Origin of the sequence: Metasolibacillus sp., assembly GCF_025291715.1 — a bacterium.
GTDB classification, from domain to species: Bacteria; Bacillota; Bacilli; order Bacillales_A; family Planococcaceae; genus Metasolibacillus; species Metasolibacillus louembei.
In genome coordinates this window covers 1-57,671 of record NZ_JAMBIZ010000006.1, presented here as the reverse complement: position 1 = coordinate 57,671, position 57,671 = coordinate 1, and the positions used below count along the sequence as shown (strand labels likewise).

Annotated in this window: 60 protein-coding genes and 3 pseudogenes (1 of these 63 running past the window's edge); 14 read left to right on the top strand and 49 right to left on the bottom strand. The window is 38.7% G+C overall.

All coding sequences use genetic code 11. The features are described 5' to 3' along the window. Positions 1-656, bottom strand: partial view of a class I adenylate-forming enzyme family protein gene (locus M3Z76_RS06175; protein WP_293921779.1) — the 5' portion only. It extends 646 nt beyond the left edge of the window; 656 of the gene's 1,302 nt are visible here — the first part of the coding sequence; the start codon lies at positions 654-656; its stop codon lies off the left edge, out of view. Continuing rightward, positions 623-1,333, bottom strand: coding sequence for an SDR family NAD(P)-dependent oxidoreductase (locus tag M3Z76_RS06170; protein ID WP_293921781.1), 711 nt, complete (start codon positions 1,331-1,333; stop codon positions 623-625). Before M3Z76_RS06170 ends, M3Z76_RS06175 begins: the two co-directional genes overlap by 34 nt. A 131-nt stretch (positions 1,334-1,464) precedes the next feature. Here M3Z76_RS06170 and M3Z76_RS06165 point away from each other — a divergent pair, with 131 nt between their 5' ends. Further along, positions 1,465-2,442, top strand: a complete 978-nt coding sequence (locus M3Z76_RS06165; protein WP_293921783.1) for a dimethylarginine dimethylaminohydrolase family protein — start codon at positions 1,465-1,467, stop codon at positions 2,440-2,442. A gap of 94 nt (positions 2,443-2,536) precedes the next feature. Here M3Z76_RS06165 and M3Z76_RS06160 read toward each other — a convergent pair whose 3' ends face one another. The 4 genes from M3Z76_RS06160 to M3Z76_RS06145 form a co-directional block, all read right to left on the bottom strand. Next, on the bottom strand, positions 2,537-2,875 hold the full coding sequence (locus tag M3Z76_RS06160; protein ID WP_293921785.1) for a DUF3139 domain-containing protein: 339 nt from the start codon (positions 2,873-2,875) through the stop codon (positions 2,537-2,539). Further along, the gene (locus tag M3Z76_RS06155) at positions 2,853-3,173 is read right to left on the bottom strand and encodes a LacI family DNA-binding transcriptional regulator (protein WP_293921788.1); all 321 of its coding nucleotides are present in this window, start codon (positions 3,171-3,173) and stop codon (positions 2,853-2,855) included. Before M3Z76_RS06155 ends, M3Z76_RS06160 begins: the two co-directional genes overlap by 23 nt. A 178-nt stretch (positions 3,174-3,351) precedes the next feature. Further along, a complete protein-coding gene (locus M3Z76_RS06150) occupies positions 3,352-3,942 on the bottom strand; it encodes a response regulator (protein ID WP_293921789.1) in 591 nt (196 codons plus the stop codon). Then, complete coding sequence (locus tag M3Z76_RS06145) at positions 3,943-5,958, bottom strand: sensor histidine kinase (protein ID WP_293921791.1); 2,016 nt, start codon at positions 5,956-5,958, stop codon at positions 3,943-3,945. A gap of 328 nt (positions 5,959-6,286) precedes the next feature. Here M3Z76_RS06145 and M3Z76_RS06140 point away from each other — a divergent pair, with 328 nt between their 5' ends. After that, complete coding sequence (locus M3Z76_RS06140; RefSeq protein ID WP_293921793.1) at positions 6,287-6,655, top strand: hypothetical protein; 369 nt, start codon at positions 6,287-6,289, stop codon at positions 6,653-6,655. Positions 6,656-6,751: 96 nt separating this feature from the next. Here M3Z76_RS06140 and M3Z76_RS06135 read toward each other — a convergent pair. The 5 genes and pseudogenes from M3Z76_RS06135 to M3Z76_RS06115 all read right to left on the bottom strand — a co-directional run. Beyond that, positions 6,752-7,501, bottom strand: a pseudogene (locus M3Z76_RS06135) (RtcB family protein); the annotation flags it as partial. A 137-nt stretch (positions 7,502-7,638) separates the two neighbouring features. Next, on the bottom strand, positions 7,639-9,453 hold the full coding sequence (gene ltrA / locus M3Z76_RS06130) for a group II intron reverse transcriptase/maturase (protein ID WP_293921795.1): 1,815 nt from the start codon (positions 9,451-9,453) through the stop codon (positions 7,639-7,641). A gap of 560 nt (positions 9,454-10,013) precedes the next feature. After that, positions 10,014-10,490 carry an RtcB family protein gene (locus M3Z76_RS06125; RefSeq protein ID WP_293921797.1) on the bottom strand — a complete coding sequence of 159 codons (477 nt, stop codon included), beginning with the start codon at positions 10,488-10,490 and terminating at the stop codon, positions 10,014-10,016. 112 nt (positions 10,491-10,602) lie between these two features. Further along, entirely contained in the window at positions 10,603-12,552 is a 1,950-nt protein-coding gene (locus tag M3Z76_RS06120) for a HAMP domain-containing methyl-accepting chemotaxis protein (protein ID WP_293921799.1), read from the bottom strand. A 227-nt stretch (positions 12,553-12,779) separates the two neighbouring features. Next, entirely contained in the window at positions 12,780-13,598 is an 819-nt protein-coding gene (locus M3Z76_RS06115; protein ID WP_293921802.1) for a purine-nucleoside phosphorylase, read from the bottom strand. Between the two features lie 175 nt (positions 13,599-13,773). On the opposite strand from M3Z76_RS06115, the gene M3Z76_RS06110 reads away from it, so the two are divergent. After that, complete coding sequence (locus tag M3Z76_RS06110; RefSeq protein WP_293921805.1) at positions 13,774-14,394, top strand: YIP1 family protein; 621 nt, start codon at positions 13,774-13,776, stop codon at positions 14,392-14,394. 117 nt (positions 14,395-14,511) lie between these two features. Here M3Z76_RS06110 and cysI read toward each other — a convergent pair whose 3' ends face one another. Genes cysI through cobA form a run of 5 tightly spaced genes read right to left on the bottom strand, consistent with a single transcriptional unit; the run spans position 14,512 to position 19,746 of the window. Continuing rightward, positions 14,512-16,233 carry an assimilatory sulfite reductase (NADPH) hemoprotein subunit gene (gene cysI / locus M3Z76_RS06105; RefSeq protein WP_293921807.1) on the bottom strand — a complete coding sequence of 574 codons (1,722 nt, stop codon included), beginning with the start codon at positions 16,231-16,233 and terminating at the stop codon, positions 14,512-14,514. A gap of 26 nt (positions 16,234-16,259) precedes the next feature. After that, positions 16,260-18,056 (bottom strand): assimilatory sulfite reductase (NADPH) flavoprotein subunit, encoded by a 1,797-nt coding sequence (locus M3Z76_RS06100; RefSeq protein ID WP_293921809.1) that lies wholly within the window; start codon positions 18,054-18,056, stop codon positions 16,260-16,262. Between the two features lie 28 nt (positions 18,057-18,084). Then, positions 18,085-18,231 (bottom strand): YezD family protein, encoded by a 147-nt coding sequence (locus M3Z76_RS06095; RefSeq protein WP_293921813.1) that lies wholly within the window; start codon positions 18,229-18,231, stop codon positions 18,085-18,087. After that, positions 18,209-18,976 (bottom strand): sirohydrochlorin chelatase, encoded by a 768-nt coding sequence (locus M3Z76_RS06090; RefSeq protein WP_293921815.1) that lies wholly within the window; start codon positions 18,974-18,976, stop codon positions 18,209-18,211. The genes M3Z76_RS06095 and M3Z76_RS06090 overlap by 23 nt, the downstream gene beginning before the upstream one ends. A gap of 2 nt (positions 18,977-18,978) precedes the next feature. Further along, complete coding sequence (gene cobA, locus M3Z76_RS06085) at positions 18,979-19,746, bottom strand: uroporphyrinogen-III C-methyltransferase (protein WP_293921817.1); 768 nt, start codon at positions 19,744-19,746, stop codon at positions 18,979-18,981. A gap of 154 nt (positions 19,747-19,900) precedes the next feature. Here cobA and M3Z76_RS06080 point away from each other — a divergent pair, with 154 nt between their 5' ends. Both M3Z76_RS06080 and cysQ read left to right on the top strand, forming a co-directional pair. Beyond that, positions 19,901-20,782 carry a LysR family transcriptional regulator gene (locus tag M3Z76_RS06080; protein WP_293921819.1) on the top strand — a complete coding sequence of 294 codons (882 nt, stop codon included), beginning with the start codon at positions 19,901-19,903 and terminating at the stop codon, positions 20,780-20,782. Positions 20,783-20,800: 18 nt separating this feature from the next. Then, positions 20,801-21,619: a 3'(2'),5'-bisphosphate nucleotidase CysQ gene (gene cysQ / locus M3Z76_RS06075; protein ID WP_293921823.1), complete on the top strand. Its 819-nt coding sequence runs from the start codon at positions 20,801-20,803 to the stop codon at positions 21,617-21,619. A gap of 97 nt (positions 21,620-21,716) precedes the next feature. Here the strand turns inward: cysQ and cysC are convergent, their stop codons facing one another. From cysC to M3Z76_RS06035, 8 genes and pseudogenes are all read right to left on the bottom strand, one after another. Continuing rightward, on the bottom strand, positions 21,717-23,546 hold the full coding sequence (gene cysC / locus M3Z76_RS06070) for an adenylyl-sulfate kinase (protein ID WP_293921826.1): 1,830 nt from the start codon (positions 23,544-23,546) through the stop codon (positions 21,717-21,719). A gap of 1 nt (position 23,547) precedes the next feature. Further along, positions 23,548-24,447, bottom strand: a complete 900-nt coding sequence (gene cysD / locus M3Z76_RS06065) for a sulfate adenylyltransferase subunit CysD (protein WP_293921829.1) — start codon at positions 24,445-24,447, stop codon at positions 23,548-23,550. A gap of 18 nt (positions 24,448-24,465) precedes the next feature. Next, positions 24,466-25,170, bottom strand: coding sequence for a phosphoadenylyl-sulfate reductase (locus tag M3Z76_RS06060; protein WP_293921831.1), 705 nt, complete (start codon positions 25,168-25,170; stop codon positions 24,466-24,468). Between the two features lie 11 nt (positions 25,171-25,181). Continuing rightward, positions 25,182-26,255, bottom strand: a complete 1,074-nt coding sequence (locus tag M3Z76_RS06055; RefSeq protein ID WP_293921833.1) for a sulfate/molybdate ABC transporter ATP-binding protein — start codon at positions 26,253-26,255, stop codon at positions 25,182-25,184. Between the two features lies 1 nt (position 26,256). Next, positions 26,257-27,045: pseudogene (cysW, locus tag M3Z76_RS06050) on the bottom strand (sulfate ABC transporter permease subunit CysW); the annotation flags it as partial. A 20-nt stretch (positions 27,046-27,065) separates the two neighbouring features. Beyond that, on the bottom strand, positions 27,066-27,896 hold the full coding sequence (cysT, locus tag M3Z76_RS06045) for a sulfate ABC transporter permease subunit CysT (protein WP_293921924.1): 831 nt from the start codon (positions 27,894-27,896) through the stop codon (positions 27,066-27,068). Positions 27,897-27,914: 18 nt separating this feature from the next. Next, complete coding sequence (locus M3Z76_RS06040; RefSeq protein WP_293921838.1) at positions 27,915-28,916, bottom strand: sulfate ABC transporter substrate-binding protein; 1,002 nt, start codon at positions 28,914-28,916, stop codon at positions 27,915-27,917. 362 nt (positions 28,917-29,278) lie between these two features. After that, positions 29,279-29,713 carry a GNAT family N-acetyltransferase gene (locus M3Z76_RS06035; RefSeq protein WP_293921841.1) on the bottom strand — a complete coding sequence of 145 codons (435 nt, stop codon included), beginning with the start codon at positions 29,711-29,713 and terminating at the stop codon, positions 29,279-29,281. Positions 29,714-29,872: 159 nt separating this feature from the next. On the opposite strand from M3Z76_RS06035, the gene M3Z76_RS06030 reads away from it, so the two are divergent. Both M3Z76_RS06030 and M3Z76_RS06025 read left to right on the top strand, forming a co-directional pair. Beyond that, the gene (locus tag M3Z76_RS06030) at positions 29,873-30,805 is read left to right on the top strand and encodes a bile acid:sodium symporter family protein (protein WP_293921844.1); all 933 of its coding nucleotides are present in this window, start codon (positions 29,873-29,875) and stop codon (positions 30,803-30,805) included. 118 nt (positions 30,806-30,923) lie between these two features. Further along, the gene (locus M3Z76_RS06025) at positions 30,924-32,669 is read left to right on the top strand and encodes a methyl-accepting chemotaxis protein (RefSeq protein WP_293921847.1); all 1,746 of its coding nucleotides are present in this window, start codon (positions 30,924-30,926) and stop codon (positions 32,667-32,669) included. A gap of 70 nt (positions 32,670-32,739) precedes the next feature. Here M3Z76_RS06025 and M3Z76_RS06020 read toward each other — a convergent pair whose 3' ends face one another. Continuing rightward, positions 32,740-33,633, bottom strand: coding sequence for a tetratricopeptide repeat protein (locus tag M3Z76_RS06020; protein WP_293921849.1), 894 nt, complete (start codon positions 33,631-33,633; stop codon positions 32,740-32,742). A gap of 172 nt (positions 33,634-33,805) precedes the next feature. Between M3Z76_RS06020 and M3Z76_RS06015 the strand changes: the two genes are divergently transcribed. Both M3Z76_RS06015 and M3Z76_RS06010 read left to right on the top strand, forming a co-directional pair. Beyond that, a complete protein-coding gene (locus M3Z76_RS06015; RefSeq protein WP_293921852.1) occupies positions 33,806-34,285 on the top strand; it encodes a DUF6530 family protein in 480 nt (159 codons plus the stop codon). Between the two features lie 19 nt (positions 34,286-34,304). Then, positions 34,305-35,678 (top strand): MATE family efflux transporter, encoded by a 1,374-nt coding sequence (locus M3Z76_RS06010; RefSeq protein ID WP_293921854.1) that lies wholly within the window; start codon positions 34,305-34,307, stop codon positions 35,676-35,678. 121 nt (positions 35,679-35,799) lie between these two features. Here M3Z76_RS06010 and M3Z76_RS06005 read toward each other — a convergent pair whose 3' ends face one another. Both M3Z76_RS06005 and M3Z76_RS06000 read right to left on the bottom strand, forming a co-directional pair. Beyond that, positions 35,800-36,435, bottom strand: a complete 636-nt coding sequence (locus tag M3Z76_RS06005; protein WP_293921927.1) for an O-methyltransferase — start codon at positions 36,433-36,435, stop codon at positions 35,800-35,802. Beyond that, positions 36,422-36,763, bottom strand: a complete 342-nt coding sequence (locus M3Z76_RS06000; RefSeq protein ID WP_483310144.1) for a hypothetical protein — start codon at positions 36,761-36,763, stop codon at positions 36,422-36,424. Before M3Z76_RS06000 ends, M3Z76_RS06005 begins: the two co-directional genes overlap by 14 nt. A gap of 143 nt (positions 36,764-36,906) precedes the next feature. On the opposite strand from M3Z76_RS06000, the gene M3Z76_RS05995 reads away from it, so the two are divergent. Both M3Z76_RS05995 and M3Z76_RS05990 read left to right on the top strand, forming a co-directional pair. Then, complete coding sequence (locus M3Z76_RS05995) at positions 36,907-37,593, top strand: Dph6-related ATP pyrophosphatase (RefSeq protein WP_293921856.1); 687 nt, start codon at positions 36,907-36,909, stop codon at positions 37,591-37,593. 193 nt (positions 37,594-37,786) lie between these two features. Continuing rightward, complete coding sequence (locus tag M3Z76_RS05990) at positions 37,787-38,623, top strand: YitT family protein (RefSeq protein WP_293921857.1); 837 nt, start codon at positions 37,787-37,789, stop codon at positions 38,621-38,623. A gap of 48 nt (positions 38,624-38,671) precedes the next feature. Here M3Z76_RS05990 and M3Z76_RS05985 read toward each other — a convergent pair whose 3' ends face one another. Continuing rightward, the gene (locus M3Z76_RS05985; protein WP_293921858.1) at positions 38,672-38,803 is read right to left on the bottom strand and encodes a hypothetical protein; all 132 of its coding nucleotides are present in this window, start codon (positions 38,801-38,803) and stop codon (positions 38,672-38,674) included. A gap of 89 nt (positions 38,804-38,892) precedes the next feature. Here M3Z76_RS05985 and M3Z76_RS05980 point away from each other — a divergent pair, with 89 nt between their 5' ends. Continuing rightward, the gene (locus M3Z76_RS05980) at positions 38,893-39,378 is read left to right on the top strand and encodes a hypothetical protein (protein ID WP_293921860.1); all 486 of its coding nucleotides are present in this window, start codon (positions 38,893-38,895) and stop codon (positions 39,376-39,378) included. A gap of 36 nt (positions 39,379-39,414) precedes the next feature. Here the strand turns inward: M3Z76_RS05980 and M3Z76_RS05975 are convergent, their stop codons facing one another. From M3Z76_RS05975 to M3Z76_RS05960, 4 genes are read right to left on the bottom strand one after another with little or no spacing between them, the layout of a single operon-like run. Beyond that, positions 39,415-40,251 (bottom strand): hypothetical protein, encoded by an 837-nt coding sequence (locus tag M3Z76_RS05975; RefSeq protein WP_293921862.1) that lies wholly within the window; start codon positions 40,249-40,251, stop codon positions 39,415-39,417. Positions 40,252-40,308: 57 nt separating this feature from the next. Continuing rightward, a complete protein-coding gene (locus tag M3Z76_RS05970) occupies positions 40,309-40,680 on the bottom strand; it encodes an iron chaperone (RefSeq protein ID WP_293921864.1) in 372 nt (123 codons plus the stop codon). Between the two features lie 37 nt (positions 40,681-40,717). Further along, positions 40,718-41,215 carry a GNAT family N-acetyltransferase gene (locus tag M3Z76_RS05965; protein ID WP_363319851.1) on the bottom strand — a complete coding sequence of 166 codons (498 nt, stop codon included), beginning with the start codon at positions 41,213-41,215 and terminating at the stop codon, positions 40,718-40,720. Beyond that, positions 41,212-42,414: a methyl-accepting chemotaxis protein gene (locus tag M3Z76_RS05960; RefSeq protein ID WP_293921936.1), complete on the bottom strand. Its 1,203-nt coding sequence runs from the start codon at positions 42,412-42,414 to the stop codon at positions 41,212-41,214. Before M3Z76_RS05960 ends, M3Z76_RS05965 begins: the two co-directional genes overlap by 4 nt. Before the next feature lie 54 nt (positions 42,415-42,468). Between M3Z76_RS05960 and M3Z76_RS05955 the strand changes: the two genes are divergently transcribed. Continuing rightward, entirely contained in the window at positions 42,469-43,692 is a 1,224-nt protein-coding gene (locus M3Z76_RS05955) for a DUF6138 family protein (protein ID WP_293921866.1), read from the top strand. A gap of 139 nt (positions 43,693-43,831) precedes the next feature. Here the strand turns inward: M3Z76_RS05955 and M3Z76_RS05950 are convergent, their stop codons facing one another. From M3Z76_RS05950 to M3Z76_RS05915, 8 genes and pseudogenes are all read right to left on the bottom strand, one after another. Next, on the bottom strand, positions 43,832-44,458 hold the full coding sequence (locus tag M3Z76_RS05950; RefSeq protein ID WP_293921869.1) for an anti-sigma factor family protein: 627 nt from the start codon (positions 44,456-44,458) through the stop codon (positions 43,832-43,834). Next, a complete protein-coding gene (locus tag M3Z76_RS05945) occupies positions 44,448-44,948 on the bottom strand; it encodes an RNA polymerase sigma factor (protein ID WP_293921872.1) in 501 nt (166 codons plus the stop codon). Before M3Z76_RS05945 ends, M3Z76_RS05950 begins: the two co-directional genes overlap by 11 nt. 417 nt (positions 44,949-45,365) lie before the next feature. Beyond that, positions 45,366-45,893, bottom strand: coding sequence for a GNAT family N-acetyltransferase (locus M3Z76_RS05940; protein WP_293921874.1), 528 nt, complete (start codon positions 45,891-45,893; stop codon positions 45,366-45,368). 132 nt (positions 45,894-46,025) lie between these two features. Then, a complete protein-coding gene (locus tag M3Z76_RS05935) occupies positions 46,026-46,550 on the bottom strand; it encodes a GNAT family N-acetyltransferase (RefSeq protein WP_293921877.1) in 525 nt (174 codons plus the stop codon). A 40-nt stretch (positions 46,551-46,590) separates the two neighbouring features. Further along, positions 46,591-46,692 (bottom strand): annotated as a pseudogene (locus tag M3Z76_RS05930) (MBL fold metallo-hydrolase); the annotation flags it as partial. Next, positions 46,692-47,216 carry a GrpB family protein gene (locus M3Z76_RS05925; RefSeq protein WP_293921880.1) on the bottom strand — a complete coding sequence of 175 codons (525 nt, stop codon included), beginning with the start codon at positions 47,214-47,216 and terminating at the stop codon, positions 46,692-46,694. The gene M3Z76_RS05925 and the pseudogene M3Z76_RS05930, both read right to left, overlap by 1 nt. Positions 47,217-47,226: 10 nt before the next feature. Then, a complete protein-coding gene (locus M3Z76_RS05920; protein ID WP_293921883.1) occupies positions 47,227-47,973 on the bottom strand; it encodes a hypothetical protein in 747 nt (248 codons plus the stop codon). 15 nt (positions 47,974-47,988) lie between these two features. Beyond that, complete coding sequence (locus M3Z76_RS05915) at positions 47,989-48,828, bottom strand: pyridoxamine kinase (RefSeq protein WP_293921886.1); 840 nt, start codon at positions 48,826-48,828, stop codon at positions 47,989-47,991. 165 nt (positions 48,829-48,993) lie between these two features. Between M3Z76_RS05915 and M3Z76_RS05910 the strand changes: the two genes are divergently transcribed. Continuing rightward, on the top strand, positions 48,994-49,536 hold the full coding sequence (locus tag M3Z76_RS05910) for an ECF transporter S component (RefSeq protein ID WP_293921889.1): 543 nt from the start codon (positions 48,994-48,996) through the stop codon (positions 49,534-49,536). 96 nt (positions 49,537-49,632) lie between these two features. On the opposite strand, the gene M3Z76_RS05905 is transcribed toward M3Z76_RS05910, so the two are convergent. The 9 genes from M3Z76_RS05905 to M3Z76_RS05865 form a co-directional block, all read right to left on the bottom strand. Then, positions 49,633-50,826 (bottom strand): M20 metallopeptidase family protein, encoded by a 1,194-nt coding sequence (locus tag M3Z76_RS05905; RefSeq protein WP_293921891.1) that lies wholly within the window; start codon positions 50,824-50,826, stop codon positions 49,633-49,635. Positions 50,827-50,880: 54 nt separating this feature from the next. Further along, positions 50,881-51,534, bottom strand: a complete 654-nt coding sequence (locus M3Z76_RS05900) for an HAD hydrolase-like protein (RefSeq protein WP_293921893.1) — start codon at positions 51,532-51,534, stop codon at positions 50,881-50,883. Positions 51,535-51,553: 19 nt separating this feature from the next. Continuing rightward, a complete protein-coding gene (locus M3Z76_RS05895; protein ID WP_293921896.1) occupies positions 51,554-52,015 on the bottom strand; it encodes a hypothetical protein in 462 nt (153 codons plus the stop codon). 15 nt (positions 52,016-52,030) lie between these two features. Beyond that, positions 52,031-53,002 carry a quinone oxidoreductase family protein gene (locus M3Z76_RS05890; protein ID WP_293921899.1) on the bottom strand — a complete coding sequence of 324 codons (972 nt, stop codon included), beginning with the start codon at positions 53,000-53,002 and terminating at the stop codon, positions 52,031-52,033. A 70-nt stretch (positions 53,003-53,072) separates the two neighbouring features. After that, the gene (locus M3Z76_RS05885) at positions 53,073-53,801 is read right to left on the bottom strand and encodes an ABC transporter permease (RefSeq protein WP_293921902.1); all 729 of its coding nucleotides are present in this window, start codon (positions 53,799-53,801) and stop codon (positions 53,073-53,075) included. After that, the gene (locus M3Z76_RS05880; protein ID WP_293921905.1) at positions 53,802-54,512 is read right to left on the bottom strand and encodes an ABC transporter permease; all 711 of its coding nucleotides are present in this window, start codon (positions 54,510-54,512) and stop codon (positions 53,802-53,804) included. Continuing rightward, entirely contained in the window at positions 54,509-55,420 is a 912-nt protein-coding gene (locus M3Z76_RS05875; protein ID WP_293921907.1) for an ABC transporter ATP-binding protein, read from the bottom strand. Before M3Z76_RS05875 ends, M3Z76_RS05880 begins: the two co-directional genes overlap by 4 nt. A 90-nt stretch (positions 55,421-55,510) precedes the next feature. Further along, positions 55,511-56,875, bottom strand: coding sequence for a sensor histidine kinase (locus M3Z76_RS05870; protein ID WP_293921909.1), 1,365 nt, complete (start codon positions 56,873-56,875; stop codon positions 55,511-55,513). Next, positions 56,872-57,540 carry a response regulator transcription factor gene (locus M3Z76_RS05865; RefSeq protein ID WP_293921911.1) on the bottom strand — a complete coding sequence of 223 codons (669 nt, stop codon included), beginning with the start codon at positions 57,538-57,540 and terminating at the stop codon, positions 56,872-56,874. The genes M3Z76_RS05870 and M3Z76_RS05865 overlap by 4 nt, the downstream gene beginning before the upstream one ends. Between the last annotated feature and the right edge of the window lie 131 nt (positions 57,541-57,671).

The window sequence follows — 57,671 nt, the reverse complement described above, 5'->3', positions numbered from 1 at the left end:
CTTACTACAATGGTGTGTCCTGCTGCCATCGTTGCGGTTAAAAAAGCCAGCCCATAGCCATGAAAAAATGGCGTTGCGACATACACATAACGATATGTATGAAAATGCATGCGCTCCAGCAATGCACGAAATGGTGCTAACACATTTTGCACCGTGCTATGCACACCTTTAGGCTCACCAGTCGTACCGCTTGTTTGAACAATAATTTTGCCCTGCCTTCGTGGAAAATAGCATGCTGCCGCCCTTGTTGGTAAATCCTTCAACATCTCTTCCGTAAATAAAAAATCAAAATGCCCCTTCACAGAGCGGCCCGTATGTAACAATATAGCAGTTGCGCCAATTCGCTCTACTGCGAAAAGTGCACGTAATAAATTAACACTATTAGCACATTGAAAGCCTACACGCTGCCCTGCTCGAAGCCCCTTCTCATACAAAGCATAGCTCATATAAATAACTTCATCATAAAACTGTCCGTATGTTGTCACTACATGATTTTCAATAAAAAGCGGTGTATGTGGCTGCTTTTTTGCATAAAAAGAGAGCAATGCATTTATTGATACCCCCTCTTTAACAACTGCTATTAATAGCTGTCTTAAAGGCATACGCAAATAAGCTTTAATTTTTAAGGTCTCACGTAACGTAGAAATAGTAGCCACCAAGGTTGATCCTCCCTCTTTTTCGTATATAGTAAACGAGCAATACGCTTTGCTGCAGCTTCACTAGACATCGCTGGCATACGCTCATATTGTTTTGTTGGTGCAATCATTGGTGTCCGAACGAGTGGCAAATAAATAGTGGAAACAGTGTGCTTCACTTCTGGTGCAACAGCGCGTAGCCATGTATCAAATGCCGCCTTTGATGCTTGATAAGCAGACCATTTTGCCATTGGACGAAACTTTGTATTAATCGTTGAAACATTAACAATTTGTCCTTGTGCTGCATCTAGCAATGGAATAAAATGGAGCATTAGCTCAACAGGAGCAAAATAGTTAATAGCCATTGTGCGCCTAAAATCATGCGGACGCTCTAATGCATCATAAATCGAACGGTGAATTGATATACCTGCATTATTAATAAAAATATCTAATTGCTGGATTTCACGACAGAGCTGCTGGCGATTTTGCTCTTCACGCAAATCCATTACATACATTTGTGCACCTGTCTGCATAGCCACATCACGTAAACGCTCTTCATTGCGACCGACAACTATTAGCTTCGCTCCATAACGAGCTAATAACAGGGCGGTATCTCGCCCAATGCCTGAGCTCGCTCCTGTAATTAATATCGTTTTCCCTTGTACTGCCTGCTGAAGTCGCTGCTCCTGTAAACGCATAAGCAATCCCCCCTTCTTCAACTTTAACATAATTTCTATTTAATGTATGATAGCGCAAATTTACTGTTGACTATATTGTTACTATATACTTTACGATAGCTAGCGAATATAACTTAAGGGGGAAGTAATACATGACTTCTATTTTTGTAAAAAGTGAATTTGCACCATTACAAAGAGTAGTGCTAGCACAATCGGAGTTTGCCTTTCCAGCAGTTAGTAATCGCATAGACGAGGAATTTTTAACAGAGGAAAGCATTGCATTATATAAAACTGTAGATGTCGAAGGAAAAAACTATAAAGAGGTTTTCCCTGACAGACAAAAGGCATGGGAGGAGGAACGAGCAAATTTAAAAAAGATTTTAGAGAAGCATGGTGTAGAGGTACTTTTACCACGTATGCTAACAGATTATGAAAAGGAAATAGGCTATGAGGATGGCTACAGCAATTTCTTTATTCGTGACCCTTTCTTCACAGTCGGCAATATGCTCATTGAAGGCTCATTGCGTTTCCCACATCGTCGAAATGAGGTGCTACCTGCACGCCATATCTTAGTAGAAGAGGCTAATCAAAACAGCTGTCTGTACATCGCAATTCCAAAGCCTGATATTTCATTAGGCAGTGATTCCGAGCAAGGGCCATTTTTAGAGGGTGGTGACGTATTAGTATTAGATCAAACGATTTATGTTGGTAATTCTGGTCTTGCTTCAAATAGTAACGGTGTCCAATGGTTAAGTAATTTAACGAGCAATTTTGGTTATCAAGTCATTGAAGTGCCTTTGCACCATACGATTTTGCATCTCGATTGTGCATTAAGCATTGTACGTGAGGGCTTAATAATCATTTGCGAGGAAGCCTTTTTAAACGGTATTCCAGAGCAGTTTAAAAATTGGGATCAAATTCATGTGACACTTGAGCAAGCATCTCGCCTTGCGACAAATGGTTTACCAATTAATGACCATGTCTATATAACTGACTATGAATTTGATTTTATTGGCGCTGAGCTTGAAAAGCGTGGCATAACGGTGGAATACATCGATTTTCAAATTTCAAGAAGCTTCGGTGGCTCGTTCCGTTGCAGCACACAGCCACTTTTGCGTAATGAAATATAAACTATTTTTTTGATAGTATTTACTATTTGAAAAGCTAAAATCAAAACGGATGGAATAAAATGCATTTGCCCCATCCGTTTTTTCTTAATTTCACTTATTTAATTGGGGGATATTTCATCCCTTCATCAATTCCTCTATTACCATCAAAAACAAGCAAAACTATACGTTTAGAGCTAGTCTGATAAAAATAATTATACCGATAGTTAGGCGGCTCGTCTTTATACGTCACATCAAAATAATAACCACCAATTTTATAATCTTTTTTTATCTCTTTAGTAGCAATATTCTCTTTGTTTACCCCTTGTACATTTAAATATTCATCAAATGCTTTCTCAGCTTCTTCCATGCTACCAGGAATATTGTAAATATAAATACAAACAATGATTACAGCAATAGTTAGCGATAAAATGCTAAAAAACCATATTTTCCGCATAATATCCCTCCTCGTATATATACAGATTGTAATGATATTTGCCCAACGTTTGACTAATACCAGAAGTAATCTCTGAGTAATAAAGATTATTAATTTTCGGTAAAATAACAGCTATATTGGATGTCTCCATTCGCTTCAATGCTTTTGCTACTACATTTGGTACATAGCCAAGCTCCTTAATCGCTAGCTGGATTCTTTGCTCGGTTTCTTTCTTCACAACCATGCTTGAGCTTAAATATTTAGACACTGTACAAATGCTAACATTTGCATGCTTCGCAATATCCTTTAATGTAACCATCAACAACACCTCCTTACTAGCAAGATGTTAAACGTTTAAGTTAATCGTTTAACTATCTTGTTGAAAAATATAGCATGACACAAAAACAATTACAAGAACACTCCTAAATTTACTTTTTATTACTTTTATAGAATAACTTTAAGGAGCATCTTGTCATGACAAGATGCTCCTCATTTATTCATCGCTTCGCACTCACTAATCCTTGCTCAATGCCCGTAACTGCCGCACCTAAACGTGTATCTACACCAAGCTTGCGCAAAATGGAGGAAATGTGATTCTCCACTGTTCGTTTACTCATTGCAAGCTCTCTGCTAATCATCTCATTTGTTTGATCCCACGCAACAAGCTGTAGCACCTCTCGTTCCTTAAGTGTTAACAAGCTTTCTTCAAAATATGGAAAATGTGTTGAGCCTTCATAAACTGTTTTTACAATAGCGATTAGCTCCTCATTCGACTGCTCCTTTTTCACAAATCCCCGCGCTCCAGCATTTTGTGCTGCATGAATGTATGCATCGTCATCATAGCCTGATAATATAATAATTTTCATATCGGGTAGCTGCTGCAAAATTTCCTTTGTTAATGAAAGCCCGTTATGTGATTTTAAACGAATATCCATTAAAATAATGTCAGGCTTTAAACGTTGTACGTCCTCTAAAAGTGAAGAAGGGTCCGCAATCGCTGCGACAACTTGAATATTTGGATCTGTTTCTACAACCGTTTTCAAGCTTTCTAATAAAAGCACATGGTCATCCACTAATAATACCTTCATCTAGCTCACTTCCTTTAATGGTAATTCAATGATAATTTTTGTACCTTCTCCAAGCTGTGAAGTAATCATAAAAGTTCCTTGTAACTGTTCGACTTTCTTTTGAATGGTCACTAATCCAAAATGTTGCTCCACATAAAGCATCATATTTTTCGGTACTTCAAAGCCACAGCCATTATCCTCAACTGCTATGTGCAATTTGCCATTCTGCTCACAAATAGTTATCATTACATCTTCAGCCTTTGCATGCTTAATACTATTTGTTAATAGCTCCTTCAATATGCGAAACACTTGCATTGCCAGCAATAAAGAGATTTGCTCGTCCTTGATTTGATAATCAATATGAACATTAATATCGTGCTGCCCTTCCGTTTTCGCTTGTAAAGACTGCAAGCTTAATGCAAGACCGATTTCTTCTACCATAATCGGATACAAGTCATTACACATCGCACGTACAACACTAATCATTTGCTGCAATGTTTTTTCCGTGTAATCATAGCGCTCTGCTCTTACATTACGTAGGGAAAATAATAAGTCTTGTAAAACCTCATCGTGCAGAAAAATCGATAGATGTCTACGCTCATCTTCTAAAGCCTGCAATAGCTGATACTGGTAGCCTGTTTGTTGTACATCATATGTAGCTTTATCAATTTTTCGTATCATTTGTGCATGTAAAAATAATTCCTTTGCCTCCATATGTATTTTATTTAATAAAATGAGCTCCTCCTGCTCCCATTTTGTGAAATTCAGCTTTTGCCCAACGACAATCATACCTACAATATTTACACCATCAGTTAAAGGTAATGTGTAATAAGGCGCTTGCTTTAACATATCATGTCTACTTTGCTGCTGCTTTAATAAATCACGAATATTTTGCTGTACTACCTGTGAATGCTGAAATAAACCTGAATCATGAAGAACTGTTAAAGAAGGCTGTGACCAAATAACAGCAGCTCCTTCTATTTCAAACATTTTATGAATAAGCTGTACAATACGCTCTGCATAAATCGTTAAAAAAGCACCTGTATCTAACTGCTTTAAAATATACTGCTTTTCTTGTTGAATGACACGTAGCTTTCTTTCGATATAGCGTCTTTCTATATATTTCATTGCCTGATAGAGTAAAATAAATACGCCGCCACCAATTAAAAACCCTACAATATAAACAGAAGGAAGCGAAAAAGCCTTCATAATAATAAATAAAGTTAATACAAATGCTGTTAACATAGGTATTGCTTGCTTTAATACGAGCTTAAAATCGACTACTTCCTGTTTCGTAAGTAAATAGGCTAAAGCAAGTGGGAAAATCGCCATCGGTATAACAAAAAAGGCAAAGGGCATCGCAGGCTCACTAAGCATAGCTGATTGAACTAAATTAAATAAAATAGGTCCAAAAGATAGCAGTAGGCTAACGAATAAAACGAGCAACTGATTTTGAAGCCACTTTAATTGCGAAAACCATTGTTTTCCAATGTAATAACCACATATAATGACAGCCATTAACACATTAATAATTAACCCAAAGCGCACAACGTATAAATTCCAAGAAAGCTCCTCTGGAAATGTGTCTACTACTATAATAAATGCCGCCACAAATAACGCGATATATTGATGTCCTCGCAAAAACTTCGTTGAATTAGGTACTGGAAAATATTCGATTAATCGAACTAAAAAATATGGTACAAGCCCTAAAGTAACAGCTTCGACTTTTGTCAGTATGAATACCCCATAGCCAGATGGCTTGGCACAGCTAACTGCTAACCCCGCTACGCACATTAAGTAGAAAAATCGTTGAATCACTACCGCCTGAGGCTTTTTCATATAGGCATAAAAACCTGTAATTAAAAACAAAAATCCTACAATATCTGTCGCATGATTATATAAGAATAAAGCTACGTTATTAATAATTGGTAAGCTGTGAAATTGTATAGCCCATTCATTAAATGCGACACCTTTCACTAAAGCAAAGAGCCATAAGCTAAATATCATTGCTAATAAAATAATACGTTGATATAACATGAATAACCTCTAATCTAACATCTGTATTAGTTAGTAAAATATAGATTAAATGAATAATTGTCAATAGGTATATTACACAATCCATGGCGCTTCGGCTGACATTTTGACATCTCTTGAATTCAAATTAATATGCGTGATATACCTATATATTTTCATAAATTGCTTTGCTATGCTGTAAATATATGATATTGAAGTATGGAAACCAACCTCTAGATAGGTGTCGGAAAAGCTGGCTAATACCCGCTTTTCTCGGCACCTGTCCTCGTTTTACGGAGTATAAAATTTTACCATAAATGTATTTAATAAGACTAAGAAAGGAGCTTTTGCTATGTATGAAACGAGAATGGTAGAGATTCAATTCGAAGAACAGTATATGATCAATCAAAGCCAGGCAGCATTCCAAATAAATGAAATTTTGTATGTTGAAAAGAAAAAATATGTTTTATCTGTGCATAACACAAGTGCCTATCAATTAAAAACTCATATAAAGCTATTGACTAACCATAAAACGAAAAACATTGAAAATATATTTATTCCTGCAAATGCTCAAATTATTTTACCGTTAGATTTAACGGAAATAAATGAAATAGATAGCATGCGCGTAATGCTTACGGGAGAAGTTCTACAAGAGGAGGAAGCCCGCTATCCCATTAAAGTGGTGGAATTTCCTAAACAGCTTCCTCAAAATATTCATTAACTATTTCTTCAAATAAACTTCAAGCTGCCAAAAGTAGATACTACTTAGACAGCTTGGATTTTTTTATACTGAATGTCTTTTTAAAAAAGTACATTGCTATTTCTTTCTCATATAAGGCTTATGCTCCTCACTCGCTTTAAAATTATAAACAGGCTTAATCGCTTTTATAATATCGACCGTCTCACCAATTACCGATGTAATTTCCTTCATCGGCTTATAAGCCATTGGTGCTTCATCAAGCGTATCCTCTGTAACGGATGTCGTCCAAATACCTTGCATCGTTTCTTTGAAGGCATCCATCGTCAGCTCTTTTTTTGCCATGCGGCGTGAATAAACTCGACCTGCTCCATGCGGTGCTGAATAATTCCATTCTGCATTGCCTTTCCCAATACAAATTAAGGAGCCATCACGCATATTCATCGGAATGACAAGCTTCTCTCCTTCATTCGCACGTACAGCCCCTTTGCGTAATGTCATCGTATCTGTATCAATATAGTTATGAATTGTATCGAAGGTATCTGTATATGTCCATTCCATATGCTGTGCAATCGTTTCAGCAATCGTCCAACGATTAATAACCGCATAGCGCTGCGCAATTTTCATGTCATGAATATAATCATCAAAATACTGCCCTTCTAAATAAGCTAAGTCCTTTGGAATAACAGGGTTTTGTGCCTTGTACGCTTCAATTGTACTTTGAATCTCCTGTTCACGCCCATCCACTTTTAACCTTTCAATAATCGCTGTTACATCTTGATGACGTAACATCTCAAAAGCTCTTTTTTGATGCCAATTTGCTACCTTTGCACCGACATAACGAGAGCCTGTATGAATTAATAAATAATATTTCCCTTCCTCATCTTTGGCAAGCTCGTGAGGTGGGCTACCGACGCCTTGCTATGTTACCATAGTAGGTTTTCAATAGCCTCCTCCCAAACCGTACGTACACATCTCTGCGTATACGGCTTTCCATTTACAAATATCTATCCATGAGGGTGTGCAATGTTGTTATGACAATCGTGGCACAGCACTAAGGTCTTTCTATTTCGAGCAATCATCATTTTTTCCCATAGTTCTTTTCCTTTTAGGTCTTTTAATCTATGAACATGATGAATCTCAAATGGTACATCCTCTTTCCCACACCATTCACATTTTCTAGCGCTAATTCTTCTCTCTAACTCAGTAGTGGATAAACTAAACATATGCGTATTTGGAATAACATTAGGGTCATCTTTCCTAATTGTCTTATCTCTGACGAAACCTTTGTTATAAAAATAACAAAAAGATTCACCTTTTTTAGTTTTGTATTTAATCCCCCAATGTTTTCCCTTTCTTAGTTTATTAATCATTTTGCGAACACTCGATTGGTGTTTTCCAGCCAAGGTTTTTAAACAACTATATTCCATCACATATCTTAACTGCCACATTTTATGAGTGACATTTTCAGCTAGTCGATAGTAATTATACATACCTCGAATTTCAGCATTGTAAATATTAACGATTTCAAGGTCGCTAAGTCTTAGATACTGATTTCTATGAATCGGTTTCCAGACTTTTGCGTTAATATCCTCGACCAGATTATTTTCAGATATGAAATTTCTTAGTGTCTCCTTTGGCATCATCAGACGAATGTTTCTTCTTGCATTTCTTATTGCTACACCTTTAGAGTTCTTATAGGTTTTATCATTATTACCTATGCAAATGTTGTAACTTAGAAATTTAGCATTTTTGCTACTGTGAGTAATTAGCGTTTTTTCATCGGAAAGTTCTAACTTTAGATGGGTATCAAGAAAATCTTTAATTGTCTGCTTAATCTTCTGACAATCTTCCTTACTTCCATTAATGCCAATGATAAAGTCATCAGCATATCTAACGTATTTAATACGTTTGAATTCAGTTGAATCAATAATATATCTAGTATTAGACATTTGTTGTTTAATCAACTTATATTCTTGAAGTAGTTTTTGTTTGTCAGCTTCAATATCGCAGAGATTAATTTTCTTTTTTAATTCTCCTGCTTTAAATTCAAGATTTCTATAGACCGGATTTCGTTTCTGGTCTTTCTTTCTGTCACCTTTATCAAAGTCCTTCTTTAATTCTTCCACAACATACTTATCAAGTTCATTTAGATAAATATTTGCTAGAATTGGACTTATAATGCCGCCTTGAGGTGTTCCATTATAAGTCTTGTTAAATTTGAAATCTTCAACGTAACCTGCTCGAAGAAATTTCCACATTAATCTGATGAATTTTTCATCTTTAATAGTTTTACGTAAAAGGTTAATCAGTATATTGTGGTCGATATTATCAAAGAACCCTTTAATATCTCCCTCAATAAACCAATTTACCCCTGTATAAAGCCTCGAAATCTCCATAAGAGCAGTATGGCAACTTTTATTAGGTCGAAACCCATGAGAGTGTTCAGAAAAATTTGGTTCGTATATTGCCTCTAAAATCATTCTGCAAATTTCTTGGACAATCCTATCCATAAACGATGGTATTCCTAAAGGTCGTTTCTTATCGTTTTTCTTAGGAATGTATACCCTTTTTGCAGGTTTCGGTTGATAACTCTCGTCTTTTAGAGAATCAATAATCTTATTGATTTGTAATTCATTGAATCCATCAGCAGTTTCACCATCTATCCCACTCGTAGAACTTCCATTATTTTTGTAAATGTTAGAGTAAGCCTTGATATACATTTGTGGGTTATATAGGATTCTATATAACCTATCGAAATAGAAATTTCCTTTTTTCGCCTGTTTTGATAGATTGATTAAAACTATTTCAGAATTTCGCAAGAGCCTTTCGCTCCTTTCCATATAGTATTAATCCTTGTAAACTGTTCCCCTTCGCCATGTAATAGGCTTTCCCTATCTCAGACTACTACGAGAACTCCGTTACCATGCAGGATTTTCAGAGCCTATGCTCATAGCCATTTGGCGTTCCTGTTTAGGTAATCACCAGTTAGTACAATAAGTATAGGTGGATTGTTGTCGGATATCTCTTTCGTGTTTTCATTACATCCGTAACTGTGCAAATCTTATATTGAAAACCATCAAAATCAATTCACCGATTTAATTTTGACACCTTTAAGAAATTTGTAGATTTTCTTAAAGTAAGATTTGTTCTAGGTTACAGTTGGCTTTCCTAGAAGTGAACCATAGCACCACTCACACTCGAAATTCAAGCAAATCCAGCCTTTATCCTCATACAATCCTTTATGTCTCGGCGTTACGAGTCGCAATTTCGCCAACTAATTGACTTACGCCTTTTCAACCATGCTACACTCCCTGTTCACTTTCGATTCCAGATAAGGTTGCTGACATTACCCCTGTTTTCTAAGGGCAGCGTTACCCAATTACGCAATACTTATTGACCATCTTGGTCGCAAGATAAAATGATTGCCACCACCTAATGTGCCAAGCGATAAATTCGTATAATCATCTCTCATCCCTGCGGCAATAAAGTTTTGACATGCAAATTCCTCAAACTGACGTGTAGGAGATAGCTCTGTATGCAAATCCTGTCCGCTTGGTACATACGCCCGAATCGTTGCATCTAGCTTAGCATAATCAATAACAGCGGCATCCACCTCCGCTACGAAAACACCACAGCCTACATCAACACCGACAAGATTCGGTACGACACGCTCCCTCAGCTGAATCGTTGTGCCAATCACACAGCCTTTACCAGCATGATAATCTGGCATAATACGAATTTTTGTCCCTTCCATAAAAGCTTGGTCTGTTAGCTCACGAATTTGCTCAATAGCAGCAGGCTGCGCTGTATTCGTATAGATTTTTGCCTTTGTAAAGCGACCATTTACTTCAATCACCGTTCTCACTCCCTATGGTATATTTTGTTCTATATTACAATTATTTTAGAAATTTTGCGAAAAAACAAGGCTGTTGGATAAGTATTAACCTCTCCAACAGCCTATTACTGCATCAATATTTAAATTTCTCCATATAACTGCGCAGTTCATCCGCCATCTCTTGCAGTTTATTAGCAGCTGCTGCCATTTCATGCATCGATGCCAATGTTTGCTCTGTCGATGCAGCTACCTCCTCTGATGCTGCAGCATTGGATTTTGCATGGTCTGATAGCTCTAATGCAGTAGCTGATACTTCCTCTACTACTGCTGAAATTTCCTCAGAAGCAGCCGAAATGCCTTCGATTTTAGGAGCAATCTCTTGCAAACTTTCTACAATGCTTGCAAACTTGTCACTCGCCTGTGCGGTTAACTGTAAACCATGCTCCACATCTGACGTTGCCCTACTCATTGATTGTACAGATTGTGCTGTATCTTGCTGAATAGCAGCAATTAGCTCAGAAATTTGATTTGTTGATTGCAATGATTGCTCAGCTAGCTTACGCACTTCATCCGCAACAACTGCAAAGCCTTTGCCGTGCTCACCTGCTCTTGCTGCTTCAATAGCTGCATTTAATGCAAGTAAATTCGTTTGATCTGAAATAGCTGTAATGATTTCTAAAATTGAGCCAATTTCCTTTGTACGTGCATAAAGCGAATTAATCGTTTCATCTGATTGCACGACAGATGTATGAATAGACTTCATTTGCTGTACTGTTTGTTGTACAGATTGACCACCTTCATCTGCCAATTGCATCGCATGTCCTGATAAATCAGACACTTGCATTGTACTATCTGTTACTTCTACAATTCCCTTTGCTACTTCCTCAATTGAAATGGCATTTTGCTCAATACCTGTCGTTTGTCTTTCGGTACTGCTTGCTACTTCCTGCATCGCATCTGTTACTTGCTCAGAAGCTGCTATATTTTCCGCTGTATTAGTAGCTAAGTTTTGTGCAGAGCTTTGTACTTGTTGGACACTTTGCTCTAGCTGCTGCAACAATTCCTTTAAGCTAAGCTTCATCGACACGAAGGCTTCTGCCAGTTGCCCAATTTCATCCTTTGTATGAATATCAATATGTGTTGTTAAATCACCCTCGCTAATTTTCAAGGCATTTTCTTGTAGCTCTTTAATTGGTGAAACAATAGAACGAATCATCAACAGTACAAAACCGCCACCCACAATAACAGCAATCGCCACAATGACGATAATCGCTGTTAATGTTTTCGATGCAGCTTTCGTTGCCTCTGCCGTAAACATCGTACCAAGGATTTTCCAACCCGTCAGTTCATTTGTATCAAATAAAACATGGCGATTGTTATTGATAATAGTATCCTTATCTTTCGCATAAACCTCTTCAATATAATTCTCTGTCGCTTCTGAACCGCTTTCTTTATCCTGCTGTGCAATGTATAGTCCTTGATTATCCAATAATGCCATATAGCCAGTTTGTCCAATTTTAATATTATCAGTGATTTCACTTAAAACAGATATGTTTACATCCAGTGCGACTACCCCAGAATTATCAGCTAAAGGCTTCATAACAGAGACCACAATATTATTTGTTGACATCGACACATATGGTGAGGAAATAGATACTACCCCTTTATTCTCCATCGCTTGTTGATACCATGGACGTTTACGAGGGTCATAATCACTCGCATAGTCACTCACAGGCTCATCAATCATTTGTCCATCAGCTACACCAATATAAAGCAACTCAACTTCAGGGTGCAAACTAACATACTCTTTAAATGATTCCTTCAGCTCATCACGCTGCTCTAACTGTAAGGAAGCTGCATTCAACTTGTTCGCGAAATATTCAATATCATGTATTTTAGGTGCAATCATACTCGTAATATTTGTATTTAGCTCACGAACACTTTCCATTGCACTCGCTTGCTGCTCATTCAAAATTTGCTGCTTGGCACTTTGATAAGATACATAACCAATCACAATTGATGGAATTAAAAGAATTAATAAAAATGAAAAAATAAGTTTTTTTCTAAGACTAACCCGCTTCATAGCATAGTCCCCCTATTTATTTTTATATGCTATTCTGATTCTTTTGCAATATGTATAACTACTTAAGTCCTAAAACCATGAAAAAGGACCCGAAAATAGTACTTGAATATACCCTATTATAGTTTCACAAAAATTTATTAGCAATATAAAGTTTTGGAATTTTCTAAATTTTATTGTATAAAAAAGCTGTGAAGAAAGCGTATGTTACTTTCTACACAGCTAAAATCTTATATTTTCCCTACTGTTTCTTTTACTAATTGGATGAACTTCTCTTTCACTTGGGCTGCTACTTCGATTACTTCATCATGCCCTAGAGGCTGATCTAAAATACCACAAGCCATATTTGTTAAGCATGAAATACCTAATACTTTCATATTACCATGTACTGCAACTATCGCCTCAGGCACTGTAGACATGCCGACAGCATCAGCACCTAATGTACGAATCATGCGAATTTCTGCTGGTGTTTCATAAGCAGGACCGCTCCACCAAGCATAAACGCCTTGCTGTAATGTTAAGCCTTGCGCTGCCGCTACTTCCTGTGCAATACTGCGTAACTCACGGTTGTACACTTGCGATACATCTGGGAAGCGCGTCCCTAGCTCATCGTTATTTGGTCCAATTAATGGATTTGTGCCAACTAAATTAATATGGTCTGTAATTAACATTAAATCACCAGGCTTGAAGCTTGTATTTACAGCACCACAAGCATTCGTAATTAATAAGCTTTCGACCCCTAATGCTTTCATTACACGTACAGGGAATGTCACCTCATCTAATGTGAAGCCTTCATAATAGTGGAAGCGTCCCTTCATGGCAACGACTGTTTTCCCTTTTAGTTGTCCAATGACTAGCTCATTAGCATGCCCAATCGCACTCGATTTAGCGAAATGTGGAATTTCATTATATGGAATCGTTACTGCATTTTCAATTTCATCTGCAAGCGGACCTAAACCAGAACCTAAAATCATACCGATTGTTGGCTGCTCTGTAATTCGCTCCATAATAAATTGTTTAGCTGCTAAAATATCTTCTGTTTTATGCAAAAGAATCCCTCCTCTTTCATTTTAGTTTAATGCGTTACTGTCAGATTGTAAAATACGGTTGTCACTAAGGATAGACACCAAACCTCAATTTTAGTATTATAGTAAATTTTTGAAACTTTTCATCTGTTTTTTCGGTATAATAGGTAATGAAATACATATTTTATTTTGGAGGTATATGATGGATAACAAAACGTTAAATCCTTTTCTTGCTGTGTGGCTACACCCAAAGCAAGCAGCTCGCTATTTGATTGACCACAAAACACTTGGTTTCGCTATGATGATTATTACAATTTGTACGATTATCAGTTTACCTGTGAACTTTTTAGACACTGGAGAAATCTTGACTTGGCCATTCCTTATTGGAGTAGTTCTTTTATCTCCCTTTTTAGCAATATTAGGGTTGTTTATTACAGCATTCTTTCCATGGGCAATCGGAAAACTTTTTAAAGGTACATCTACGTATACAGATATGTATAAAGTGATGAGCTTAGCATCAATTCCAGCTGCAGCGATGGGACCAATTTATTTAATTTGGTTCGTCGTATCACCTGACACTCTTTTAAATACAGAGTTAGCCTTCTCAGGAACAGGTATTGCTATTTTTTTAGTTGTTATGCTACTCTCATTTGCACTCGGTATTTGGTCATTTGTTGTGTCTGTTGCTGTTGTAGCAGAAGCGCACCAATTCTCTAATTGGAAAGCATTTTTCACGCTAATTATTCCAGCTGTTATTATTTTAATTTTTATACTGTCACTTGGAGCTTTAATTGCCTTCTTGTTCTTCAGTAATATGTAAAAAATTGAAGAAACAAATAATATTCTTGATGTTCCCCTACAATTCGATATATTGGCTAAAAAAGGTTGTATGGAAGGAGGCAAGCACCTACTTTCCATACAACCTTTATGCGATTTATTATGATAAATGGAATTGACGCCCGTCTGTTACTGCCTCAACATAGCCTTGACGGATAACAAAATCACCGAAATGCTCCTGCTCCTCACGCTCTTTTGCGTAATGCTCAAGTATTGGGCGCAATGTTGATAAAATTTCTTCCTCGCCAATATTTTCACGGTAAATTTTATTCAAGCGTTGTCCTTTAAAGTCTCCACCTAAGTATAGATTGTATTTACCTGGCCCTTTGCCAATAAAGCCAATCTCCCCCATCGCTGCTCTTGAACAGCCATTTGGACAGCCTGACATTCTTATGCCGATTTCCGTTTCGAGTAGCCCAAACTCCTCAAGTATGCTATCAATTTTCGTAATTAATGATGGCAAATAACGCTCTGCTTCAGCCATTGCTAAGCCGCATGTTGGCAGTGATACGCAAGCAATTGAATTGCGACGTAATGCAGAATAATGTGCACCATCTGTAATTTTATATTTTTTCAACAGCGCATCAATTGTACGCTTTTTCTGTGGTGTCACATCTGCAATTAGCAAGTTTTGGTTTGGCGTTAGACGGAATAAGCCTGTATGCACCTTTGCAATTTCACGAAGTCCCGTCATTAGCTGATAGTCCTCAAAATCACGCACACGACCATTTTGAATAAAGAGCGTGAAATGCCATTTGCCATCTTCACCTTTAATCCAGCCAAACTCATCACCTGTACGTTTAAAGGAATATGGACGAGCCTCTTCAAGCTGCCAGCCTAAACGTTGGTGAAGCTCCTCTTTAAACCAATCAAGACCACGTGCATCAATCGTATATTTAAAACGCGCATTTTTACGTACAGAACGGTTGCCATAATCACGCTGAATCGTTAAAATTTTCTCTGCCGTCTCAAGTAAACGTTCCTTTGGAATATAGCCGACTAAACGACCAAGCTGCGGATAAGTAGCCGTATCGCCATGTGTCATCCCCATACCGCCACCAACAGCAACGTTAAAGCCAATAAGCTGATTGTTCTCTTCAATTGCAATCAAACCGATATCCTGTGAAAAAACATCAATATCGTTACTTGGTGGAATAGCGATGCCGATTTTAAATTTACGTGGCAAATACAAGGCACCATACATTGGCTCAACCTCTTTTTCCTGCCCATCGTAAACCTTTTCTCCATCCAACCATAGCTCATGATAAGCCTGCGTTTTTGGCAGTAAATGCTCGCTCAGCTTTGCAGACCATGTATACACTTCTTCATGCAGCTTCGACTGATTCGGATTGACATTACACATAACGTTACGATTGACATCTCCACACGCTGCGATACAGTCTAACAGTGCCTCATGAATTTCCTGCATATACTTTTTCATATTCCATTTTAAAATTCCATGTACTTGGAATGCTTGACGTGTCGTTAGCTTAAGCGAGCCATTGCCATACTTTCTACCCATCTCATCCATTACAAGCCATTGTGCTGGTGTCGCTGCCCCACCTGGTGTACGCACACGTGCCATAAATTGATAAGCTGGTTCAAGCTTTTGCTTTTGGCGTTCATTGCGCAAATCACGATCATCCTGCAAATAGCTGCCATGAAACTTCATTAAGCGATTATCATCATCAGGAATGCCTGAGCTTAATGGGTTGTTCATCGTTTCTTCAAGCGTACCACGCAAGTAATTGCTTTCACTTTTTATTCGTTCCACATCACTTGGCTTACCAGGCTGTGGTGGTAATACAACTTTCTCCGTCATTCTATTCGCCTCATTTCATTTTCCATCTAATAAACATCTCTTTGATAACGTTGCTGCTGCTTTAAATTGTTGATATATTCTGCTGCCTGCTCAGCTGCTTTTGCCCCTTGCTCTGCAATAATGGCATGAAGCGTTTTATCAACATCAGCCGCCATTGTCTTCTCATCGCCACATACATAAATGACAGCACCTTGCTCAATCCACTCATATAGCTCCTTTGCATGCTCCTGTAAGCGATGCTGGACGTATACTTTCTCCTCACCATCACGTGAAAATGCTGTTGTCAAATTTGTTAATGAGCCATCCTTTACCCAGCCCTGCCAATCTGTTTGATAGAGGAAGTCAGTCACGAAATGCTGGTCACCAAAAAATAGCCATGACTTGCCTTCCGCTCCGCGTGCTGCACGCTCCTCCACGAATGAGCGGAATGGTGCAATCCCTGTACCAGCACCAATCATAATAATTGGTATATTGTCATCCTGTGGTAATTTAAAATTCGGATTCGCATGAATATAAATAGGCAGCTTTTGCCCAATCTCAATGCGCTCTGCAATTTGACCTGAGCAAACACCAAGCCGATCGCGCCCATCTGTCTCGTAGCTCACTTTGCCGATTGTTAAATGCGCCTCTTCCTCGTTTGCTTCCTGACTTGAGGCAATCGAGTATAAGCGTGCTGGAATTTTGCGCAATAGCTCAACAAATTGCTGCGCATTCCACGAAAATGGACCAAAGCTTCGTACCACATCTAATAAATCTCGACCGTATACATAGTCCTTCCACTTCTGATCATCTTGTAAAAGCTCCGCTAAATCCGAATTGACTGTAAAGTTTTGAATTTTTTGTAGCAACGGCTTTGATAATACCGTAATTTCAAGCTTTCTTTGTAGCACTTCACCTAATGGTACAGCTTGCTCATCCACTTGAACGATTTCCTCTTGCTGGAAGCCTAATGCTTCAATTAATAAGCGAACTAGCTGTTCATCGTTTTCAGGTAAAATGCCAATGCTATCACCTGGCGCGTATGTTAATCCTGATTCCTCTAATGAAAGTTCAACATGGTATGTCGCTTTATTAGAGCCGCGTCCATTTAAATTAATTTTTTCAAGCACCTCTGCATAAAATGGATTCTTTTTCGAATATTGTGTACTACTAGGATCTTTCGTTACCACACTTGTTTGCGAGACAGTAGCTGGAGCCACTGTGACTAATGCATTTTTCACGTTTTCAAACCAACCTGCTGCTAAGTCATCATAATCTAAATCACAGTCAACACGTGGCACGATGCGCTGTGCACCAAGCTTTGCTAATTGCTCATCAAAGTCAGCACCTGTTTTGCAGAAAAACTCGTAAGAGCTATCGCCAAGCGCTAACACAGAATACTGTATACTCTCTAGCTTCGGCGCCCGTTTGCTATATAAAAATTCATGGAATTGAATCGCATTATCTGGCGGTGTCCCCTCGCCATGTGTACTCGTAATAATAAATAAATTTGTTAACTTCTTTAGCTGATTTGTTTTAAATGCTGACATTGCTAAGACGGTTGCCTCTACACCAGCGTCCTTCAGTTCTTTCCCAAGCTTTTCCGCTAAGCTTTGAGCATTACCTGTTTGCGAGCCATATAAAATCGTTGCTGATTGCGGCTCTGTAGCAATCACCTTTACCTCTTCTGCTGTGTCAATAACCGGCACTACTGCTGTCGCTGGTACAACGCTTAAATAACCTGTTAACCAAATTTTTTGATAGTCATTTAATGTAGGTAATAGCGTGTTTAATTGTTTTACTTGCTCCTCACTAAAAGGGCTGTTCAATACTTGTAAAGTCAAGTTTTCCACCTCTCGAATCATTAGCTAATTATTTCAAACGAATTTTTTCGTTCTTTTCAATTTGAACGACATGCCCATCTTGTATAACGAGTGTAATCGTTCCAAATTTAATCGACCCTAACATTTCTTTAATGCTTTCAAGTGTAAGCTCACTATTGCTCTTTTGCTTTGTCATTCATGTCCCCCCTTATTTGCAAAGCCTCTTGCACTCGCTCTATTAATACTTGCTGAACATTGTCGTCATAACCTAAACTGGAGCATAAAATGACGCGCGAACAGTCAAATTCCGATGCTCTTATATCTTTTTCAATCCCTTTGCTTAACAGCCCAGAAAATAATAAATATGGCACGATAAATAATTGCTTCACATTGCGTTCTTTAATCGCTTCTAGCGCATCTTGAAAGGCTGGACCTGCTCCATATAAAAAGCATGCCTTAACAGATGAAAAGCCAAATTTGCTGCGCACATGCTCACTAATTTCCTGCATATCTCGCACAACAGCTGTATCGCTGCTGCCTCGCCCTATTAATAGCACCTCTGCTTCGTGTGAAATTTCAATTTGTTGCTCCTGAATGCGCTTATAAATGGTAGCAATTAATTTGTCGTGAATTCCAAATGGTCGCCCAAGTGTAAATTGCACATGTGGATAAAGCTGCTGCGCTTTTTCTATTTCTAACGGAATATCCTCCTTGGCATGCTGCGCTGTTAATAGCAGCAATGGCACAATCGCTATTGTTGTTGCTCCTTGTGCTACACAACGCCCAACACCCTGCACTATATCTGGCTCTACTAGCTCTAAAAACGCAATCTCCTGAATTTCAATAGGAATTTGCTGTTTAACCGCTTCAATAAATTGAAGGGCCTCCTCCACTCCTTGCTTTAGTCTTGTGCCATGACCGATATATAAAATAGCCTGCATTTCTACACAACACTTTCACTTAATTGATTTTGCGCCTCAAACCATTGAATTTTTTCTCGCAATGAAACCACTTCTCCAACAATAATAATGCTAGGATTTTTCACATTGCTCTCCAATGCAATGTCAACAATTGTCTCAAGCGTCCCTGTAACGGTTTGCTGTTCTTCAAATGTCCCCATATGAACAAGGGCAACAGGCGTTGTCGCAGTACGCCCATATTTTAATAGTTGATTACAAATATAAGGTAAATTGCCAACACCCATATAAATCGCTAATGTATCGACGCCATTAGCAAGGCTTTCCCATTTAATTGAATCATCCTTCCCTTCTCTCATATGCCCTGTCACAATAGCAAAGCTTGAGCCAAGATCACGATGCGTCACAGGGATGCCTGCATAGGCTGGCGCTGCAATACCAGATGTAATTCCTGGAACAATTTCATATGGAATATGGTGGCTTGCTAATACTTCTGCCTCCTCGGCACCACGTCCAAAGACAAATGGGTCTCCACCCTTTAAACGCGTTACCACCTTACCTTGCTTTGCATACTGTACAAGTGAATGGTTAATATGCTCTTGAATCATCGCATGGCGATTTGGCAGCTTTCCACAAAAAATCAATTGTGCATTTGGCTTTGCATAGCTTAATAACTCATGATTAATTAAACGATCATATAAAATAACATCCGCTTCTTTAATACAACGAAGTCCTTTTACCGTGATAAGCTCTACATCTCCAGGCCCAGCACCAACAATATAAACTTTACCCATGAACTACCCCTCCAATACTTATAGGTAAACTATGTTTTAAAAACTAATAATTCCAATAAGTTTACTTTACTATATGCTCATTGATTGGTAAAATAACAATTAATAATCGAGGCTATCAGCAAATATAATCGTGTGGAAGAAAGGGGATTGCTAGATGAATATTGAGGAGCTTCATACGTTTATTAAGTTATGCGAAATAAAAAATTTCACAAAAACCGCTGATGCACTATGCATGTCACAGCCAACAGTAAGCTTACATATTAAAAACTTAGAAAGGGAATTTCAAACACAGCTTTTCCAACGTTCCCCTAAGCTACTTTGCATTACACCTACTGGGGAAATATTGCTAGAGCGAGCGAGACAAATGGTACAGCTCTATGAACAAACAAGTCAGGAGCTATTAGATTATCACCATACAGTGCAAGGTCATCTAAAAATCGGTGCAAGCTTTACAATTGGTGAATACATCCTTCCTCCATTACTTGTTAAATTAAAAGAACAATACCCCGAGCTTTCCTTTCAAATTATTATTGGTAATACTGAGGAAATTGTTCAATGTGCTAAGCTTTTTCAAGTTGATATCGGCTTAGTTGAAGGCAAAACAAACGAAAAAGAGATTATCGTAGAGCCGTTTAAAGATGATGAGCTAGTAATTGTTTCCGCCGCCTGCCATCCGTTAGCAGCTAAAAAAAATGTGTCAATTGCTGATTTGCAAAATGAAGATTGGATTACGCGTGAAATTGGCTCAGGAACAGGCGAATATTTAAAGCAGTTTTTACAAGCAAATGAGCTGAAAGTAAAAACATTAATGTCCATTAGCAGCATCCAAGGAATAAAGGAAACTGTTATGAATAATTTAGGTCTTTCCATGCTATCAAAAAGTGTTATCGAACGAGATTTAAAGACGGGTGAAATGCATGTAATACAGCTCGATGCCCCTCCTCTTTTACGGACACTATCGTACATTTACGCACCTTCAATGAAAGAAAAAAGGAATGTCAACATATTCATTGAAGCATTGCGTCAACTATTTTAAGAAATGGAGCTTATGTAAATGAAAAACCTTATACAAATTTTAGAGCCGATTCGTATCGCCTTTAAAGCCGGCCAAGAAATTTTAACTGTTTATCATACAAACGAGATGAACATCGAATTAAAAAATGATGAATCTCCTGTCACAATTGCAGACAAAAGGGCACATCAAATTATTTATTCACAGCTTATCAGCAGCTATCCACATATTCCTGTCATTAGTGAGGAGGGCGAGCTTGCAGATTATACAGAGCGCAGCAAATGGCATGCTTTATGGCTAGTTGACCCGCTAGATGGCACAAAGGAATTTATTAAACGCAACGGGGAATTCACCGTCAATATCGCCCTTGTTGAAGATGGCACACCTGTGCTTGGCGTTATTTATTGTCCTGTACTTGATACAATGTATTTTGCCTCTAGCGAACTCGGCTCATATCAATTAATCAATTGCACTCAACGTCTCGAAAAAATTGATAGCGAAGGTGCATTGTTAACAATTGCTCAAAAGTTGCCTATCGAAACAGCTAGAGAATCCTTTGCTATCGCTGTAAGTCGCTCACATTTTTCCAACGAGACAGAGGCATATATTCAAAAAATGCGGGAGCAGCATCAACAAATCGAGCTTGTAACATCTGGTAGCTCCATTAAAATGTGCCTCGTCGCAGAAGGTAAGGTTGATGTCTACCCCCGCTTCAGCTACTCAATGGAATGGGATACCGCTGCTGGTGAAGCCATCGTAAAATATAGTGGCGGCCAAGTACTTGATACGACAACAAATCAGCCTTTGCTCTATAATAAAGCGCAATTAAAAAATCCATTCCATATTGTGACAGGAGCATAGAAAATCCTATTATCTAAAGTGTAAGAAAGCCATTTTTCACAATGAATTCTTACACTTTTTAATTTCTCTGACTAACAAATTGCTTGCGTGCGAATTACTATTTTCCACCTATCTTCAATACTTCTTTGACAATATAATCCGCCGCATCCTCTAAGGAAATATCGCTTGTGTCAATTGTAATATGCGGTTTTTCCGGCTCCTCATATGGGCTCGAAATCCCTGTGAAATCAGCTATTTCCTGAGCACGAGCTTTTTGGTAAAGCCCTTTAACATCACGTTTTTCACATACTTCAAGCGGTGTGCTCACATATATTTCAATATAAGCATCTCCGACGATTTGCTGTGCTTTGCGGCGATCCTGCTCAAAAGGTGAGATAAACGATGTTAATGTAATTAATCCCGCATCGTTCATCAGCTTCGCCACCTCTGCGATGCGGCGAATATTTTCGATACGTCCAGCTTCTTCAAAGCCCAAATCTTTATTTAATCCTAATCGCACATTATCACCATCAAGCAGCATCGTATGGTAGCCCAATGATACAAGGCGCTTTTCTACTTCGTTTGCTAGTGTCGATTTCCCTGAGCCAGAAAGCCCTGTGAACCATAATGTTAATGGCTTTTGTCCTTTTTGCTCAGCACGCACCTCGCGCGTCACATCTGTTTGCTGCCAAAAAATATTTTTATTATCTTCAACAGCCTCTTGCACGACACCGCATGCCGCAGTCATATTCGTAATGCGATCAATTAAAATAAAATTGCCTAATGCCTCATTTCGTTCAAAGGCATCAAAAACAACCTTTTCAGATAATGCAATATCACATGTCGCCAACTCATTTTTAGTAATTTTATCCGCCTTTAAATGCTGGCCTGTATTAATGTCCACCTTATGATGAATTGCAACAATTGTGCTAGGAATCGTTTTCGTTCCTACTTTAATGAAATAATTTTTTCCAACCTCAAGCTCTGTATCATCCATCCATAAAATTTGAGCCGTCAACAAATCCGCTACTGCAATTTCCCTGTCTGTCGTTAATACACAGCCGCGCGAAACATCTACCTCTCTGTGTAATTGGATTGTCACAGGCTGCCCCGCACTAGCCACTTGCACTTCACGATCTGTGACGAAAATGCTTTTTACCTTCGCCTTTTCATTGCTTGGCAATGTCGTAATTTCATCACCGACTGCGATTTTCCCTGCCTCAATTTGTCCTTGGAAGCCTCGGAATGTATGGTTCGGTCTACTCACACGTTGAACAGGCATTAAGAAAAAATCTTGCTCTTGCTCTTGATGAATGTCCACTGACTCTAAATAAGGCAGCAACGCTAAACCATCGTACCATGGCGTATTTGCAGATTTTTTCGTAATATTGTCTCCGTTCGTCGCAGAAACTGGAATTACTTGCACACTCTCTAAACGAAACTCCTCAATCAACTGCAAGAAGTCATTTTTAATTTTCGTAAAGCGTACTTCATTAAAATTCACTAAATCCATCTTATTGATAGCAAGCACAAGATTTTTTACACCCATTAGCGCACAAATACGTGCATGACGCTTCGTTTGTGTAATAACGCCCTTTGTTGCATCTACTAAAATAATCGCAAGGTCTGCAAAGGAAGCCCCCACAGCCATATTACGTGTATATTCCTCATGCCCTGGAGTATCCGCCACAATAAATGAACGATGGTCTGTTGTAAAATAACGATAAGCAACATCAATTGTTATTCCTTGCTCACGCTCTGCCAGCAAGCCATCTAAAAGCAGTGAATAATCAATTTCCCCACCGCGGCTTCCTAGCTTGCTATCTAGCTCCAAAGCTTTTTCTTGGTCAGCAAATAATAGCTTTGCATCATACAGCATATGGCCAATTAATGTTGATTTACCATCATCGACACTGCCGCATGTAATGAACTTCAATAAACTTTTCATTTTAGAAATACCCCTCTCGCTTACGTCTTTCCATGCTGCCAACAGCCTCTTGGTCGATTACGCGCGTTGTACGCTCGGATGTCACTGCGCCCAATGTTTCTTCAATAATCTCATCCAATGTCACCGCATTTGACTCGACACCACCTGTTAATGGATAACAGCCTAATGTACGGAAGCGAACCTTTTTCAATAACACTTCCTCATCTGGCTGTAGACGCATGCGCTCATCATCGACCATAACATAATTGCCCTCACGATAAACGACAGGTCTTTCCTTTGCAAAATAAAGCGGTACAATATCGATATTTTCTCGGCGAATATATTGCCAAATATCCTTTTCTGTCCAATTAGAAATCGGGAAAACACGTATACTTTCACCTTTATGAATTTTCGTATTAAAATGCTTCCACATTTCAGGTCGCTGGCTTTTTGGGTCCCATGCGTGATTTTTATTGCGGAATGAGAAAATACGCTCCTTTGCACGAGACTTCTCCTCATCACGTCTGCCACCACCAAAGGCTGCTGTAAAACCATATTTATTTAAACCATCCTTCAATGCCTGTGTTTTCATGATGTCCGTATAAGCTGAGCCGTGGTCAAATGGATTTATATTTTGTGCAAGCCCTTCTTCATTTGCATGCACAATCATGTCAATACCTAGCTCCTTCGCACGACGGTCGCGAAACTCTATCATCTCTTTAAATTTCCATGTCGTATCGATATGCATAAACGGAAATGGCGGCTTTTCAGGATAGAATGCTTTTAGTGCTAGATGCAGCATTACAGAGCTATCCTTACCAATCGAATAGAGCATAACAGGGTTTTCACACTCTGCTGCTACTTCCCTAATTATATAAATTGCTTCTGCCTCAAGCTGATCAAGATGTGTAAGTTCAGTCATTTGCGATTCTCCTTTTCATTACTCTGTATGAAGTCCACATTCCGTTTTTCCTTGCCCCTGCCATCTACCCGCACGCAAATCCTCTAATGTAAAAGCAGGCTTTGTGCAATGTGAGCAGCCGATGCTTGGATAGCCTTGGTCGTGCAGCACATTATACGTAAGCTCATGCTTTGATACATAGCGCCATACATCTTTCCATGTCCAATGAATGAGTGGGCAAATTTTAATTGATTTAAATCGATTATCCTTATTGATAAACTCTACATTTTGGCGTGTTTCCGATTGCTCACGGCGCAAACCAGAAATCCATGCTTTTGCTCCTGATAGCACTTCATTTAACGGCTCTAATTTGCGAATATTACAGCATTGATTCGGATTTGTTTCCCATAATTTATCGCCAAATTGCTGTGCCTGCTGCTCTAGTGTTAATGCAGGCTTTTTTAACACGATATTCAACGTCGGATATTTTTCACGTACACGCTCAATCGTTTCATACGTTTCTTTAAAATGTACATCCGTATCTAAAAAGACAATTTGTGCATCTGGCTGCACTTTAGCAATTAAATCAATGAGCACAATGCCTTCAATACCAAAGCTGCATGCATAAACGATATCTTTGCCATATTGCTCATAGCTCCATTTAATAACCTCTAAAGCCCCTTTATATTGTTCATCAATTTCAAATGATATTTCGGGATTTTCCCACGTATTATACGTTAACAAGCTACTCCCCCCTATATGATAAAATCCTCTGGGATAAACACTTTCATTTCTTTTGGACTAACATAAACGGTTTCTCCAACTTTTAAATCTAATTGTCCAAACTCCTCTTTGCTAAGCTCCACTTCAACATATGCCTCAATATCCTCGCGTCGCATTTCAATATGCCAAGTAGGTCCGACCGAATGCATAAAGGTAATTTTCGCTGCAATTTCATCCTTATTTTGTCGTATGCGCTCAACCTTTAAATGATGTGGTCGTACGTAGCCCACTGCATCCGCCCCATCTTTATCAAGGCAATCAGGTGCATCCAACTGGGCGCTACCTAAATTTAACTTTCCTTGCTGCAATCGACCGTGGAATAAATTCACATTGCCTAAGAAGTCATAAACAAAGGGGCTAACAGGTTTATCATAAACTTCTGAAGGTGTTCCAATTTGCTCAATTTTCCCTTTATTCATAATAACGATGCGGTCTGCTACATCGAGCGCTTCCTCTTGATCATGTGTGACAAAGACACTCGTTATATGCATTTCATTATGCAATTTGCGTAGCCAGCGGCGTAATTCCTTTCGAACCTTTGCATCAAGCGCCCCAAATGGCTCATCTAATAGCAGCATTTTTGGTTCCACTGCTAATGCTCGTGCTAGTGCAACACGTTGACGTTGCCCACCTGATAGCTGTGACGGATAGCGATGTGCAAAGCCACTTAGCTTTACTAGCTCTAAAAGCTCATGCACCTTTTGCTCGATATCCTTTTTCGATGGTCGCAAGCTTTTTTTGCGTACATTTAAACCGAATGCTACATTATCAAACACCGTCATATGCTTGAATAGCGCATAGTGTTGAAAAACGAAGCCAACATCCCGTTGATTGACATGCACTGTACTTAAATCTTTGCCATCAAATGCAATGCTGCCTTCCTCGATTGATTCTAGCCCTGCAATCATGCGCAAAAGTGTTGTTTTCCCTGAGCCAGATGGACCTAGCAGTGCCACTAGCTCCCCTTTACCAATCGTTAAATTAATATTTTTCAATGCTTGAAACGAGCCATAATGCTTTGTTACCTCACGTATTTCAATCGACATGCTATTCACCTACTTGTTTTTCTGTCTTATATTCAATAAATGATTTAATAATCAATGTAGCGAGTGCCAGTAACGACATCAGTGATGCTACCGCAAAGGCTGCCGAAAACTGATATTCGTTATATAAAATTTCTACATGTAAAGGCATTGTATTTGTCATGCCTCGAATTCTGCCAGATACTACTGATACAGCACCAAACTCACCGATTGCACGCGCACTACATAAAATCATGCCGTATAGTAAACCCCATTTAATCGTTGGCAATGTCACACGAATAAACATTTGCCAGCCACTCGCCCCAAGTGAAATGGCAGCTTCCTCCTCTGCCTTCCCCTGTGTTTGCATCACCGGAATAAGCTCGCGTGCAATAAATGGCAACGTCACAAACATCGTGACAATAATAATACCTGGTGTTGAAAAAATAATTTTGATTCCCCAATCCATTAAAAGCGAGCCTACAGCACTTCTTGGGCTAAACAGTAAAATAAAGATTAACCCTGCAATGACAGGAGAAATAGCGAATGGCAATTCGATTAAAGATAGCAATAATTGCTTTCCTCTAAAGTGGAATTTCGTAATACACCATGCTGCCGCTATACCAAATATCGTATTCAGTGGTACTGTGATGACAACAACAAGTAGCGTTAATTTAATCGCAGATAAAGCATCACTCTCTGTAATCGCTGCAAAATAAACAGCTGCTCCTTGCTCAAACGCCTTCACAAAAATAAAAACTAACGGTACAACTAAAAACAATGCTAAATATAGGAGCATACATGTAATTAAAACTCGTTTCATCGTTCCCCCTCCTAATCCTCTTGCAATACATGCTTTTGGCTCCATTTTTGTAGGAAATTAATAAAAATTAAACAAATAAATGAAACAACGAGCATCACAACTGCAATAGCTGTTGCTCCAGCATAGTCAAACTGCTCTAGCTTTGTCATAATCATTAACGGGGCTATTTCCGTTTTCATCGGCATATTGCCTGCGATAAAGACAACGGAGCCATATTCACCAAGCCCTCTCGCAAATGCGAGAGAAAACCCTGCTAATAAAGCTGGTAATACCTCAGGGAAAATGATTTTCCGAAAAATTTGCCCGCGCGTCGCCCCTAAGCTTGATGCAGCCTCCTCAACCTCACGCTCCAACCCTTCTAGCACAGGTTGCACCATACGTACAACGAACGGTAAACCTATAAACATCAGGGCAAGAGTAATACCGAGTGGTGTAAACGAAACTTTAATACCTAGCAAGCTAAACCATTGACCAAGCCAGCCATCCTTCGTGTACAAAGTTGTCAATGCAATACCTGCTACTGCTGTCGGTAAGGCAAAAGGTAAGTCAATTAGCCCATCGATTAATCTTTTGCCTGGGAAGCTATAGCGAACGAGCACCCATGCAATTAATAGACCAAAAATGCCATTAAAAAGAGCTGCTGCAAATGCTGTAGCAAACGATATTTTATAAGCATGCATGACGCGTTCATTCGTCACAGCCTTCCAAAAATCCACCCAGCCTAATTTAGAGGACTCAATAAATATCATGGATAGCGGAATTAAAATAAATAAGCTTAAATACAGCATTGTAATCCCCATTGACAAGCCAAAGCCTGGCAATACATTTTTCTTTTTTTTCATCATTTACACCACCATCTATTACTGGTAAATCGAATCAAACACACCATCATCACTAAAATGTGTTTGTTGTGCCTCTCTCCAGCTACCAAATTTCTCATCAATCGTAAACAATTTAATTTCAGGGAATTCGCTACGATACTTCTCAGCAATCGCTTCATTACGTGGACGATAATAATTTTTAGCGGCTATTTCTTGCCCAATATCAGAATACAAAAACTGTAAATAGGCTTCTGCCACTTCTCTCGTGCCTTTGCGATCCACATTTTTATCTACTACTGCTACTGATGGCTCCGCTAAAATACTGATGGACGGTGCAACAATTTCAAATTCATTGTTTTTCATTTCCTTCAAAGCTAATAGCGCTTCATTTTCCCAAGTAATTAAAACATCGCCAATCCCTTTTTCAACAAATGTTGTTGTCGAGCCACGCGCACCTGAATCTAGCACCTCTACATTTTTATAAATACTTGCAACAAATTCTCTAGCCTTCTCTTGATCATTTCCATATTGCTCCAATGCAAAGCCCCACGCCGCTAAATAATTCCAACGAGCTCCTCCAGATGCCTTTGGATTTGGTGTGATAACGGAAATATCTCCCTCGGCTAAATCATCCCAATCTTTAATGCCCTTTGGATTGCCTTTACGGACTAAAAAGACGATTGTTGATGTATAAGGAGCCGAATTATTGTCCAAACGGCTCATCCAGTTTTCATCAATTAATTTTTGGTCTGCAATAGCATCAATGTCGTACGCTAAAGCTAATGTCACAACATCAGCATCTAAACCATCAATAACTGAGCGTGCCTGACTACCTGAGCCACCATGTGACTGTTTAATAACAACCTCCTGCCCTTTCTCAGCTTGCCAATATGCCGCAAATTCCTTATTAAATTCGTCATATAATTCACGTGTCGGATCGTATGAGGAATTTAAAATTTGCACTTTCCCTCCAGATGCATTGCTATTAGCACAACCTGCTAATAAAAACACAGCAAATAAAATTACGCCTATCTTTTTCATAAAATCCCCCTTATATAATTATTCTTATTCGCAAAGTATGTTTTAAAGCTGCATTCTTTTATCAATTATGCCGAGGCGTAATTGCGTTCGGATTTTTTCGAACTTTTCCAAGCAGCCCTCCTTTTCAAAACCTGTGACAGCTATGAACAAAAAAGACCACTCCATAGAAAAGAATCGCTTCTTTTCTAAAAGAGTGGCCTCTAGTTTTTCTAGTGAGCTACTACAATATAATCATACTTTATTAAAACCAACTAATCTTATAGAAATAATTTAACATGAAATTACAAAATGTCAACACTATTTTCAAAAATGCATTAAGAAAATAATTCATTTGCTAAATACGCCTTCATCTTGTTTCTCTCCTAATCCAATGATTTCTCAAAAATAATTTTATGTCTGCCTTTTTCATCAATAAATGTTGAAATAATATCAAAGCCATGCTTCAAATTTGTGATGAGCATTGCCTTACGCTGATTGCGTCCATATGTACGGATTTGTTGGAAGCCTAGCTTTTGTACTTCTTTATGCTGTTGCACTATTAGATTGCTAGCAATTCCCCGTCCACGCTGGCTTTCATGCACACCACCTAGCCAGCTGTAAAATACTTGGTCAGGGTGTATGTAGCCTAGCTTAAAGCCAATCAACTGCCCATCCTCTATAGCAAATAAACAAAGCAACCCCTCTTTATTTTCAAGCTTCTCCAATCTCAGCTCTGCCCCATCAAAAACATGTGCATGAAGTGCTTGTAGCTGTGCCATATATTGATGCGGCACACCTTTCACAATCTCAATTTGCATATTATTTCACCTCCTATGCTAAAATAAGCTTAACTTTTCACAGCAAAAGTCCAATACTGACGGGATAAAAGTGCCTCAATCAGAGAGGGGGGTTCCTTGAACAAGCTTGAAAAAATCTGAACACAATTGTAATTAACAAATTTAAAGAAGGTCTTGCCTATGCTCGAAAAATTAAACATCTTTCTTCAACGCTATATTGCGATTTTAACACCACTTAGTCTTATTATTGGTGTTTTGTTTGAAAATATTTTACATCACTTGCTTTTTCTTGTTGCATGGATATTTGCCTTCATGACATTTGCTGGCAGTTTACGCATGAAATTCAAAGACTTAACCATTTTTATTAAGCATCCTATCGTAATTTTAATATCGATTGCCTTTTTACATATTGTTATGCCTTTATGGGCGTACTTGCTATCCACTATCATATTTGATGACCATTTATTAATTGTTGGCTTTGTGTTATCTGTTGCTGTACCTACTGGTGTAACGAGCATGATTTGGATTACGATTTGTAAAGGAAATATACCTTTAGGTTTATCTATTATATTAATTGATACATTACTTGCTCCAATCATTATGCCTTTTCTTTTACTCCTCGTTTCTGGGGAAAGAATTGAGCTTCAGCTATCTTCATTAATGATTAGTTTAACCTTTATGATTGTACTACCGACATTGCTAGGTATTGCCGTCAATGAATTATCAAAGGGGCAAATTCCACAAAAAATTTCGAGTAAACTTGCACCCTTTTCAAAGCTTGCTTTGTTTGCCGTCATTATGATTAATAGCAGCACAATTGCACCTTATTTAAAAAATATCAATATGGAGTTAGTTACTGTTATCAGCTTAATACTTGTTATCGCCATATGTGGCTATGTTTTCACAATGCTAATTGGACGTTATTTATTATCTGATGACAGCCATATCACAGCTTTCATCTTTACAGGAGGTATGCGCAATATCGCATTAGGTGTTGTCATCGCAACAACATATTTCCCAGCCAAGGTTGCTATGCCTGTTGTATTCGGTATGCTGTTCCAGCAAGTTTTAGCATCTGTCGTCAGTAAAGTTATGACAAAGGCTTCTACTTAATATTTTCTTAATATATAGGTATAAAGATTTATAATTTAAAATTGGATACCATTTTCAACATATAAACTATACAATAACGATAGGTATTTAGTTCAAATTATAAATAGGATGTGAGCATATGAAGGAACAATCTAAAATTTCTTTTGTTAACAGTATTTTTACGAAATTGACTTTGCTAATTATTGCCGTTATTACATTAACAGCTGGAGTAATCGGTGGGTCAAGCTACTACTTAACGAAAAAAGAGCTTGTTCAGGCAGGAGAAAACGATATTAAACACCTTGTCAACACAGCCATCGTGACATTGAGTGTCTTAGATGACCAAGTAAAGGCTGGCAATATGACATTGGAGGAGGCACAAGCACAGGCTCGCGTGCTGCTTAGTGGACCTCAGCTCGCAGAAGGCTACGATTTTAAAAATTCTTCGTTCCTTTATAAAAAGGATGGCTATTTAGTTGCTTATGATGACAATTATGCAGCAGTTCTCCATCCATCAAATCCAATCGGTCATATACCTGAGGATACGACAAATCGTGAAAACATGGTACTTGCTGCAAAGGCAACAGATGCTCACAGCCATTTTCATCATTTTAACGATATTGATGATGCAGGTAAGCAGGTAACAAAGACAGCATATATGGAACAATTCGAGCCATGGGGCTGGTATGTAGGGATGAGCGTATTTGATGCCACTTTTTATGGCGAGCTCAATAAAATAAAATGGTATATTATTACAATGACTATCATCATTACATTAATTGGCATTACACTGTTTTATATGGCTTCACGCAAAAAATTCAAGCTATTAGAAGCTATTTCGAATGCCTTTTTAGATATTGCCAACCGCAAAATCCATGCAAAATCATTACCTGAGTCAAAAGATGAAATTGGACATCTAGGACAATCCTTTAACCATATGTTAATGCAGCTACGTGATCTGATTGGTCGATTGCAGGAAACGAGTAGCCAAGCAGCAGAAACCTCTCTCTCCTTATCCGCTATTTCTGAGGAAACGGCCTCAAGCAGCGAGGAAGTGGGACGTGCTATGAATGATATCGCAAGTGGGACTGCAAGCCAGTCAACGGATTTAGAGCAAACAACACAGCAAATCGAGCGACTTAATACATCCATCGCGGCAATGAATCAACAAAACGATACGATTCAAGAAATGATGGCACAGTCTGAAACGGCGGCATATCAAGGGCAAGAAAAGGTTCAGCACCTTAAACAATCCAATGAGCAATCCTTGATTTCATCGAATGAGGTAAGCGAAAATATTGCAAGCTTACATAGTAAAATTAGCGAAATTTCAAGAATTACAACAGCAATCGAAAGCATCTCATCTGAAACAAACTTACTAGCATTAAACGCAAGTATTGAGGCGGCACGTGCGGGCGAGCACGGAAAAGGCTTTGCTGTAGTTGCCGAAGAAGTACGCAAACTAGCTGAGCAGTCCAATGAAGCAACGAAGCAAATTCAAAGCATGATTTCAACGATTGAAATCGAAACTGAAAAAACGGTACAGGCTGTTGCTGAAACAATTGACCGCTCACAACAGCTCGATATGGCTGTTAATGAGACTGAGCAGGAGTTTAGCCAAATTGTCACAGCTATTACTGCGACAACACAGGCAATTACAGTACTAAATCAGGAGTTATCAGCAATCACACTACAAAACCAAGCAATTACTGACGCTATTCAAAATGCATCGGGTATTTCTAATCAAACAGCGGCAGCGGTTGAGCAAATAACCGCCTCTATTGATGAACAAATTGGCGCAATCGCTCAAGTAGCCGTATCAGCGGAGCAATTAACAGACTTAAGCCAAACATTGAGCAGTATTGTAGAGAAATATGAGCTATAGAACTTTGACTATCACCATTTCTTCAATGTTTTAACAATAAATCAATTACGCCGAGGCGTAATTGATTTATTTAATAATATGGATGTTGGTGCTGCGGACAACCAAATAGCAGACAACCCCCATGCACATAAAAGTTCATTTCTAGCGGTGGGATATAGCCTTGCTGTAGACCCCTTGGTAAGCACTGAATTTGCTGCAATTCTGCCTGTAATTCTTGCAGACGCTCTGCCTTATCCTCAGCTGTCCAATTAGGTTCCACAGATTCATTTTCAACCTCTACTATCATTTCTCTTATATGCCGCAATGCCGTAGCTAGGATAGCGTCCATTCGCTCTACCTTCCCTAGCTTCCACAAGCTATAGCTATATCGTTCAATTGCATAGGATGAAAAAATGACTTCTCCCCATTCCCTTTCAAAATAGTCCACCGCCATTGTAAACTCACTCATCTCAATCAATAATTCTGCTAGCTCACTCCAGCCAATAAAATGGTCATCTTCATCTGACCATTGCCGAATATACGGTAAAATATCTTCACCAGCTTGTAATCGATAGTATAGCTCATATAGCTTTTCATAGCTCGATGGCTCTGCAATTTCTACAAGGCATTGTGCTGCCTGCTGCCATTTTCGATTTTCCGCATAAACATATGCTAAATTATGCAAAATAACAGGCAATCGCTCCATTTGTAATGCCTTTTCTAACATTTGCTCAGCCAGCTTATACTCACCTAAATGCGCCAATATTTGACCATATAATGCATATGGAAAAACATGATTTGGCTGCTGTACAACTACTTCCTCCGCTAAAGGCTTTGCACATATAGGCTTCTCCTCCTCATGCATATAAAACCAAGCTAAATTATGTAAATTCTCAATCGTTCGCTCATTTGCAACTAATTGTTTAACCCTTGCAAATGCCTTATCGTATTCGTTATCAACGAAGTATTGCAACGCCTTTTTCATAAAGTCCTCCTTCTCCTATGCACATATATTTAAAATAATTGTAACAAATTGTTTGGGTGCCAGGCACACATACAATTCTCACACAATTTATGTTTGACTTCTTTAGAGGATAATGATAAATTTACTAACATAGTAATTTAGTAAATTACTAAAATTGAAAGGATGATTAACAATGAAAATACCTACACATTTAAAGCATAAACCAGTTATTGTTGCGGAAAACTATGCAAATATCGATGGTCGCACTGCCTATAAAACAGATGCACAGGGGCTATCACTTGGCTTAGCACAATGGAACGATCGTGGCAAAGTCGATATTTCTGCAAAAGTATGGCGTCATACAGGGGGCAAATGGTCACGCCAATCTGAGGAATTGCCTCTACACCGCGTACTTGATTTAGCTATTTTAGTATGTGAGGCACAGCTACATTTTAAAGATGCTTATCGTTACGAAAATTTATACGATGAAGCGAATCCCGTTATTAAACGCGTTGGACTACAAGGTGATGCGATGACGGTGGAAGTATGTACGGAAAATGAGCAAATCAATGAAGATATTCAGCTTTTTAATCAAGCATTAAGCGAGGATGGCGAGCTAATTGGTGAGCGCCTACGCACATTATCACGTATTTTAAAAGAAATGGGTTATTAAAACTCTGTGAGGAAACAATATGAACGGACATTTACTACAAGATGATCAACAGCTAAGAAAAGCATTTTTTAAATTTTTAATTCCTGTCATGCTAGCAAATGTGCTGCAATCATTAGGGCAAGTAGCAGCAATGCTTATTGTTGGGCGCAATTTAGGCGATGATGCACTCGCAGCCATTGCAGCATTCTTTCCATTTTTCTTCTTTTTAATGGCATTTGCCATCGGTATTGGTTCTGGTAGCTCGATTTTAGTTGGGCAAACATACGGTGCTGGCAATCATGAGAAAATGAAGGAAGTCGTTGGTGTTACTTTAGCCTTTACTACAATTTTATCACTTGCAGTAGCTATATTTGGCGCCTTCGGAATCGAATGGATATTACGTTTTATGAAAACACCTGCTAATATTTTAGATATGAGTGTCAGCTATGCGAAGATTTTATTTTTCACACTACCAATTATGTTTTGGTACATGACATATACGACATTTATTCGTGGTGTTGGCGATTCAAAAACGCCCTTTATCTTTTTAGTAACAAGCGTTGCATTAAATATCGCCTTTTTACCACCGCTTATTTTTGGCTGGTTTGGGCTACCTGCATTTGGCTTAAACGGTGCCGCGTATGCTGCAGTATTATCGAATTTAGTCACGATGATTTTACTACTTGCCTATTTGCACAAAACAAACCATATTTTACGTTTAGACAAATCTGTTTTACAGCATTTTAAACTGAAAAAGGATATTTTAATTTCCTTATTCAAGCTAGCTATCCCAGCAAGTATTAGCATGGTGGCAATATCTGTCGCTGAAATTGCCGTTATTGGCTTCGTTAATGTTTATGGCTCAAGTGCAACAGCAGCTTACGGTGTTGTAAACCAAGTAGCAAGCTATGCACAAGTACCTGCAATGAGTATTTCCATTGCGACATCTGTATTCGTTGCGCAAGCATTAGGCGCAAACTCAACGGAAATGATTAAAAAAATCCGTAGTATGGGTGTGAAAGTAAACTATTTATTAGGTGGAGCTGTCATTTTAGTCACATATATATTTGCAGAGCCAATTTTATCGCTCTTTATTACTTCAACCGATACAGTTGATATCGCAAGAAATTATTTAATGATTACGTTTTGGAGCTATTTAATATTCGGACATACACAAACCGTTTCAGCAACAATGCGTGCAACAGGTGTCGTACTTTGGCCAACAGTTTTCCTTGTGTTAACAATTTGGCTTGTGCAAGTACCAACCGCCTTCATTTTATCTAATTACACTACCTTTAAGCTAAATGGCGTGTGGATGGCATATCCGGTAACCTTCTGTGTTCACTTCATTATGCAATATGCTTACTTTAAATTAGGCTGGCAAAAACGCACATTGCAAGCAATGCTGAAGTAATTGTAGGCTTTATTTTCAAATACAAATGTGCTCACAACATCCTCAAAGCACTCATATCGAAAATATCACCAAAAATAATTTAGGCTTTCGGAAACATGTCTTCCGAAAGCCTTTTACTATCTTATTTTACTCTTGATAATGTCATTCCATCACCGAGTGGAACGAGCACCGATTCTAGTCGTGGATGCTGCGCTACTTTTTTATTAAACCTTTTCATTACTTCTGTGTAGCGCTTTTGCTTTGCCTCAGCACTCGCTACACTCCCCCCAGCTAGCACATTATCCGTAACAATTAACGCACCTGGCTCTGCTAATTGAATGCAATATTGTAAGTAATGCTCATAATTTTCTTTATCAGCATCAATAAAGAAAAAATCGAACTTCTCATTATTTAGCGCAAGCTTTTCAAGACTTTGTAATGCTGCACCTGTATGATAGGTCACTTGCTTCTCGAAGCCTGCCTTTATCAAATGTTTATGAGCTAGCTCGGCATAATGCTCCTCTAGTTCTAAGGAGGTTAATGTTCCGCTCTCCTTGAAGCCCCTCGCAATACAAATACCGCTATAGCCACCAAGCGCTCCAATTTCAAGTACCCTTTTTGCACCAGTTATTGAAACAAGCAATGTTAGCAATTTACCTGATGATGGTGATACCGAAATAGCAGGCATGCCGTTTTCTTCGATAGCTGCTGCAACGTCTGCTAAAAGTGCGTCCTCTGTTGAAAAGGTGGCATCAATGTATTGATTAATTTGCTTTATCATTTTGCTGCTCCTTAGCTTCATCCCCCTGAATTTCATCAGCATGTATTTCAAATAGCTGTGTAAATTCGTTAATGACCATATCAAGTGCTTTTAGCTCGCCAATTAATATTTGCTGAATCGATTGAAATTCTGGTTGCTCTAATTGCTGTGCGATCGTCGTGCGTTTAATTGTCAGCTGCTCTAAAAATGTCACAGCTCGCCCTCGTCGAAATGTTTTAGGACCACGTGACATCTCCTCTCTTGCACCACGTCGATGCTCCCCTCGATGCATGCCTCCTCTACCACCTCGTTGAAATTCTCCTCTATGAAAATGTTCATGTCTCATATTTATCGCTCCTTTTGTATACATTTGTATACGTTATAATATTTTAAATTGTATACATATGTATACAATTTGTCAAATTATATTTAAAGAAAGTTGTCACCATGCTAAAATAGCCTCATGATGAAATTAAAGGAGCAATAAATATGACAACCGCAAAACAATGGAAAACTGGCGCAGAAGGTCAAAAATTCGTTGCCTCATACAGCGGAGGTAAAGACAGCACACTCGCCTTATATGAGGCAATGAAAACTGGAGAAGCGATTGGTTTAATTAGCGTGCTTGAAGAAGATGGCGCACGCTCTCGCTCTCATGGAATGACAATCGACTTGGTGAAAGCACAAGCCGATGCAATTGGATTACCGCTTTATCCAACTGCAACAAGCTGGGAGGATTATGAAGCAACGTTTATTAACACATTAAAGAAAATGAAGGAGCTTGGTGCACAGGCTCTTGTAACGGGTGATCTTGATATGCCTGAGCATGGCTGCTGGCATGAGAAAGTCGCAAATATCGCTGAATTAAAGCTCGGTATGCCTTTATGGGAAGTGGATCATTCAGAAGTGGTTGACCGCTTTATTAGCCTAGGCTTTAAAACACTTATTACAACAGTTAACTTAAAATTTGGTATGTTAGAGAGTGATTTAGGGAAAGTTTTAACATATGACTATGTACAAGAATTAAAAGAACGTGGAATCGACCCTTGCGGAGAGAGCGGTGAGTTCCATACAACAGTCATTGATGGACCTATTTTTAAACATCCCATTGACATTCAACAAGGCGATATTATTCGAGATGGAGACTATGCCTTTTTGCCATTAATATTAAAATAATCAATTACACCTAAACGTAATTGCGTCCAGATTTTATCTTGGTTCAGTGATGTTTGGACATCCAATGAACCAAGATAAAATGTCGCAATACTTCAAATTCATCAACTATCATGGCAAGGGTATTAAAAAGAGCACAAACTTGTTATAGTATTTACTAGAAAATCTTATGATAAATGGTGGTGTGATAAAATTGATGAAATTTGCAAGAGATATTTTAATTATGTTATTTGGTGCATTCCTTTTTGCACTCGCAATTAACTTATTCGTTATCCCAAACGATTTGGGTGAAGGTGGAGTCACAGGGGTCACAATTATTCTTTACTATACATTAGGCTGGTCACCTAGTATTGTTAGCTTTATTATTAACGGGATACTCATTATTTTAGGGTACCGTTTCCTGAGTAAACGAACGACTATTTACACAATCATTGCAACGATATTCATCTCCTTGTTCTTACATTTAACAGAAACTTGGTCTGTGCAGTCAGATGAAATCATTATTAATGCTATTTTTGGTGGCGTTTTTGTAGGTATTGGTATCGGTTTGATTATCCGAGTTGGCGGTACAACAGCAGGTACAACGATTTTAGCACGTATGACAAACAAATTCCTTGGCTGGAACATGAGCTATGGTCTACTATTTTTTGATTTAATCGTTGTCTTTTCTTCCTACTTCATTATTGGTGCAGAAGCATTGATGCTAACAATTATGATGCTCTATATCGGAACGAAAGTAATGGAGTTTGTTATTGAAGGGATTAATACACAAAAGGCTGTCACAATCATTTCGAAAAAGCCAAATGAAATTGCAGACCAAGTGAGCACTAAAATGAATCGCGGTGTAACTGTTCTGGCAGGTCATGGTTATTATACGAAGGAACAAAAGGAAGTTCTTTATATTATTATTAGCCGACAAGAGGTTATTAAACTCAAAAATATCGTCAAAAAAGTTGACCCAAGTGCCTTTATCGCAATTCATGATGTGCGTGATGTATTTGGAGAAGGCTTTATTGAGTTATCGAAATCTTAATCAATTCAAAGTAGCTATCTGAAGGCGTTCAGATAGCTACTTATATTTTTAGCGAGGCGGATTTTGAGGGGTATTATTTTTTTGCTCTTCTGTCATTTCTTTATCGTTGCGCGTATCTAAATCATCTGGACTCAAATCTTGCGCAAACTCCTCATTTTGTGGATTTGGCTTCTTTTCCATATGGCTCACCTCCACTACTAGCGTCTCCATTTTGTTATACTTTATTCAGATGAATGAAGTACTTTCTTTTTTAATGGCGGTAAACAATAATGTACAACTTTCGCTTAGATACTAGTAATAGGCAAATCGAACAAGATCAGTACATCCAGCGACAACAGGAAATCAAGAAGGCTTGGTATACTTTAACAGAATTTCTTTTTAAAAAAGGACATAAAATTTCTCTTAAATATTGGGCGGCAGATAATCGACATAGCGATAAAGGTTATTCTAGTCACGGGGTAAATTTGTTTCTTCAATCCTATGAAGCATTAAGTATGGATTCAGATGGCTTGATGATTTTAACTACCTCTATTACCCCAAGTATTCAAAGAAAAGTATTGGAAAATACAGATGATATGTCTGAGAAAATCACGCCTTTTTTCCATATCAATATTGTTGATCATTTCGGAAATGAAATGTATAGCTCCCAAGATTTTGGAGATAATTTACTGCTATTTTTAACTGAGTATGATTTAAAATTACTAGCTAAAGAAATCCCTTTATCTATGCTTGAAAAGCCTATTCAATCAAAATAAAAAAGATGCCCTCAGAAATTTCGAGGACATCTTTTTCTAAATACCTTCAAACAGATAAGAATTCCAGCTTCTAATATGCTGTAAATCAATAAAACGAAACAACGCCCTCGCATGCCAATCGGTCGTGTCCACTTCAATTTCTACAGTTTTAATTCCCTTCTTTTGCAGTTCAAGTAACTGTCGCTTAAGTAGTGCTTGTATATGTACTTCTCCACTTTGACCGACCCAGCCTATTTCATAATGCGTCTCTGTTACAGGATGTAGCATAATATATCCTGTTATTTGCTCATCCTCTACCAACACGCCACTTAACTCTGTATCGACCTCATCATCAAACAAAAATTCCTCCCATTCCTGCCATGAGAAATTTTGTGCTGGATTATGTATATGTGTTTCCTCATAATTTCTTTTTAATGCTGAGAAAAAAGGTTCTCGTTGATGCTGTAAAATTTGTGCTAATGCAGTTATTTGAGGTATAGCCTGTATATTTTCTAGCTTCGCAAGTAGCGCAGCAATCGAAAACGTTGCCATATATGTTTGACGAAAAAGCTGAAAGCCAGCTTGCTCCGCCATTTTGATTTTGCTCTGTTCATCTTCCCAGCATGAAAACATCACGTTCTTTTGCGACTGCAATAGTGATTCAAGTAGTGCTGGCATTGGCTCTAACGCAAAAAATTGTATATATTTTGCCATTGGGTGAAAATCATTGAACCAGCTCATTGCTATTCCTGTTACTACTGCATCTTTTGTTGCAATAAATAATTCCTTGTATTTTTTGCTATCTAGTCGCCATTTCACTTCAGTTAATTGTACTAAAAGCTCTGGGTGGATAGTATCATCCATAAACTCTTGAATTTTTCTCACTTTATACATTATTTATCCTCCGTACAAAAAAAGAATGGCCGTACCTCAGCCATCCCTCTTTCCTAACTATTTACGCCAAAACGTAGCGCAATCAGCCTTATCAGCAATATTGTAATCAATAATTTTCTCTAACAGCGCATAATCTACAGGCTGCTCCCACTTAATGCGCCATAAGTTATCCGTATGTGTGTAGCCAGCTTCTTTAATCGCCTCTGCAAATTGAACAATTCCCTCTTTTTCTGGGCTTATTGCCATATGCTGCTTAGCAATACTAAAGCCGATAATAAATGTATCATGATCTGTGAACATCGGCTGATTCCAAGCAATTTTCGTGCCTAAGTTCGGAAATGTTGTTGCTATCCATGTTAGCACCTCTTCCACTCGTTCGCGTTGCTGCTCATTGTCTATCTTCTCTAAATACTCTGCAAAAGCTTCCATTGCTTCTCTCTCCTTTTAACAGGCTAGCCAATATATTTTAAAGCAATTTTACCATATAATATTCATCCTCATATTGTCCATTAATATATAAAGAATGCTTTTTAATCCCTTCGATTTCAAAGCCCATCCTTTTATACAAATGAACAGCTGCCTCATTTTTCACTAATACCGTTAATTCAAGCCGATGTAGACCTTCTTCCTTTGCCCAATTGAGGACAAAACTAAACAAAGACTTGCCAACACCTTTTCCTCGACTATTACTGTGCACGCCGATGACTAAGTAAGCTCTATGTGCAATACGCTCTGGATTGTCATTGCGAACAATCATATAGCCTAAAATCACTTCTCCTTCTTGTGGTATAAATAGTCCAGATTTTGCCTCATTATTAAGGTTGGCAATCATTTTCGCAAGCCCCTCTGCCGTTATTTGACGTTCACCAGGTGAAAATAGCATAAAGCCTGATTGTTCAGCATCTGCCATTACTTGCACTATTTGTGCTGCATCTTGCGTAGTTGCTTTTCTAATCTCGATCATTGTTCAACCTTAAACCTTTCTATTAACTGATTTAATTCAGAGGCAATTTTCGTTAGCTCCTCTGAATTATGCACAATCTCTGCCATCGAAACCGTTGATTTTTGTACAAGGCTTGATGTACCTTCAATACCAGCCTGTGCATCCTCTGTCGCTGTAGCAACATTACCGATGGAGCTATGAATACTATTACCTCGTTCGGAAATATGCTGTAAATCCTGTGCAATCCCTTGAATTTGCTGCTGCATTTGCTTAACTGCAGAATGAATATTAGTAAAAACAAAACCGGTCTCCTTCAATGTGACGGTGCCTTTACTCGCTTGCTCGTAGCCTGACTCTAATACTTTAGCTACCTCACTTGACTGCTCTTGAATTCCTCCAACGATACTGACAATATCACCGACTGACTTCTTCACCTCTTCAGCCAACTTACGAACCTCATCTGCCACAACCGCAAAGCCCTTGCCATGCTCTCCAGCACGCGCTGCTTCAATCGCTGCATTTAAAGCTAGCAAGTTTGTTTGCTCTGCAATACCTTCTATAACCTGTACTAAGCTCGAAATGTTTTTGGCATCATCATCTAATGCCTTGACCTGTTCAACCGATTTCTCTACACCTTTATACAAAATAGATACGTACTGCTCTGTTTCAGTAATTTGCTTAAATCCTTCATCAGTTAAAGCAAGAACACTCTCAGCCTCTTTATTTAAAGCGTCTCCCTTATCACTTGTGTAATCGATTTGTTTAGCGAAATCCTCCACCGTTTCAACAATTTTTACTGTAGCCGCTGCCTGTCCTTCCGCACCAGCTGCCAAATTAACCATCGTTTGAGCAACCGTCTCATTACCCTGCTTAATTTCCTCTGCATTGCTCAATTGCTCCTTGGACATTTGAACGAGTGTTGTAGAATGCTGAGAAATACCTGAAATCACGGGCTTTAAGCTATCTGTCATCTTTTGAAAAGCATTCGCTACCGTCCCAACCTCATCTGTGCGCTTCGTTGAAAAGTTTGCTGATAAATCCCCTTCTCCAACCTTATGTACCTGATGTGCAAGGCTTCGTAAAGGTGATACAAAATAGCGACTTAAAGCATAAACAATGATAATACTAATTAGTACAGCACCTGCTATAATAAGGTATAAATTTCTCTTTTGCTGCGCCATGTTCATATAAATCGCTGTCGCAACTAAATCGGCTCCCATCACTCCAATTACCTCGCCTGATTGTGATATCATTGGCACATAGGAGGCAATACAATGAAAACAGAACAATTTACCAATGATAACTCATTATGGCTACAGCTAGAGCAAGAGCTTCTTTCTAAAAAATATCAAGTTGAAACAAATGACTACCCTGCTAAAATTATTACTCCTTCGTTTTCACTTGATTTGTTCACAATGTATGAGGTGCTTTGTTACTATCAACAGCTTGCATTATTAAATACATTTCGCCAAGAGCTTGGCTTTGAGGAGCAACGCTATTGCCTTTCTCGATTCACTAGCGAGCAACAATCTGCTCAGTACTTACCTTTATTAAGCTACTATGTCATCAATTTACGAAAATATGGTGCCAGCTTTGAATATTTAACTGTTGAAGAATTGCTTACAACAATTAAAAATCTAGATATCGACACATATAACCGATTAACTACAGTGGGCTCTGGCACTTTACCAACAACTGAATCAGCGCTTTTTACAGGAACAGCAAATGATGTACTTGCAACGATTACCATTCATATGAAACAAGAAACAGAGGAAGCCTATCGCGAGGCTATGACCTATTTAAATACAGTATTAGAGACAGACTTCCCAAAAAGTTACAGCATTTTCTATGAAGGTGAAAGCAGCTTACTATTACCTGTGGAATCTTTACCAATTACATCATCACACCATTTTTTTGCCAAAGTATTAAGCTTCCCGAGCTTGCATCCTAGCCTTGTCGAATATAGCTATAAAGCGATGGCTGAATACCATTTTTATCACGATGTTGATGATGAACAGGCTGCTATGCCAAGTACATTCGCCGTTTTTGGTCTTGGCTTATACGATAAAAGCTATAGCAAGCTCGTTATCGATTATATGTATGAATGTGATGGTGACCATTCACCGATGCCTGAATATTTTGCCAAGGCATATGTTGAAAAATTCGGGCTAACACCTGAAACATTGCCTGTCTTTGTCTGCACAGTAATAGCTGTACAAGAAGTTCCATATGATTCTTTCTTTGAGCAAGCAATGAATACTGAGGAAAACCTGCAATGGCTTGAAAAATTTATGACAATGCCATTTATCGAGCTTTGTCCTTTGATTTCCTCTGAGCAAAATGCATCTATTGAAGAACTGAAGGATTATATTGTAGCAGCACTTTTCTACACATGCTTTGGCATTATCCACTTGAATGATTTCACAAGCTCAGCCTTTATGCGTATTTCAGAGCCATATCGTACACGCTTTGAAGCAATTATTAAAGAGCTGATTTAAAAAGAAGCCGTCCAGAAAGTGAACTTTCTGAACAGCTCCGCTTTTTTACAGTGCTCCTGCGGTGGTCACAATCAATTGTCACCATCCTCGTCGCAAAGGGAGCGTCCCAAAATGACTTTTCGGGCGCTCCCTTTCTTACTTATATCGCATTGATTGAATATCTTCCTGGTGGTGCCTGTATTTCAAAATAGTATTTTTTATTTCTTTTTAACTCTTTTAATTCCAAGCGTGCCCCCTCTTTTATTGTTACATCATCTATAATGATTTGACCGCGGTCATCTTTTATTCTTAGTCGAATATCGCCATCACTCCCTGCTACATTAACAACCGCTTTTTTCCAAAAAACGCTATCGAACATCACATAATCCTGTGGCTCATCTACAAAGATAGAAAAATCTACTTGCTGCCATTCATCTTCCTCTGAAGCAATAACAACATTCCCCCACTGACTTGGTGAAAAGAAGTCGTGTACAACGCCGACATTTTGGTAGATTGACATCCCAATAACCATTACCATAAAGGTAATAGCTACTGCTGCTATAATATTAAAATAACGTCTTCGGTTAATTTTCTTAAATGGAGAAATTGCCTTTTTAACTTCCTCAGGCAATGGCTGCACATATGTTATTTCTTGTTGCAGCATCGTTAAAAGTGATCGGCATTTTGCACACTCTTGAATGTGCTCCTCCACTGCTTTACGCGTCTCGTCACTACAAACACCATCAGCATATGACGGTAGCAAATCTTTTATAATATTACAGTTCATCTCGCTCCCCCTCTAACCTTTCTGCTAATTTTAATTTCGCACGATAATAGGTAACCCTCGCCCAATTTTCGCTTTTGTTAAATATCTCTCCAATTTCCTTGAAGCTTAAATCAATGGATGTTCTTAGCAAAAATACTTCCTTATATGGCTCCTGCAATAAATGAATTTCTTTATGTATCGAAATTAGCATTGAGCGATTCATGATTTCGCTATGTGGTGTATTGCCACTCTCTATTTCCTGCATAGGGTCAATTGTGACATATTTCCTTCGCTTTTCCTTTTTTAAAAAGTCATAATATACATGCTTTGCAATTTGACATAGCCATACCGAGATTTTACATTGACCATTGTAGCGATGAATCGATTTTGTCACCTGATAAAAGGTTTCCTGTGTCAACTCCTCTGCTAAATCAACATTGGCTGTCAGTGAAATCAAAAATGCCTTCACCCCATCCGCATGCGCCCTATATATTTCATCTAAGTCCTCCACTCATTTCCCTCCCTTCGCCATACTTATATATAGATTTTAAATGAGTTTCGTTACAGCTTTTGTGAAAGTTCCTTCAGTTTGTATACTTGCACATTAATGATTGCTTTTTCACTTGATTCACAGGAAATGACTTTTTTAAAGGATGTCCTTCAACTTATGGGATAATGGTGAGCGCAGCGGGGAGCGATGGGAAGCTATTTTATTATTTTATAGCGCAAGCACCGCTTTACTGGCAGCTTTTAGCAACACAGGCTACACTACAATGTACCAAAGAGCGATTTATCATACGTCATGCAAGCCAACTATATATCAGCGACTTTTGAGGATATATCAGCGACTTTCACCAATTTATCGGCGAAATTTCAAATATATCGGCGATTTTAAAAAGGCGGCGCTTCTCTGCGCCACCTTTCTTGTTTATTCCCATTCTTCACGCAAAATGCCCATGCGAATAGAGTCATAATAATGCCCTTCGTAATAGCGCACTTTGCGAATTCTCGCTTCCATTTGCATGTTGAGCTTTTCACCAACTCGAATCATGCGTTTATTGCCTGACCATGTTGTGAAACCAACACGCACTAATGGCATTGTATTAAATAAATGATCAATCCATAGCTTTAATGCACGTGTGCCTAAGCCTTTGCCCCACGAGCCACCTTCGTGGAAAACGATACCTACTTCCAACCACTGTGAAGGCTCATGCTCCCAATAATACGACACAATACCACGTACCACACCAGCTACTTCAATCACCCAAAAATCATCATCACCAATCCACCCTTGCCCGATTGGTAAAAACTCCTCTAATGTTTTAGATTGATGTGGATAGTAAGGTGCATCCCATTTTTTCCATTCTGGTTGTTCATCCGTATAGATAAGCTCCCATAGACGCGTTAAATCCTTCTCCTCCACAGCTCGGATGATTAATTCATTATCTTGATACATAATAGACCTCTTTTCAATAATAGTAAGCCTCTGTGATTGAAAAGAGTAAGTAGATTTTACTCGCCAATCACCTTATGTACGTTTTTCATTCGAATCAACTCCTTTGCTTTTATTGTCAATCATTATAACATATCAGTATGGCACTTCATTCATTCTATTTGGTGTCACGGTTGCATTTTTCCAATCCTCATAAATCGCACCATACAGTACCGTATCCGAAACAGTGCCATCGCTATTTTCCCAGGCATTACGCAAATAACCTTCCTTGACAAAGCCTGCTTTCATAAAGCATTTGCGCATTGCAATATTATCAGCACGCGTGTAGCCTTCAATCCGAATTTTATTTTTCTCTCCGAATAAGTAATTTTGCATCCATTTCAATGCTTTCACACCAAGCCCTTTTCCACGTGTTGTTGCAGCTAGACGAAGATCAAACAGCGGAATCGTATCATCGATATCATTGATAATGAGTAGTCCAACTTTTTCTTCATCCTCAATAATCCAAAATGTTTCGCGACCATCTGCATAATAGCCCTTTTCCACGGCTTTTCTCACAGTATTCTCCTCAACGCTCATATCAGCATGATAAGGCCATTCATTTTCAGTTAACAAGCGCACTAAATCATCGATTTCCCCATTAAATAAAACTACTTCCACTTAATTCTCCTCCTGCCTATATACAATCGCTTTTAAATGCATTCATTAAAGTTAGTTCATGGTTTAGCACAATTAAGCTAGGATATATACAATTTTGCTGTCCATTAAACTCAAATTCAATTGCTAATTCTACAATTTCCATTATGTATCCACCCTTCGCTTTGCTAAAATCGACTTTACAAAGCCTTCTTTATAATCTGTATATGCCGCAATACCTTGCAAGCCTGTTTCAAAAAACGATAGCTTTAGCTGCTCATACTGTTTTTTTGCTTCAGCATTTGCCCTTAAAAAATCTCTAAAAAACAATAATTCCTGCCACTTCTGCCCTTTATATTGCACAAGATGAATAAAATGCGTCTTTGTTTGAAATGTATCATCCGTAAATTTTGCACATACAATTTCATCAGGTCGCTCAACTCGCAGTCTATGAAAGCCTACCTTTGATAAATTCTTGAAAAAGGCTTTTTCAAGACAAGTTAAATCCTCAACTCCAATTAGCAAATCAATAATTGGCTTTGCCCGCATTCCTTGAATTGATGTGCTACCGATATGCTCAATTTGTTCGCTTAGCAAGTTAGTAACACACAATAATGCTTCCTTTGCTTGTTCAAACTCGTTTGTCCATGCTTTATCATACGTTACAAGTACAACCTCATCATTTCTCATCCCTATCCCCCTATAATGCCGTTACACCAAAATACTCCGTCAACGGCACTGTTCTTCCTGCTTTATCCCACTCATAGTATAGTGCAAAAACTTTATGAACATCTCCGCCATAACAGTCTTCAACAATATATTTAATTGCCTTAGAGCTACGCCAATAATAAATCATTATAGCTGTCAAACTCGTTGCCTCATAACTCCCTTTACCAAACTCGTCCAAGGAATGTTGCCCATATTTTTCTGTAAATAACTCAATCAATTCCCCCTCAACTGCTACAAGCTTCTCATATTGTTCAGTTGATAATGTAAGCTTTTGCGACAAATATTCACACATACCTTCCTCAAACCAAATGCTATTTTCACGCCCATCGTCAAAATCATCAATAAATAACTGAAGGTGATGCGTTAATTCATGTGCTAGTATGCAAAACACATGATCTAATGTAATTTCGCTATAATATTTCTCAATGCGTTCATTACGTTGTCCTTCTAGCTGTGCAAGATGAAATTCGCGCCAATCCTGCACAATTGGCGACATGCAAATTCTTACGTCATTCGTATATGCTGGAACAGGTGTATTAGAAAAAATCGTTGTTGCATTCTCCTTTGATGTCCACACAATGGCCTTTGGTAAATCGTCTAAGCCAAACTCCTTTTCTAAAAGTGCCTGATAAGCAGTTAGCTTTTTATTTAGCTGCTCGATATCTTTTGAATAAGCCTGTAGCTCCTCAATACTTTCAAACGCATAAATGTTTTTCATTCTTCGTTTTCCCCTTTAAATCAACATTTTCAAATACTTCTCAAAATGCACACCCATATTGCGTGGAATTTGCTGTGCATACGTTTCCTTGATAGCAGCTGTTAAAAATTGCGCTGCTAACTGAATTGCTTCTGCAACGCTCTGTCCACGTAAAGCGCCCCCCATTATCGTTGCAGCAAATAAATCGCCCGTTCCTGAATAGCCTGCACCATTGAAAGGCTGTTGACTGAAAATGGTTGTTCCGTCTGCTACGAGTAAATTGCCAATCGTTGGCTCTGCTGTTGGTGGCACAATACCTGTTAAAATCACTTTCGCTTTTGTTTCTTCTGCTAGTATCTGTGCCGCTTCCTCCAATGCCTGTAAATAATCGCCTGCATCTGTATAGCCGTGCAATTTTTCATATGATAGCCCTGTCAGCATACAGCATTCCGTTAAATTCGGTGTAATAATATCCGCACGCTTTACTAGCTCCTTCATTTGCTCGAGCAAGCGACCTGTAAACAATGGATAGCCCTCACCTTGATCGCCCATGACAGGGTCAACAAGCAAAGTCGTTTGTTCCCTTTGAAACACATCCAAAAAATCAAAAATATGCTGAATTTGCTCCTCCCCCATTACAAAGCCTGTCAAAATGCCATCAAAACTTGCATTCATTTTGTGCCATTCCTCTGTAAAATGTCCCATTTTTGATGTCAAATCCTCACAAAAAAAGCTTGGAAATTCTGTTTGTGCTGTCAAAATAGCAGTTGGCAATGGGCATGCTTGTACCCCCATCACTGACAAAACAGGCAATGCCGCTGTTAACGAGCACTTCCCAAAGGAGGACATATCTTGGATTACAGCTACTTTTTTCATCTTTATCATCCACCAATCAAATTCTAATATGTTCATCTTAACATGGGAGACAATTGTTTTCACAACGAAACTGACCACTATATTTTTAACAAAATTGATACTTTCACAGCAATCAGCTATCTGCTAAAGTTATGAATAATTCATATCAACTTAAGGAGGATTAAGATGCAACAAATTCAAAGTGCCCAAAAATCACAAAATAAAACATTTGATTTAGTGCTGACAGCTATTTTGATTGCACTTGTTGTTATTGCAACATTTATTAATATTAAGCTGCCTATCGCAGCAAAAGGAGGGCTTGTTCATTTAGGAACAGCAATGCTCTTCACAGTTGCCATTTTATTCGGACCTAAAAAAGGGGCAATTGCTGGGGCTGCTGGTATGGGATTGTTCGACATTATGGGTGGCTGGGCAATTTGGGCTCCTATTACGATTGTCGCACGCTTTTTACAAGGATTTATCGTTGGTAAGATTGCCTTTATGAACGGTAAAAAAGGAACGAGCATGATTATCAATATTGTTGCTACAGTTGTTTCTGTGCCTGTTATGCTTGCAGTTTACTATATTGGTGAAGTTATTTTATATGGCAACTGGATACAGCCTTTAGCATCTATACCGGGTGACTTGCTACAAAATGCAATTGGGCTTGCTATTGCTATCCCACTTTGTGCCGTACTGAAAAAAACGCCTTATTTTAAAAATATATAATGATTGGCTACCAAACGAAAAAAGGGCATGTTTGAAAAGGTAATATCTTTTCAAACATGCCTTTATTTTTTAAGTTAATCGAGCGAATCAATATTGTTAATTATTTTTTTCTAAATAATCTAACGTCGCTTGCCCTAACACATTTGCCGCAATACGCAATGAACGCTCATCGATATCGAATTTTGGATGGTGATGTGGATACCCTTCCTCCCACGCAGGATTTTTTGCTCCAGTAAAGAAGAATGACCCTGGAATTTCCTCTAAAAAGTAAGCAAAATCCTCTCCTCCCATATTTGGATCAACAAGCTCAACAGCCTCTACACCAGCTACTTTTTCTGCGGATGCCATTACATGCTCTGTTTCTGCCTCATGGTTCACTACTGGTGGGTAGCCTCGTACATATTCATATTGATAATCGGCCTTCGTTAAATAGCATGTTGCCTTTAACATTTCCTCGATTTCATGCTCTAATAAGCCGCGCTCCTCCTCATGGAAAGTACGTACAGTGCCCTTCATATATACTTGGTCAGCGATTACATTGAACGGATTTAGCGCCTCAATATGACCAATCGAGACAACAGCTGGGCGAAGCGGGTTCACACGACGTGCAACAAGCTGTTGTAAATTCGTAATAAACTGTGCTGCAAGAACAATGGAATCCTTCGTATCACTCGGATTTGAACCGTGCCCGCCCTTCCCTTTAATCGTAATATAAATTGCATCTGCTGCAGCCATTAACGGGCCTTTTGCTGTTTGAATTTTGCCAAGCTCGGTTGGTGCCCATAAATGCGTACCAAAAATAACGTCTACACCTTCCAGGCAACCGTCTTGAATCATAGCAATCGCCCCACCTGGTGCAAGCTCCTCTGCATGCTGATGAATAAAGACAATCGTTCCTGCTAATTCATCCTTCATCTGATTAAACGCCTTCGCTAAAATTAATAATGAGGCTGTATGTCCATCATGCCCACAAGCATGCATACGCCCTTTCACCTTTGATTGGAATGGTAAACCCGTTTCCTCAGTTATCGCCAATGCATCAAAATCCGCTCGTAATGCTACTGTCTTCCCTGGCTTACCACCTACTAGCTTCGCCACAACGCCATTGCCGCCAACACCTTCACGCACCTCATGTCCCAGCGCACGATGAAATGCTGCAATTGTTTTTGGTGTTTCTACTTCTTCAAATGAAAGCTCAGGGTTTTCATGGAAATGACGTCGAAGTTGAATCATTTCCTCCTCATATTGCTTTAATAAATCCGTTAGTTGGTCTTGTTGTAAAACTGTCATTTATAACACTCCTTAATTAAGTCAACCTTAGTAAACATAATTATTATAACACAATTAATCCATTATTCTGTCAATTTTTAAAATATCGATAAAATCCTCAACAATATAATCCGCTTGTGCTAGCTCACTGTCCTGCGCAAAATCAAAGCGAACGCCTATCGATTTTAATTGATTATGCTGAGCTGCAAGGATATCTGATGAACGATCTCCTACAACATAGCCTGTCTCAATATGATGCTGCTCTTTGACAAGCTGAACCAACTCCGATTTATTTCCTGAAGCTATTAAATCAATACTATATGTACTAGAAATAAAACGATCTAGCTGGTACTGTGCGACAATTGCCTGTAAATAAGCTGTTTGTCCATTGCTTGCAATGTACAAAGGATAGTGCGTTGATAAGGCAGCTAATGTTTCCTCCACCCCTTTGTATAAAGCACCTTGACCTTTCTGTATTTGTGCAATTAATGCTTGTTGAAATAGCTTATTACTTTGCAAATGCTGTGTTGTACTATGCTTTGGGCATAAAGTTTCCCATACGACAGGCAGCGGCACTCCCATAATTTCACGGTATTTTTCAATTGGCGTGTTGCCTGACCATTCATCATTGGCACGAAGGATGTCAAAGGTAGCTTCCAGCGCAGGTTCTAAAATCAAGTTCGTTTGAAACAATGTACCATCCATATCAAAAATAATTGCGGTTGTCATGTAAGCACTCCTTTAACAGCTAGATTAATCGTACACAATGACAATGTGCACGTTCCAAAATCGCTAAGTCGTCTGGTGTTATTTCGTTAATTTGGACACTTGTTTCATCCATGCGTTGCTCCCCATCACCAGCCCAAAAAGTAATAATGTCTGCACAATATTCTGGGCGCACATTGGATTTTATGTATTCTGTAAGCTGCTCTACAAGCTCTTGATTCCATCTACCTTCAATTCCATAAACATAGCTTTTTTCAGCATAGAAATCCAAATCATAGGGATAACCTCCCCACTCAAAAATATTCAGCTTTTGAAAAGCTGCTTCATCTTCAGCGTATAAAACTTGCACGCTGTCATCTAATTCATCCCATGAACGAGATGCTGGATACATTGCTTTTAGCTCTTTTACTGTTAATTTTAGCGTTCCTCCATAGTTCGCCTCTGGTAGCGGACAATCTGATACTAATATGCGATATTGTGACATAATAAACTTCCTCCTCTATTCCACAGCTACTAAAATCTTTCCACTATGTGCTGTGCTCTCCATTAATTTATGAGCTTCTATAATAGAATCAAAGTTAAATATACGTTCAATATGCGTCTTAACCTGTTGATGGCGAATCAATTCGAGCACCTTATTTGACAGCTCTTGAATATATTTAGGTCGCAGTTGACGAGTAGTGCCTAAGCTGAAGCCCATTATGTTGCGACAGCTCGCATGTACATCTAAATTTGTAAAGGTGGCTATTTGGCCACTGGCATTGCCAAATTGCAACAATGTACCATACTCCCTTAAACAAACAAGACTTTGTTTCGTCACATCTCCTGCGACTGAATCAAAGACGATATCTACACCTTCATGGTTCGTTACAGCTAACGCCCCTTGCGAAAAATCACTATAGGTAAATGTATACTTTGCTCCATAGCTTTTTAAAAGTTCAAACTTACTTGTCGAGGATGTCACAGCAATAATATTTTCGACTTCTTTTAGCTTGAGCAATTGCAATAATGTCGTGCCAACACCACCGCTTGCCGCATGTACAATAACAGAGGCATCCTTTGAAATGTTTACTAGTTCATTTGTTAAAATATAGCTTAGAAATGTTACAGTAAGCCCTGCTGCCCCTTGCTCAAATGACACTTCCTCTGGCAGCTTAAATGCTAATTTTTCATTTGCTACCGCATATTCAGCATATGCCCCATCTTTCGCAAAGGCGGCTACTCGATCACCAATTTCAAGATGCGTCACAGATTTCCCAACCGCTACAACAACACCAGCTAAATCTAAGCCCAAGCTCATTGGGAAATTTGCCGTCGCTTTACCACCTTTACGATTTTTAATATCTGCATAATTAATGCTAAAATTTTTCACTTGAATTAAAACTTCCGAATCATCAATAGTAGGCTTATCTGTTTCGACATACTGTAATACGTTAGGCTCACCGAATTCACGAATAACGATTTTTTTCATAAAGCATCCCACCTCTACTTTTCCATTATTATACTCCACCAAAGTAGATTAAGGGGGCTTTTCCTATTATTTAAACAGTCTTTCGTTGAAAATAAATATAGCCGCAAAGGAAAAATAATAAAAAGCTGCCACCTACAACTGTCAGTAATTGCTCCCACGGAATAAAGAAAATATCCTCCGTATCGCCGCCAATATACATCATCGAAAATGGCTGTGCCCAAGGATAATATGGAGCAATTTTCTCAGAATTGATGGCGAATATCGTAGGCAATGTAAAAATGACATTAATCGCAAATGGCGCTGCAAAGCTTTTAAATGCTGCCGATAACCATAGTTGCAATGCTACTAACGGAAGTGTTGCAACCCAGCCACCTACAATGCTTTTCCAAACAATTTCAATTGGGAAAGGCGCTGTGAAGCCTCTCACTGTACCTACTGCATAAATTGCTGCAAGATATAACAATTGAATCACAAGCACTAATAGTATTAACAATACATATTTTGCACTAAATACTCGCCCTCTTGAAACAGGCAATGCTAGTAGCTGCTTCCAGCCCCCTGCTTGATGCTCATAGCGACAAATAGTGCCTGCTAATACACCAGTAATCAATGGTAAGAACAATAGAGCATAGGTGAAATTCATAAACATCATCGCTAAGAACCACTCATTTACACCATCCTCCATTTGTAAATTAAGGCTCACCCCGACTAGCAATGCAACTAGTGGACCAACTAGCAAAAGTGCTGTAATTTTTGATTTGCGTAGCTTAAACCATTCGGATTGTAAAATTGCTAGCATTTACTTCACGTCCCTTCTGAAAAAATCCAGCATACCTGCAATATATAATAAAGCGCCTACCCCGATACCTAGCCCAACGTTCATTAACGGCTCATCCCATGCATTCATAAGCGATGGCCATTTCCAAATGACCCAGTCCGGCAATGAATACGCCATATAAGTCAAAATGACACCTACAATCCCTGTTGTAATTGGCACACCTTGATTTTGGCTAACCGTTGCAACCCATAGCTGCAATGCTAGTACAGGCAATGCTGCAAAATACGGATAGAAGCTATATTGCAGTAGCTGTTCATAAGGAATAGCATCGCCTAAATTTAAAAAAACTCCATATGCTGTGCTAAACAGCATTAACAGTATTGATGACACTCCTAGTAATAAAGCCATCACCGTGAACTTTGATAAATAAATCGTCATTTTTGAAACTGGTAAGGCAATCAGCTGCTTCCACGCATTCGTTTCATTTTCGATACTCGCCATAAAGGAAGTAAGAATTGCAATACCTAATACAAGTGCCAAAGGTGTAAATGCATGGACATTCATTAGATAATATAACCAGTCATCATCACTTTGCTGCAACAAATAATCTTTGCGTACACCATAATTGACCATTTGCATTACAACGACACCGAAAGGACCTAAAAATGTTAATAACCAAAAGCCTTTACGCTTGATTTTCAACAAATCGGAACGAATCAAATAATTGATCATATGCTTTCATTACCTCCCGTCATTTGCAAGAAAATATCCTCAAGCGATTGCTTTTCCTCTTCAACGCGGTAAATTGAAAAGCCCTCTTGTACAAGCAGACGGATCGCTTCTGCCACATAAGTATCGTCCGTATTCGCAAGAGCTAGTAAGCCATTTTTATAATCTGCTTGTATCCCTTTTCCTAGCAATGTGCGCCATGCTTGCTCTGTATCGTTTACCTTTATCGATATTTTTTGTTGTGCATGTTTACGCATTGCTTCAATCGAATCTTGAAAAATTAATTTACCTTTTGCAACGATGCCAACTTTCGTTGCAATTTGATCAATTTCCGATAGCAAATGACTTGAAATTAACACTGTCATGCCATATTCGCTCGGCAAACGCTTAATTAAATTGCGAATTTCAATAATGCCTGAAGGGTCTAATCCGTTCGTCGGTTCATCCAAAATTAATAATTCTGGATTGCTAAGAAGTGCTGTAGCAATTCCTAGACGTTGCTTCATGCCTAGCGAAAAGCCTTTTACTTTTTTATTCGCAACATCCGATAAGCGAACAATTTCTAGCACCTCATCAATACGGGATTTTGGCACTTGTAAAATTTTCCGCACTGCCTCTAAATTTTCATACGCTGTTAAGTGCGGATAATACGATGGATTTTCAACTAATGAGCCAACCTTCTTTAAAATTTGAATACGCTCCTTCGTTAAATCCTTTTGGAAAATGCGGATATTCCCTGCACTTGGCTTCATTAACCCTAGCAGCATACGAATCGTTGTCGTTTTGCCTGCTCCATTCGGTCCTAAGAAGCCGTAAATCTCACCTTTTGGAATACGCAACTCCAAATCACTGACTGCTGTATCCTTGCTAAATTTCTTTGTTAATTTTTGCGTTTCTACGATATATTCCATTTCCATCACCTCTTTATTTATCATAAAGCGTGAAGGTTAAAAACAAGGGAGGGCTAAGTTTAAATTTTGTTTAAAAAAGCATTGAAAGGACTATTTATACCCTTTCAATGCTTTAATTTGAATCATCGTCCCATTTTCATTTGTATCAATTGTCCATTCCAAGCTCATACCTTTAACCATCATATCAACAATAGATAAACCAATACCTGCGCCCTTTTCATCAGATAGATGCTGCATTCCTTTGCCTCGGTCTGTTAAAACGATCGCTTGATATTGCTCCGTTTCCACTGTTTTCACTTGAATATAGCGACCATCCTTTGCATGACGTAGCACATTTTGTAGTAAATTATCAAGTATTCGTCCCAACCATATTTTGTCCACTAACCATTTACTCTCAGTGAAAGCCCTTAACTCAATATCAATCGTAAAACCTTCCTTTTCAAAGGCAGGATACCATGTAGCTAAATGCTCGCGTGTAAATCGCACAACATCGATTTCCTGTGGCTGATAATTAAAACGGCTTGCCATTAACAATGTGTAGGACATTAAATTTTCCATTAAATGGTCAATATGAACAAAGGAGTTTTCCAACGCTTTTACTGCCTGTTTGCCCTCCTCCGATAAATTCTCCTTACTGATTGAATAGGCCTGTGCTCGCACTTTCGTTAAAGGTGTGCGCAAATCATGGGATAAATTCGAAATTAATTCTCGGCGAAGCTGCTCCTCCTGCTGCTCACGCTGTTTGCTCTCCTTTAGCTCTACTACCATTTGATTAAAGCTTTGCTCAAGCTGTCCAATTTCATCCTTCTTTTTCACTTCAATTTGTAACGGCAGCCCGTCCATATCGCGCAATGCCATCCCTTCCTGTAGCTGCATTAAACGCTTACGAATACCCTTAAAAAATAAAAATGATACAACAATAAACAGTAATAGTCCTACCAGTACACTAACCATTAGTAAAGTTCCATAACGATCGTGTAATTTTTGCATAGGCACTTTGAATACCTCTCTCGGTATCTCAATGACGACGAAGCCATTTTCTGCATCCTGCCCTAGAAAGGCGAGCACTGTAAATGGGTCCTCCCCATAATGCGACTTTATATATTGTGCCGTTGTTACAGCATCCCATTTGGCAGGGATCTGCTCTATAACATTCATTTGCTCCACTAATTGTCCATTCGCATCCACCCAAAACATCGTTGCTTGTGGAAGGTAGGCTTGCCATTGTGCAAAATATTGCTGAATTTGCTCTCGAGAGGCTTGCCCTAATACATTTGCTCCTTCATGCCATTCCTTTTCAACTTCGGTGTAATCAACTGTTTCATCGTCATAATTTTTATTCATCCAATAGATTCCAACGGCAGAATAGGTGATTTGAATTCCCCAAAGCAAACCAATTGCCGTAAAGATAATCAACATATATTTCGCCTGTAGTGAATTAAACAGTTTTTTCATTCTTTCACCCGATAGCCAATGCCACGAATCGTCTCGATAATAGTTGGCTGTGCAGGTTGCATTTCGATTTTTTCACGTAAATAGCGGATGTGAACCATCAATGTTTTATCTCCTTCTATATACGCCTCGCCCCACACATTTTCATAAAGCTGTTCCTTCGTTAAAATTTGATTTAAATGACGAATAAAATATTGAAATAAATAGTATTGCTTACCTGTTAGCTGAATTTCCTCCTGTGTGTGCTGATCGATGATACGCATATCCTTTGTGTAGACAGTTAAATGTCCAATCGTTAATTGTGCCTCATTTTTTTGGAAACGCCTTAACAGTACCTCGACACGTGCAATTAATTCATCTGGATGAAAGGGCTTTGTTAAATAATCGTCCGCAAAGCTCAATCCTTCTAACTTGTCCTCAACTGCCGTACGTGCAGAAAGCATTAAAATTGGCAGCTCGCCATTTCGATTTTTCAAGCGCTTGCCTACTGAAAAGCCATCCAAGCCCGGCAGCATCACATCTAATACAACAACATCTACTCGCTCCACATATTGCTCGGCACCTTCACCAGATGTCAACCACGTCACCTCATAGCCGCGCTCTGTCAGCTCCTTCGCTACCCATTCACCAATTTCTATTTCATCTTCTATGTATAATATATGTGCCATATCGTTCCTCCCTCTGCTTCACAGAAAATAACAAAAAAAGCTCCGATTTGCAACGAGGGCACTGAAAAACTTACGTTTTTTATATCGTATTGGTTTTCAAAATAAAAAGAAGGCACTTTCTGTTCGATTTT

Bases quoted from the DNA above. Each gene is read 5' to 3' on its own strand.
- M3Z76_RS06160 (WP_293921785.1), bottom strand. From the start codon at position 2,875: ATGCGGAAAATATGGTTTTTTAGCATTTTATCGCTAACTATTGCTGTA.
- M3Z76_RS05940 (WP_293921874.1), bottom strand. From the start codon at position 45,893: ATGTATCAAGATAATGAATTAATCATCCGAGCTGTGGAGGAGAAGGAT.
- M3Z76_RS05895 (WP_293921896.1), bottom strand. From the start codon at position 52,015: ATGTCACAATATCGCATATTAGTATCAGATTGTCCGCTACCAGAGGCG.
- M3Z76_RS06020 (WP_293921849.1), bottom strand. From the start codon at position 33,633: ATGAAAAAGGCGTTGCAATACTTCGTTGATAACGAATACGATAAGGCA.
- M3Z76_RS06145 (WP_293921791.1), bottom strand. From the start codon at position 5,958: ATGTTATATCAACGTATTATTTTATTAGCAATGATATTTAGCTTATGG.
- M3Z76_RS06035 (WP_293921841.1), bottom strand. From the start codon at position 29,713: ATGCAAATTGAGATTGTGAAAGGTGTGCCGCATCAATATATGGCACAG.
- M3Z76_RS06095 (WP_293921813.1), bottom strand. From the start codon at position 18,231: ATGACAAAGCAAAAGAGCAATAGTGAGCTTACACTTGAAAGCATTAAA.
- M3Z76_RS06150 (WP_293921789.1), bottom strand. From the start codon at position 3,942: ATGAAGGTATTATTAGTGGATGACCATGTGCTTTTATTAGAAAGCTTG.
- M3Z76_RS05910 (WP_293921889.1), top strand. From the start codon at position 48,994: ATGCAACAAATTCAAAGTGCCCAAAAATCACAAAATAAAACATTTGAT.
- cysT (WP_293921924.1), bottom strand. From the start codon at position 27,896: ATGAAAAAAAAGAAAAATGTATTGCCAGGCTTTGGCTTGTCAATGGGG.
- M3Z76_RS06120 (WP_293921799.1), bottom strand. From the start codon at position 12,552: ATGAAGCGGGTTAGTCTTAGAAAAAAACTTATTTTTTCATTTTTATTA.
- M3Z76_RS06030 (WP_293921844.1), top strand. From the start codon at position 29,873: ATGCTCGAAAAATTAAACATCTTTCTTCAACGCTATATTGCGATTTTA.
- M3Z76_RS06015 (WP_293921852.1), top strand. From the start codon at position 33,806: ATGAAAATACCTACACATTTAAAGCATAAACCAGTTATTGTTGCGGAA.
- M3Z76_RS05985 (WP_293921858.1), bottom strand. From the start codon at position 38,803: ATGGAAAAGAAGCCAAATCCACAAAATGAGGAGTTTGCGCAAGATTTG.
- M3Z76_RS05960 (WP_293921936.1), bottom strand. From the start codon at position 42,414: ATGGGAGCCGATTTAGTTGCGACAGCGATTTATATGAACATGGCGCAG.
- M3Z76_RS05975 (WP_293921862.1), bottom strand. From the start codon at position 40,251: ATGTATAAAGTGAGAAAAATTCAAGAGTTTATGGATGATACTATCCAC.
- M3Z76_RS05980 (WP_293921860.1), top strand. From the start codon at position 38,893: ATGTACAACTTTCGCTTAGATACTAGTAATAGGCAAATCGAACAAGAT.
- M3Z76_RS06110 (WP_293921805.1), top strand. From the start codon at position 13,774: ATGATGGATAACAAAACGTTAAATCCTTTTCTTGCTGTGTGGCTACAC.
- cysI (WP_293921807.1), bottom strand. From the start codon at position 16,233: ATGACGGAGAAAGTTGTATTACCACCACAGCCTGGTAAGCCAAGTGAT.
- M3Z76_RS06055 (WP_293921833.1), bottom strand. From the start codon at position 26,255: ATGTCGATTGAAATACGTGAGGTAACAAAGCATTATGGCTCGTTTCAA.
- M3Z76_RS05920 (WP_293921883.1), bottom strand. From the start codon at position 47,973: ATGAAAAACATTTATGCGTTTGAAAGTATTGAGGAGCTACAGGCTTAT.
- M3Z76_RS05990 (WP_293921857.1), top strand. From the start codon at position 37,787: ATGAAATTTGCAAGAGATATTTTAATTATGTTATTTGGTGCATTCCTT.
- M3Z76_RS06170 (WP_293921781.1), bottom strand. From the start codon at position 1,333: ATGCGTTTACAGGAGCAGCGACTTCAGCAGGCAGTACAAGGGAAAACG.
- M3Z76_RS05915 (WP_293921886.1), bottom strand. From the start codon at position 48,828: ATGAAAAAAGTAGCTGTAATCCAAGATATGTCCTCCTTTGGGAAGTGC.
- M3Z76_RS05865 (WP_293921911.1), bottom strand. From the start codon at position 57,540: ATGGCACATATATTATACATAGAAGATGAAATAGAAATTGGTGAATGG.
- cysC (WP_293921826.1), bottom strand. From the start codon at position 23,546: ATGAAAAGTTTATTGAAGTTCATTACATGCGGCAGTGTCGATGATGGT.
- M3Z76_RS06040 (WP_293921838.1), bottom strand. From the start codon at position 28,916: ATGAAAAAGATAGGCGTAATTTTATTTGCTGTGTTTTTATTAGCAGGT.
- cysQ (WP_293921823.1), top strand. From the start codon at position 20,801: ATGAAAAACCTTATACAAATTTTAGAGCCGATTCGTATCGCCTTTAAA.
- M3Z76_RS05870 (WP_293921909.1), bottom strand. From the start codon at position 56,875: ATGAAAAAACTGTTTAATTCACTACAGGCGAAATATATGTTGATTATC.
- M3Z76_RS05885 (WP_293921902.1), bottom strand. From the start codon at position 53,801: ATGCTAGCAATTTTACAATCCGAATGGTTTAAGCTACGCAAATCAAAA.
- M3Z76_RS06165 (WP_293921783.1), top strand. From the start codon at position 1,465: ATGACTTCTATTTTTGTAAAAAGTGAATTTGCACCATTACAAAGAGTA.
- M3Z76_RS06140 (WP_293921793.1), top strand. From the start codon at position 6,287: ATGTATGAAACGAGAATGGTAGAGATTCAATTCGAAGAACAGTATATG.
- cysD (WP_293921829.1), bottom strand. From the start codon at position 24,447: ATGACTGAACTTACACATCTTGATCAGCTTGAGGCAGAAGCAATTTAT.
- M3Z76_RS05875 (WP_293921907.1), bottom strand. From the start codon at position 55,420: ATGGAATATATCGTAGAAACGCAAAAATTAACAAAGAAATTTAGCAAG.
- M3Z76_RS06155 (WP_293921788.1), bottom strand. From the start codon at position 3,173: ATGGTTACATTAAAGGATATTGCGAAGCATGCAAATGTTAGCATTTGT.
- M3Z76_RS05965 (WP_363319851.1), bottom strand. From the start codon at position 41,215: ATGATCGAGATTAGAAAAGCAACTACGCAAGATGCAGCACAAATAGTG.
- M3Z76_RS05900 (WP_293921893.1), bottom strand. From the start codon at position 51,534: ATGACAACCGCAATTATTTTTGATATGGATGGTACATTGTTTCAAACG.
- M3Z76_RS05905 (WP_293921891.1), bottom strand. From the start codon at position 50,826: ATGACAGTTTTACAACAAGACCAACTAACGGATTTATTAAAGCAATAT.
- M3Z76_RS05880 (WP_293921905.1), bottom strand. From the start codon at position 54,512: ATGATCAATTATTTGATTCGTTCCGATTTGTTGAAAATCAAGCGTAAA.
- M3Z76_RS05970 (WP_293921864.1), bottom strand. From the start codon at position 40,680: ATGGAAGCTTTTGCAGAGTATTTAGAGAAGATAGACAATGAGCAGCAA.
- M3Z76_RS05995 (WP_293921856.1), top strand. From the start codon at position 36,907: ATGACAACCGCAAAACAATGGAAAACTGGCGCAGAAGGTCAAAAATTC.
- M3Z76_RS05950 (WP_293921869.1), bottom strand. From the start codon at position 44,458: ATGAACTGTAATATTATAAAAGATTTGCTACCGTCATATGCTGATGGT.
- cobA (WP_293921817.1), bottom strand. From the start codon at position 19,746: ATGGGTAAAGTTTATATTGTTGGTGCTGGGCCTGGAGATGTAGAGCTT.
- M3Z76_RS06010 (WP_293921854.1), top strand. From the start codon at position 34,305: ATGAACGGACATTTACTACAAGATGATCAACAGCTAAGAAAAGCATTT.
- M3Z76_RS06000 (WP_483310144.1), bottom strand. From the start codon at position 36,763: ATGAGACATGAACATTTTCATAGAGGAGAATTTCAACGAGGTGGTAGA.
- M3Z76_RS05955 (WP_293921866.1), top strand. From the start codon at position 42,469: ATGAAAACAGAACAATTTACCAATGATAACTCATTATGGCTACAGCTA.
- M3Z76_RS05925 (WP_293921880.1), bottom strand. From the start codon at position 47,216: ATGAGAAATGATGAGGTTGTACTTGTAACGTATGATAAAGCATGGACA.
- M3Z76_RS06025 (WP_293921847.1), top strand. From the start codon at position 30,924: ATGAAGGAACAATCTAAAATTTCTTTTGTTAACAGTATTTTTACGAAA.
- M3Z76_RS05890 (WP_293921899.1), bottom strand. From the start codon at position 53,002: ATGAAAAAAATCGTTATTCGTGAATTCGGTGAGCCTAACGTATTACAG.
- M3Z76_RS06080 (WP_293921819.1), top strand. From the start codon at position 19,901: ATGAATATTGAGGAGCTTCATACGTTTATTAAGTTATGCGAAATAAAA.
- M3Z76_RS06090 (WP_293921815.1), bottom strand. From the start codon at position 18,976: ATGCAGGCTATTTTATATATCGGTCATGGCACAAGACTAAAGCAAGGA.